The sequence below is a fragment of the Streptomyces sp. NBC_00691 genome, from assembly GCF_036226665.1.
In the GTDB taxonomy this organism is placed as follows: Bacteria; Actinomycetota; Actinomycetes; order Streptomycetales; family Streptomycetaceae; genus Streptomyces.
The window spans coordinates 1-55,708 of the sequence record NZ_CP109007.1; the positions used below are offsets into that span (position 1 = coordinate 1).

The following is a 55,708-nucleotide window of genomic DNA, read 5'->3' on the forward strand; positions in this document are numbered from 1 at the left end:
TACCCCATCGCTGCGCGATGGGACAGCGAACCCCCGCGCTGCGCGCGGGGGCTGCGCTCCCGCTCCGCGTGAGCGCTGCTGACCGCTGCGCGGTCAGCTCACCGCCCTGGCTGCGCCAGGGCGGTGACGCCCCGTTCGCTGCGCTTCCGGGGCTGCGGGGGTGCTCCGCACTCCCGCAGGGTCCCTCCGCTGCGCTCCGGTCCCCGGGCCGCGCCCGCTGCGCGGGACGGCCAACGGGCCTACGGCCCGGGCAGCGAGAGGGAGGGGGTGCTTCCCTCGGGGAAAAGTTTCCGTGTTTCCGGATCCGGGGCCCATGCCCTCCCCCGGGGAGCCGGTGCGCCTGCATCAGTTGATGCAGCATGTAGCTTTGGCGAAACGGGGCCACACCCCCGGCCCAAGGAGAGGGCGAGACGGCCCGGAGCCTTGGTTCTGGGCCGTCCTTTTCTCTGGATTTATCGGAGGAGCGAGAAAGCTTCCATGTATTCCACGTTCCCTTGGGCGGGGATAGGCTCGCCTGTCACCGGGTCAGTTTTGTAGGCGGTTTCGGCTTCTGTCTCTCCGAGGGGGACGGGAACACCGCTGTTGAAGCGCCATGCGTAGACCTTGTCGGTTTCGCCTTCCCGGATTGTCCGCAGGACCATTCCGGCTGAGTGGGCACCGGTCATGGCGGCGGCGAGAAGGTCGGTGAAGTCGATTGTGTCCTCAAAGCTGGCCCGGATGCGGTCGCCTTCGAATCGGTCGACTTCGAGGATACGGACGGTCGCTGTGCCGAAGAGGGCGGCGACGACGAGGACGGCGTGGTGTTCGCCCAGTCCGGCGCGTTCCAGGAGGCGTTCGACGGTGTCGGCGGCTCGGATGTGGTCGGAGGGGCTGGGCATGACGTGGTAGGCCACGGTGGGCTCTTTCTGACGGTGGGGTGTCTTGGTGCCGTGGTGGGTGCCACTCCCGCCACGGCGGGGGTGGGAGGCGGCGGGTGCCGCCTCCCGGGGGTGGTTCGGGTTTAGCTCTTGGTGCGCTGGAACGGGATCGGGTTGGTGATTTCGGTGAGGACTTCGACCAGTTCCAGGACCTTGTCCTTCGTCAGTCCGAGGGTTTCCCCTTCGGAATCGGTTCCGCCGGTGAAGAGGGCGTTTCCGAAGTAGAACTGATGGGGGTTTCCGTACCGCGCGTAGATGGCGGTGGCCGGGAGGTTCATCTCCGGCTTTTCGGCCATGAGGCCTTCGTCGTCGATCCAGAGCGAAAGGTCGGCGGTGATGTCGGCGACGTCGTAGCGGTCGCATTCGATGGTGGCGTACATGAGGTGCTGTCGGTCGGTGGGGGTGCTGGGCCAGTCGAGGACCTGGAACGCTCCTCCGGGGCGGACGAGCAGGGCGAAGGCGGGTTCCGTGTGCGTCTGGGACATGGGTCTCCCTCAAGTGGGGTCGGGTGTCTTGGTGTTGGGTCGGTGCCACCCCTCCCCAACAAGAAAACTGTATCAGTTTTTGACGCGCTTTTCGGGGAGTTCTGCCTTATCCGCGCAGGTCAACCCCTATGAGTGGATGCTGCCGAATCACTGGCGCCGCCGGAACTCGCGGGGTACGCGGGTCGGGGCGCGGTACCGGTCGCCGCTCCCGGCAGGAGCGCAGCGACGTCGGGGCCCGGGCTCCGCGCAGCGGGGTACGGCAAGGGAGGTGGAGCGCAGCGGCCTCCCGCAGCACGCGTCAGGCGCGCAGCGCCCGCAGGGGCCGCGCAGCGAGGGAGGGAGCGCAGCGGACTCCCGTGCCCCTGCCGCGTGGCAGGCGGCGGCCGGTGCCGCGCCCCGACCCGCCTACCCCGCGAGGAAGAGCTTGTAGGCGCGCCCAGGGCTGCGCTGTGTCCGGAGCCTTGCTGCGCCCCTGCTGCGCCCGGGCTGGCTACGTAGGTGAAAGCCGGAAACATATGTCGACGCATTCTGAGAACGTGCGAACGCCGGCCGCTCGATGGATGTACTCGAGAAGTAAGAGCACTACGGGTCTTCCGGCATCGCCGGAGTCGGAGCCCCTTCGCTCGGCCGCTCCGGCGGCCTGCACCCTGCCCAACCATCGGGCCATCGAAAACTCTCTTGCCGCGCTCCGGTCCCGCGCCCGCTGCCCGTGGAAGCGGCCCAGCCTTCTGCTGACCCCAGGAAGCGGGCAGGCTCGCCGCGGGTCCGGGATACGCAACGTGTAGGTTGACCTGCTAAAACTCAGAACCGAGGGGTGGGGTAGATGGTGCGACGGAAGAAGCCGGGCAGAAGCAGCGCTAGCTTCCTGGCGCGTGTCGGGGTCGTTGCCGCAGTGGCGGTGGGCACGGTGGCCTGCTCCGCCGGCACTCCGCCGGAGGAGACGCCCGCGTATCGGGACGGCCGGAAAATGGGCGTCGCGCTGTACGAGGAAGGCGGCTGGCCGGACGCTAGCCAATCCAAGGCAGAGGACCTGTGCCGCTTCCCCGCTCAGACCGAAGGTCTCGAAGGCGCGGAAGCGGACGACTACATCGCTGGTTGCGCGGCCGGTCTGCGTGCACACTGATCGGGCGCCATCGTAGGGCGGCCCGGGCACCCGCGAACGCTGCGCCGAGATGCCGCTGTAGGACACTTCGGGGTCCAGAGCAAGCACCCAGGCGTTTCCAAAACTCAGCGACATCGCTCTCCCTCGGGACCGTCCGTTCCCACCGCTGAGCAACAAACGTTCTCGAAACTCGTCTGCGAATCCACCGGGCAGACCCGTCGGGGGCGAGGCGGTCAGTTGGTCAGGGCGTTGAGCAGTGTTGTGGGGTCGGGGTGGGTGTGGCCGTCGAGAAGCGGGGTGGAGGCTGCGGGGTGCCGGCGGCTGTCCGCCGTGTGCCAGCCGGTCTCCTCGTCCCAGACCAGCGCGGCGGCGGGGGCGCCCGCGGCGAGGGGGACGGCGGCGCGCACGGTGTCGCCGTCGTAGTGGACGGCGGGCGCGGTGGCCGGGTCGGTGAGGCCGGCCGTGCGCAGGGCTTCGACGACTGCGGCGAGGTAGGGGGCGGCGGCTCGGCCGCGCAGGAGGGTGAGTGCCTGCCGGGTGGCGGTGCGTACCTGTCCGGCGGGGTAGCCGAGTTCAGCGGCGGCCTGTTCGGGGGTGAGGGCGCGGTGGGTGGTGAGGTGGTCCGCGATGCGTTCGGCGCGCAGGGTGGTCAGTGCGCGTTGGGCGGTGTCCCGGTGCACGCCGAGGGTGTCGGTGACGCGGGCCGCCGTGGTGGCGGGGTCGGCGTCGAGGAGCTGCGCGGTGAGGTCGAGGATCTGGTCGCGGGGGATCTGGTCTCCCGCGCGCTTGGGCCGTCCGCCGGCCGCGGGGCGGGATGCCTGGGTGCGGCGGAGGGCCAGGACGGCGCCGCGGGGCCAGTGCTCGACGCCGCCGACGACGGCCAGGTGCTCGGCGAGCCGGGCGCGGTAGCTGTTCCAGCTCTCGGTCCTGACCCCGGCCAGTGCGGCGCACTCGCGCCGGTCGAGGAGGTCTTCGTCGTGGTCGGTTCCGGGCAGGTCGGGAACCGGGTCGCCTGCAAGATGGGCGTCGACCTGGTCCCCGTCGAAGAGCAGGGTCTTGGCGCCGTCGGAGCTGATCGGGGCGGGAAACCCCTTGTCCTTGTAGGGCTTGAGCTCCTGATAGCGGCGCACGCTCAGTCCCCGCTGCGCGGCGAGATCGGTGAGGGTGCGGACCTTGTCGGCACGGCCGGCGCGAATCACAGAAACTCCCAGAAGAGCGGGGTGGAGAAAGCGCGGACGCGAGTCGCAGCCAGCACGTCACCCTGTCAGGAAAACTGTAGCGGTCTTCATGCCGCCCGACCGTGCTCCTGTAAGGTTCTGCACACACTCCGCGGTCCTCGGACAGCGGGTGTCTTGGAGGCCGGCGCCCGTGCCACCCGCCCCGGCGGACTGAGGGCGCCGGCCGCTTTCATGCTCGCGTACAAAGCCAGTCCCCGTACCACCCGCTTCGGCGGCAAGGGGGCCGGCCTTTTCTGCGCCCCGGCCCTGACGTGCCGTCACTGACGCCCGGTCACTGTCACGGAGCCGACATATCGCGCCCCGCCACTGTCACGGAGCCGAGACACCGCGCGCGGCCGTGCGGCGGGATCAGCGCCCGTACGTGCTGCGGCACATCTCCGCTGCGCCCATGGGTGCGTGAATCTTCTGCGCCTGACGGCACAGCTGCCGCATCTGCGGCGCCTGCCCGGTCGTCGGCTTCCGGCGGGGCGCCGTGGTCTTCTTCGGGCCCTTGGGGGGCTTGGCCGCCTTCCGGGGGGCCGTCCTGGTGGTGCTCCTCTTCGGGGTGCTCTTCGCCGGGCGCCTGGTCGTCGTCGGCGTAGTCCGGCGGGCGGGCCCGGCAGGGGCGGGCCGTGCGGCCGGGCGTCCCCCCGCAGCGGCGGGCGCGGGCGCGGGGGCGGTCTTCGCCGGGGGTGCGCCCGACGGGGCGGCGGACGGCCGGGGGTCGGTGGCGTCGAGAGCTTCGCGGGGCGTGGCCGGGGTCGGCTCGGCCGGTGTCGGAAGCGGGGCCGGCAGTCGGTCGGCGGCGGGCGCGAGGGCGGCGGGCCGGGGCGGCGGGGCGGGGGCCGGGGTGTGGGGGATGGCCACGCACCCGCTCACGAGGAGCGCGGCCAGGGCGGCGAGGAGGGTGTGGCGGGGATGCATGGGTCCACGCTCCCGCAGCGGGAGCACGGCCTGGTGGGGGCGCGGCGCGGATCCACCGTGACGAGTGACCGCGCGGCCGGCGCCCCGGAGCGGCGGGGCAGTGCAACGGCGGTGCGCCCGCTGGACGAGGGCGGATCTCACCCGGACGTGTGAGCCCCGAACGCCCCCGGAGACGGCGAGGCCCCCGCCGGAGCGGCGGGGGTCTGGCAGGCGGACGGCGGGCCGCGCGAGCAGGGCGGGTCAGGCGGGGGTGGGAGAGGTCAGGACGGGGTGGTCGATGTGGTGGTGCTCGATGTCGACGCCGTACGCGCCGCCCCATGCCTCCCAGACGAGGCAGCCGACTGTCTCGGCAGCCGCGACACTGCGGTGACGGCCGCCCTTGCATGCCACGGTGAGGCGGGCCAGACGGCCCGCGGGCATTTCGTCGGCCAGGGCCCGGAGCTGCACGGCGGTGCGGTTGATCAGAGTCAGAGCGCCGGGAGTCTTGAGGACGTGGGCGTAGACGTCGTCGTCCAGGCCGGTGCGGAAGCGCATCGTGGGGTCGTCGGCGGGGTTGCGCACGACGCGGCTGAGGTCGAGGTAGAGGCCGGTGTCGGCGAGGCTCAGGGCGCCGTCGTGGCGGATACCGATGGAGGAGACGACGGCGGCGACCAGGCCGCGCCCGGGAAGGTGTGTGGTCTGCATGTCCTCTACCCTCGTCCGGCTTCAAGTCCCTTGGAAGGAGTTGCCCGTCTTACCTTCTTCCTGGGCTCGGACCGGCATTCGTAGGATCGGCGGAGCCCAGGGGCTCTGGGTATGGCTCGTTGCCTGTTGCAGTCGGTATGGCTTAGGCAACTTGGCCGCCCGGAGCCCCGCGACGACTCGACCACCAATTGGGAATCGCGACTCGATCGCTCCGTAAGACAACGTCGGCGAGGTCGTCTGCGGGACCGGATGTGACGACGAACTGGCGGAGGGGAACGTGCCCGAAATCTGGGCCGGACTGGACATCGGCAAGAAGCACCACCACGCCGTGGTGATCGACGCCGACGGCAAGCGGCTGCTGTCCCGCCGCGTCATGAACGACGAGAACGAGCTGCTCCAGCTCATCGCCGATGTCCTGGAGATATCCGGTGACGTGCTGTGGGCCGTGGACATCAACACCGGCATCGCCGCCCTGGCCACCGGGCTCCTCCTGAACCACGGACAGCCCGTCGCCTACCTCACCGGCCGGACCATCCACCAGGCGTCCACCACCTACCGCGGCGAAGGCAAGACCGACGCCCGCGATGCCTTCATCATCGCCGACCAGGCCCGCATCCGCCGCGACGTCAGCATGCTCCGCCCCGGCGACGACATCGCCCTCGACCTGCGGCTCCTCACCGCCCGGCGCCTGGACGTCGTCCACGACCGCACCCGCCAGATCAACCCCCTGCGCGCCCAGCTCCTGGAGTTCTTCCCCGCGCTCGAACGGGCCCTGGACCTGACAAAGAAGGGCCCCGTCGTCCTGCTGACCGCCTACCAGACCCCGGCCGCGATCCGCCGCATGGGCATCCGACGGCTGGAGACCTGGCTGCGCTCCCGCAAGGTTCAAAGGGCCGGCGCGCTCGCGGCCGCAGCCGTAGAAGCCGCCCAGGCCCAGATGACCGCCCTGCGCGGGGAGGAGCTCGGGGCCGAGCTCGTCGGCCGCCTCGCCCGCTCGGTGGCTGCCCACAACGACGAGGCGGCCGAACTCGACGCCCGGATCGAAGCCCGCTTCCGCCAGCACCGGGACGCCGAGATCATCCTCAGCATGCCCGGCATGGGACCCACCACCGGCGCCGAGTTCATCGCCGCGACCGGCGGCGACCTCACCGCCTTCGCCAGCCCCGACCGCCTCGCCGGCTTCGCGGGCCTAGCCTCCGTCCCCTGGGCCTCCGGAAAAGTCAGCGGCAACCTGCGCCGGCCCCGCCGCTACCACCGCGGCCTCCAACGCGCCCTCTACCTCTCCACCCAGGTCAGCGTGTTCTTCTGCCCCGTCTCGAAGGCGTACTACGACCGGAAGAGGAAGGAGGGCAAGGGGCACAAGCAAGCCGTCATCGCCCTCGCCCGCCGACGCGTCAACGTCCTCTGGGCCATGATCCGTGACCAGACTCCCTTCCAAGCAGCCCCAGCCCTCGCCCGAGCCGCTTGACAGGAGACGGTGGGCAGTTGCCTGGCATAGCCGGGCATGTGCGTTCCGCCGGTCCGGCCGCTTGCCTGGAGACAGGCTCCCGGACCGGCGGAACCTGTCGTCACTTCACTACGACCTTGCCCTTCATCATCGCGACGTGTCCGGGGAAGGTGCAGAAGAAGGAGTAGTCCCCGCCGACCTCCAGCTTGGAGGGGTCGAACGTGACGGAGGTTTCTTTCTCCTCCGCTGCGATCATCGCGGTGTGGGCGATGATCGCCGGGTTGTCCTTCTTGAGGTAGTCGTTGTCGAGACCCTGGGACATGCCCTCCGTGACGATGTTCTGCATGTCGGCCGTCCTGCTGATGACGAGGTTGTGACCCATCACGTTCTTCGCCAGCTCACCGGAGAACGTGAGACGGATCGTGAACTCCTTACAGCTCCTGTCGATCGTGATCTCCTTGGTGTCGTAGCTCATCTGGTCAGTGGAGTCGACGGTCACCGAGCACTCAGCCATGGCTCTCCTTCAAGGTGTTGATCCGGGCGTTTTCAATGATCAACAGCCGAACGCCCGGGAGGACACGCGCCAGGTCCCTGCTGGCCCAAGAACCCTCCAGGACCTTTGACCGGCTTGACGTCGAGATTGGGAAGTTGCCTCCGAGAACGGGCAACGGGCAACGAGACGCACCGTTTCGGCGGGCGCGGTGGCGGTGGCAGCCGGAGGGGTGCCGGCGGAAGGTCTACGCGGGGGAGGCGTCCGCGGCCGCGCGGGCGGCGGCGGTCAGAAGTCGGGCGTGAGCTTCGTGTTCAGGGCCGTCGCCCACGCCGCCGGGTCGGGGCGGGGGTCGGGCCCCCGGAACACCGCCGCGTCGGCCGTCTCCAGCTCCAGGAGCTGCATGGCGCTCTTGTCCGGGTGGACGGTCGTCGCGTGGGCGCCGGCCTCCGCAAGGATCTCCGTCATCGGGTCACTCGCCAGGATCACCCGGCCTACTCCCGAGCACCCCTTGCACCGCATCCACGCCACATCTACGCCGGTCTCGCTGATCGTCTCCATGCCGTACGCAACGAGCCTCGCGGCGGTGAAGCACGGCTGGCGGCCACCTATTCACACCACGCTGCCGGACGCGGGCATGGCGGAGACGGTTGCGTTCAGGAGGCATCACCGCGGTGACGCCTCCTGGTGACGCTAACGGCACGGTCCGGTCAGACGAGCCGTGCAGATGGCGGCGCGTACGACGCCGAGGCCCTGGATCCGTGGGCCTTGGTGGTGGCCGACGTGCCAGGCGATGCGCCCGGCGCAGCGTAGGCGGCGGTCGAGGCTGTATGGGGGGCTGAGGGCGCGGCCGAGGGCGTCGAGTGCGTTGGTCTCGGCGGGGTCGAGGTGGGCGAGGGCGGGCCGCAGGTGGCGGCGCAGAGTCAGACCGGGGTTGGGGGTGGAGTCGTCGGCGGGGGTGTCGCCGGGCAGGGGCCACAGGGCGGCGAGGGCGCGGGCGACGGGCTGGAGTTCGTCGGGGCCGTGGGCGTGTGTGAGGCGCTGGTAGAGGTGGCGGGCGGCGATCTCCGCGCCGAGCATGACCGCGCCGACGGTCCAGTTGTGGGCTTCGGGGACGGGGCTGTGCCGGTCGGGGAGCTGGAGGCGCTGGCTGCAACCCGTGGCCCGGATGACGGCGAGGAGGTCGGGCTTGCTGATCTGGTTGTCCTCGTGGGGCGGGCTCCAGGTCAGGAGGGTGCCGATCATGCCCCGGTGGCGGGGGGTGAGGACTGCGGTGGGGCCCTGGGTGTCGGGGCCGAACAGGAGGCGGGCGTAGGAGAGGTCTTCGGCGTAGAACTCCCGGGCCGCTGTGCTGGCGGGTTGGGCGTCTGAGGGCCGGACGAGGGCGATCTTGTTGTGCATCAGGTCCCCGGGGTGAGGAGGGCTGGTGGCGGTGAGAGGTGCGTGGCCGTGCGTGAGGTGAGGACCGATTCGCGGACGGTGGGGAGGTCGCCGCTGCGGAGGTCCTGGGGGCGGCCGGCGGCACTGTTGCAGATCCGTGCCGTGCAGCGGAGCTGCATTTCCTGGTCCTCGCAGAACGCGCCGGCGAGGGCGCGCAGGGCCCGGATGTCGCCGGGGGTGAACAGGTGATTCATGGGGCCGCTGACCAGTCGCGCCAGGCTCATGCCGGGGTGGCCGGGGTGCCTGGGAGGCTCTTCGCCCGGTGGGGGCCACAGGATGCTGATGGCGGTGGCGAGCGGCTCCAGCCCGTAGGGGCCGTGTTGGCGGATGAGGCGCTGGTAGAGGTAGCGGGCGGCGATCTCGCCCCCGAGCATGACCACCCCGATCGGCATGATGGTGCTGCGGGGATCTTCCCGGTACGTGCGGCCCATCGCGCGGATCACGGCCAGGCGGCGGACGTCGTCGTCGCACCCGCCCGGGGTGTTGCTGATCAGGACGGTGCCGACGGCCGCCTGGTCCCGGTCGAACAGGGTCCGGCCGGGGCCCATGTCGGGGACCTGGAAGAGCAGGTTGATGAGGTAGTCGGTAGTCCGGGTCCGCTCGACGAGGTCGGTGGCCGCGGCGATGTCGTCCGGGGTGACCCGGGCGCCGTGTCCGGGGCCGAAGTTCACGCCGCCCCCTCGGTGAGGGAGGGCGGGACCTGGCCGGTGGTGCGCAGGTGGTGGATGGCGTCGGCGAGTTCACCGCAGGCCTGCCGGTGCGCGGCGTGGATCTCCTCGTCCCCGCCGGGAGCGTGGGTGGTGGTGGCCTGGCGGCGCATCTCCACCCACAGGGCCGCGAGGAAGGCGTCCGCGCCGTCGGTGACCGCGAGTGCGGTGGGCTGGCGCTCGTCCTCGGCCGTCTCCTCCGGCGTCGGCTCGCGGTTGATCATGGCCTCCACGTACTCCTCCGTGGACGCGAAGTCCTCCTCGTTGGGGAGGTCGGGCATCAGGGCTGTGGGGGCGGCGTTGGTGACGATGTACCGCGCGGTGTGCCACCACACGCGGTGGGCGGCCCTTGTGGTGCTGCTGGTGACGTCGGCGGCGAGGGCGCGGGCGCGGGCGTCGACGGCGCGGGCGAAGTCTTCGAGGACGGGGTCCCAGTTGTGGGCGATGGCGGACAGGGTGATGTTCCCGGCCGGGCGGATGCGGCGCAGGGTGTCGAGACCGACGCCGGTCGTCTCGGCGACGGTGACCGGGTCCACGCCGGCGGCGAGTGCGCCGAGGAGGAAGACGTCCCGCTGGTCGGTGATCTCCTGTTGGCGCAGTGTCCAGTTCTCCAGGGCGGTCACGGCGAACTCGGCGCTCTCGAACCGTAGGGCGGGCTGGGGCTGCTCGGCTGCGGACGGCGCCGGGCGGGCCGCACCGCCGTCCTTGTGCCGCTTCACGCGCTTGTGGAGGGCCTGCGCGGTCAGGCCGACTTCGCGGGCGGCGGCGGCGACGTTCCCGCCGTGCTGGGCGATCAGCTCGTTCAGGGCGCCGCTGGCCTCGTCCTCGAACGGGGCGGCGGCAGCTGCGGCGGCGGCCTCGGACGCGGCGCGGGCGAGCTGGAAACGGCGGGCTGGATCCGGGTCGGCCGCGAGACGGGCCGCGAGGCTCAGGGGGGTGTCGGTCACGTGATGCTCCATCTGTTCGTCGTTGGGGAAAGGGGCCCGGCCGCACGCGGCGGCCGGGCCCGCAGGCGGGGCCGGTCAGAGCCGGCCGGTCTCCTCGGAGTGGCCCGCGAACTCCCGCTCCTGGTCCTGCGCGATCTGGGTCAGCCGCCGGCGGTACTCCTCGATCTGCTGCGCGGTCGGCCGCTCCTCGGGCACCGCGTGCGACGCGGTGAACGTCGCCTCGCCGTCCTCGCCGACCCAGGTCACGGTGACGCGGAAGACGCCCACCACATCCGTCAGCGTGGGCTCGCCCACCGCCTCGCTGAGCAGGGCGTCGTGGTTGTCGCCCCGCTGGGCGGCGGCGAGGGTGCGGGCGATGACCGCGGCGGCCTTCGTCAGGTCGGTCACGTCGTCGCCGTCGACCTCGTGCGCGCCGACACGAAGGGTCTGGCCCAGATGGGTAGCGACCTCCTCGCGGTCCCACGCGCCCTCGATCTGCCGCTCAACCACCACGCGGTAGGCGGCGATCGGGACGCCGGGTACGTCGCTCTCGGTCCAGGCCGGGGCGTCGCCGCCGTACTCGACCATGCTGCGGACCTCGTCCTCGTAGGCGGCGTCCGCCTCCGCCCGGTCCGCGCTGTCGGTGACCTCGGTGCTCTCGGGCCCCTCGTAGACGACGGCCCACCGCTCCTCACCCTCCTGCGTGCAGTACTGCCGCAGCGTGATCCGAACGCCGTCCTGCCCGTAGTGATCGAGCGCGTAGGACGTGCGCATCGCAGTTCCGGCGCGGGCCAGAGCCGCGAGCGCCTCGCGCTCCTCCTCGTCGAGGTCGGGGGCGACGGATTCGTAGGTCGATACCAGGACTCGCATGGTCTACTCCCTGATGGATGCCGCGGCCTCGGTACGGCAGCGGCGCCAGCGTCCGGGCGGGACGGCCATCCCGCCCGGACACCCCCAAGTGAACCAGTGGTTCATGATCGACTCAACCGATGGTTCATTCTTTCGTGTCGCGAGTTTCGACGGATGCTCAGCGCGGGCGGCGCAGCGCGGCGCAGCGGATGCCGTCGGCGGGGTGCCACTCCATCACCGGCTCGACGGCGCGGCCGTGGTCGGCGCAGTACGGGGTGGGGGTGATGGCGCCGCAGGCATGCCGTACGCACTGGCACTGGGTGGCGGGGGTGTGGGGCAGGCCGTGGCGGATGACGCCGCCTGTGTGGCGGGGGGAGGCGGTGCCGCGGAGGCGGGCGGGCCAGGCGAGGGTGACGCGCAGGCCACCCGTCCCGGCGCGGAAGCGGTCAATCACGGCCAGGCCGTCGGGGACGGCGAGCGGGGTGGTGCCGGGGGCGGTGAGGCGCGCGAGGGCGGCCCCGGTGTCGGCGGTGGCGAGTTGGGCGAGGGTGTCGGCGTCGGTGTCGGTCATCCACCCGGACAGCCGGTCCTCGCCGGTCGGGTCGTCCGTCAGCTCTAGCAGTGGATCGTCCATGCGCAGGCGCTCGGCCGCCCCCGCGCCGAGGGACGGGCGGACAGTGAGGGTGGCGGCGGGAACGCTGGAGGGAACGGCGATCTTGTCGTGGGCGAGGAGCCAGGCGACGACGTCGCCCAGGGCGAACTCCGGGTGCGTCTCGCTGCCGCCGGCGGGGGCGGGGAAGTCGGGGTGCCGGCGGCGCCAGTTGACCACCGCCGCCCGGCCGACATGGGCGATCCGCGCGACCCCGGCCAGGAACACCCGGGCCTCGGTGTGCGGGTCGGGGGTGAGGGCGGCGAGCGGGGAGCGGCGGCCCGGGGCGAGGGTGCGCAAGGCGTGCCAGTCGACGGACAGGCGGGTGAGGGGCAGCAGGGCGACGTCCTCGCCGGAGAACAGCGGGACCGTGGTCCAGCCGCCGTGGCGCTTGTAGTCGATGTCGACCGTGGCGGTGGGGGTGATCCAGCCCAGGCGGACGACCTGATCGAAGTCGGTGCGGCGGACGCCGAGGCGGTGGGCGGCTTGGTCAGGGCCGAGGGGGACGTGGCGGTCCAGGAGGGCTGGCAGGTCACGGCGGCGGGCGAGGGCGGCGACCTGATCGGGATGGACATCGGGGAAGGCCGGCTCCCCGCCGAGGTAGGTCAGCAGGCCTGCGCGGACGAGGTAACCGACGGCGGAGGCGGTGACGCGCGGCCGGAACCGCCGCGGCTCCCCCAACGCCTCGGTGAGCCGGTCCGCCGCCCACGACGCACCCACCGGGCCGCGCAGGGCCGCGCGGACCGCTTCCGCGTCGGCGGCCTCCACGACCGCCCGGGACCACAGCCGTGGGCCCGCGTCGGCAGCCGGGACCAGCCCTGAGGCCGCGGCCCACCGCCAGGCTGCGACCGGCACCCGCAGCCGGCCTGCGGCCCCCGACTCGTCGTACGTCTCACGCATCACGTCTCTCCGATCTCGCAGCGGCGTGGCCCGCCACCGGGCCACGCCGGAAAGATGACGAAACATCCTGATTGTGTCAATAGGCGTGTTTTCAGGGCGAGTTGGGGGCGCGCCTCACAAGTCGCGTACGTGTACGCGAGGACAGAAAGCCACCCGCCCGGGTGAACCGGAGCGGTCCCGGAAACGACGAAACCCCCGCCGTAGGGGCGGGGGTCTGACAGGCGGACGGCGCGCAGCGCGAGCGGGTCACGGAGCGGCATCGGCGAACCGTCCGGCCTGCATGCAACCGGCCCCCCGCATGGTGGCGCAGGGGACCGGTAGGGGGCATCGGGAACGATTACCAGTCGGCTCCCTCGGCCAGTACGGAGAGTACCGAAGAGGCCACCTTGCGTGGTGGCTTGTGGGGGGGTACCGGGCGTGCGGTTGACGTAAGAGGGCAGGGATCGGCTGAATGGAATGGGAAATACCGGAGGCCGCGCAGTGCCCGGCGCCTGCCCAGCAGGGCGGGCGCTTCCGCCGGTCGCGTGGCCGCAAATGTGAAGCCGTCCCGGTCTCTCCGGCTCGGCCTTCTCCGCCCTTTGTGGCGGGTGGGCCGGTCTGGTGGAAAGGAGGAGTCCATGCCCGTGGAGCACTCATTCGAGGGCCGCGTCCTAATCCTGGGCCTTCCTGCCGATCTCGACGTCGCGGGCCGAGGGGCCGCCGTACAGCAGGCGCAGCGCCTGCTCCTGGCCCACCGGCCACTGGGGGTCCGGCTGCACCTGCCGGCAGGTCCGGCCAGTGATGCCGCGCTCAGTGTGCTCGCGCGGCTGCGCCGGCTGTGTGACGGGCTCTCCATCCCCCTGACCGTCACCGGCCCGCCCTGGCCTACGCCCATCTCCGCGCCGTCCGTGAGCCGGGGTGCATCCGCGTGAGGAACGACGACCGCGCCCGCGCGGACGCCGTCCTGCATGCGTCCGCCGGCGAAGGCCACATATACAGCGCCCCAGGCGGAGCCGACGTCTACCGGACGGCCACCAGGCCTGACGGCACCGCGCGCCTGGTGGCGTCCGGCGAGTTCGACATGGACAGCAGCCCCTGCCTGCAACACGCCCTCGCCGACGCCCGCGCGGACGGCGCCACCAGCATCGAGCTCGACGTGGCCGCCGTCGCCTTCGGCGACTCCACCTTCCTCCAGACCCTCGTCCGCGCCCACCACAAGCTGCGCCGCATCGTCCTCGTCGGCCCCGCACCCCACCACCTGCGGCAGCTCTTCGACCTCACCGGCACCACCGACCTCTTCCACTACGCCACCTGAACGCCTCCACCGGTTGCGCCCGCCCTCTTCCCACCGAGCCGGGCGGCCGCCCGGCTTCGGAGGCGTCAGCTCGCCCTCCGGTAGGCGGCGGCAGGCCCGGCGACCCGGTGTCCGTAGCGGGCGTTCAGCTTGTCGATCACCGGCTCCAGCCGCAGACGCGCCTCCCGCGCGTCATCGAGGGAGAGCTGGGTGCCGGGGCCTTCATCGGCCGAGCGAAGGTCTTCGGCAGCGAGGGTGAGACGGCGGATCCGGGCTCGTTGGAAGGCCATCGCGTCCAGGAGCCGGAGGGTTCCGGCGCGCAGGTCTTCGGTGTGAGCGGACGGCTGCGGGAGGCGTTTCGTCCGCTCGGTGGTGCCGCCGCCAGCGAGACGGACGGCCAGAGTGAGGCCACTGGCGATCTGCCCGCGGCCGCGGATCCGGCCCCCGAGCGTGACAGCCAGGTCCAAGAGCGCGGCACGGACCAGAACCGGGTCGTAGACATCCCGGTCGAACGCGAACGACTCCGCCGTGGACTCGGGCATCTTCCGCACCGCGACCGCGCGCGGGTCGATGCCGCGGGCCCGGGCGCGCAGGGTGCGTCCGGCCTTGCCGCCGAGGATGCGGCACACCACGGTCTCCTCCATGGCGGCCAGCGCGCCCACGGTGTGGAGGCCATACCGCTGGAGCTGGCCGGCCTGGGCGGGTCCGATGCCATGCAGCGCCTGGATCGGGAGGGGGGCGAGGAAGTGTTCGACCGCGCGGTGGTCGGGCAGGTGGAGCACCCCGGACCGGCCGGTGCGGGCGGAGGCGGTGGCGGCGGTCGCCCAGGTGTCGGCAACGCCGATGTGGGTGTCGACACCGGTCTGCACCAGTGCCTGCACCCGGAAGCGGGCCGCGAGTTCGCCGGCGTCCACACCGAACAACCGCAGCGATCCCCTGACCTGCGCGAGCGCGGCGAGCGGCGGAAGCGGCTGGACCTGCGGGGTGAAGCCCGTGAGGAGGTCCAGGACGTTGCGGTAGTCCTCGGGGGACGTGTCCGGGCGGCAGCGGACGTGCCAGATCACGCTCGTACCCGTCATGCCGCCCGCCCTTCCCTGCGCTGCGCGCGCACCAGCTCCCGCAGCTCCTGGCGCCCCGCCGCGGGGTGCGGGTGCGCCCAGTAGGGGTGGAAGTGCAGCTGTGCCGACAGGTGCAACAGGCGGCGCCGGAGCAGGGTCGTGCAGGTAGTGGCGGGGTGGGCAAGCTCCTCGTAGGTGGCGGTCCAGGATCGCTGGGCGGTGACGAGGTCGTCGGGGAACGGGTGGAACCTCATACACTGATTAGAGCACCTGTTCGATTTAAAGTGCCAGTCGTGCCGCACCGGTCGGGCAGAACGCGAGTTCTACTCTCAGCCGCCATCGGCACCTGTCCGCCCAACCCTCGAGGATGCGCACCATGACCACCCCCGCCCGGCCGGTGAACCTCCCGCCACAGATGTGCCCTCCCCCGCTCCTCGGCAAATGCGCACGCTGCCACGCCGACTGCCACCGGTACGGAGTGGGCGGAAATCCCTTGTGCCAGCGGCACCAGCGCGAGGCGGCCGAGCTACGGGCGAAGCCGCGCGCGGGGGCCTGATGTCCGAACTGCCACCCGACCTCCCGCGACTCCGGACCCTGGAGCACTGGCTCGTGCTGTCCCTGGACCGCGTACGGGAGCGAATAGCCGAGGTCGAGACCCGGGAGGCTGCCCTGCGTCCGGTGCGGGCGTTGCCGGAGGGTCCCGGCTGGGTGCTGTCCTTCCTGCGTGAGGGCGGGCGGCCGGTCGCAGACAGCATCCACATAGGTGACTGCCGCCTCGCCGCCCGGCATCGCAAGCCGCTCAGCCGTGAGGAGGCCCGCCGGGCGCTGACCGACGGCGGGATGCGGGCGTGCGAGATCTGCCGCCCGGACTCCGAACTCGGCATCCTCGACTGACCTGCCGGTGCCGCGCTCAGTCGGCGGGGAGCCGCCGGGCCAGGTCGGCGGCGAGCTGGCCGGCGGCCTGACCGCGGGGGGTGAGATCGAGCGATTCCAGCAGCCGCAGGTACCTGACCGCGTCCCGGGCCTCCGCCGCCGTCAGCAGGGGGAGACGCGGCTCGCCCGCGTCGGGGTAGTCACCGGTCACGGGCTGTTCGTCAGTGTCCACGAAGGGACCAACCCCGGGCGAGGCCTCCAGGACACGACCGGACGGTCAGGCGGTCTTCCGGCGGGTCGTCTTCTTCGCCGCGGTCTTCTTGGCCGGGGCCTTCTTCGCCGCCGCTGTCTTCTTCGCCGCGGTCTTCTTCTTCGGCTTCGGCATCTCGTGCACGGTGGCCGGCCCGCCGCTCTCGCCGCGACCTTCCTTCGCCTTCGCCACCGACGCCTCCAGCGCGGCCATGAGGTCGACCACCGGAGCCGTCGCCGTCTCCTCGCCCTCGGGCGCGGCAGGCTCGCGGTGCTCGGCCTTCGCGCTGATCACCTCGGTGAGGGCCTCGGTGTAGTGGTCGGTGACGTCCAGGTCATCGAGCGAGGCCACGGTCATCGTCTCCATCAGCGTGAGCGCGCCCTCGATCTCCTTCTCGCTGACGTCGGTCTCCGGCGGTGCGAGTTCGGCCGGGGAGCGGATCTCGTCGTCCCAGTGCAACCCCTGGATACTCAGGGCCTCGCCGACCGGGCGCAGCAGTCCGAGGCGTTCGCGGCCGCGCAGGGCGTACTTCACCACCGCGACCTTGTCGGTACGGCTGAGGGCCTGGCGCAGGAGGGTGTAGGGCTTCGAGGCCACCTCGCCCTTCGGGCGGGCGTAGTAGTCCCCGGCGCCGAAGGCGACGGGGTCGACGCTGTCGGCGTCGATGAACGCGACGACCTCGACGGCGCGGGCGGTGGGCAGCGGCATCCCGGACAGATCGTCCTCGGTGATCGGGATCAGCTGGTCCTTGGAGACCTCGTACGCCTTGCCGATGTCGTCCTCGGTGAGGACCTGGCCGTCGATCTCGCACCGCTTCTGATAGCGCACCCGCCCGCCGTCCTCCACGTGGACCTGCCGGAAGTGCACATCATGCGACTCCGTCGCCGGCTCCAGAGTGATCGGCACGGTCACCAGACAGAAGCTGATGGCGCCGTTCCACATGGCTCGCGGCATCGAGTCGCACTCCTCGAAGGACGGCCCCCCTGGGCTCCGACCTCAGGCTAAGCAGACCCGACCCGTGATCGCATGCCCCGGTGAGCAGAACGGAGCCAAGCTGGCTTGGTACGCGAGAACGGGAGTCGTTCGTCGGCGGCTTCGGGAGTCACCGCGCGGACCCGTCGCTTGATCAATGTCGATGAGTTCGGGAGTCACTCACGGCCGGGTGGGCGGTTTGGGGGCCACCCCTCGGTGAAGGCCCTGAGTTGCCGCCGTTGGCGGGCCGATGTCGTAGACCAGGCCCTCGATCTCGGCGTCGTGCCGCTGGCGCAGTTCACGTCAGGGGAGCGGATAGATTGGTGGCACTTTGTCCGCATGCACGCACTGAGATCAACTAACTGTGACCGACGCGACCCCTGAGATCACTGACCCCGAGATCATGCTGCTCGCTGAGAAGGTCTTCGACCTGGCGCGACATGGAGATACCGACGCACTCGCCGCGTATGTCGACGCTGGAGTTCCGGTCAACCACACCAACGATCAAGGGGCTTCGCTGCTTATGCTGGCCGCTTATCACGGTCATGACGCTGCCGTGATCGCGCTCGTGGAGCGCGGTGCCGACCTAAATCGCACCGACGCCAAGGGGCAGACCCCTCTGTCTGGGGCCGTCTTCAAGAGCGAGGACGAGGTCGTGCGGACCCTGCTGGCGCATGGGGCGGACCCCTCTGCCGGGACTCCGTCCGCCATCGAGGTGGCTAACATGTTCAGCCGACAGGACCTGCTGGAGCTGTTCACAGGCAAGTAGCGAACTCCCTGCTCTGGGGCGCAGTCACTGCTTCGCTCCGGCCCGGTGGCCGGCGAACGGCCGGCCGGGCCGGGGCACCGTTCAGCTGGGAGAACGGCCGGGGTCGCGGTCGGTACGTCGGCGCAGTGTGCGGGACCCTCGCGGTTGCCGCCACGATTTCCTCGACCACCGCGGATGCCACGCCGGTGCACGCACAGATCGGGCGGACCGCCACTCTCGCTCCGGGTGCTGTGGCCGGAGCGAGGATTCCCGTGCCGCCGGTCGGCGCCAGCAGCCCGATCAGCATGTACGCGGCCAATGTGCCGCTGAGGCTCAATGTTTTCGCTACGCTCACCCTCGACTTCAAGGGCGGCATCAACCTGAAGACGAGGGCCGCCACGGAGGACGGGGCCCTGTTCGAGGTGGAGGGCTTCCGGGTGGAGGCGGACACCAGCCCGAGCACCCCCGACAGCGGAACCCTTATCGCCATGACGCTGTCGGACAGCAAGCTCACGCCACTGAGCGTGCTGCGGCCCTCCAGCAGCAGCGGCTCGGAGATGCTCATCTACATGAACCTCACCGTGGAGGTCACCGACAAGGCCACCGGTGAAACCATCCAGACGCTGCACATGGACCCGACGAAGTACGCCACGCTGCGGGCGACCGACGTCAAGTCCTTCCCCCTCAACAACCAGCTCTTCTCGCTCCAGGAGCCGGTCTCGTTCTTCGAGAAGGGCAACTCCGAGAGCCGCGGCACGCTGGAGGCCTTCGACGCCATCTTCAACCAGAGCGCCTAGCTGTATTGATCACGAGCGTTGTTGACACCGGTCGGGTCTTGAACATGACGAAGACCTCCGGTGTGGTGGGAGCTGTCTAGGAACTCACCGCACGGAGGTCTTCGTGTCCCACCGTAATGCCCGGCTGACCGTCGGTAGGCGCTTGCTGGTCGAACGTGTCTGCTCAGGCCGTCCGGTCGCCCATGTGGCGGCCGAGATGGGCATCTCCCGGGCCACGGCTCACAAGTGGATGCGCCGGTGGCGGGCCGAGGGCGACACCGGTCTGTATGACCGGTCCAGCCGACCTCGCTCGACCCCGCACCGCACACCTGCCGCCGTCGAGGAACAGGTCTGCGGCCTGCGGCGGAGCCGCAAGCTCGGGCCCGCCCGGATCGGCCCGATCCTGGGCCTGCCGGCATCCACCGTCCATCGGATCCTCACCCGCCACCGACTCAATCGGCTGGCCTGGCTCGACCGCCCGACCGGCACCCCGATCCGCCGCTACGAACGCGAACATCCCGGCGAGCTGATCCACGTGGACGTGAAGAAACTCGGCCGGATCCCCGACGGCGGCGGCCACCGCGTGCTGGGCCGCGACGCGGGCCGACCCGTCCGCGGCATGGGCTTCGACTACGTCCACTCCGCGGTCGACGACCACTCCCGCCTCGCCTACAGCGAGATCCACCCCGACGAGAAAGTCGCGACCTGCGCGGCCTTCCTGACCCGCGCGGCCACCTTCTTCCACGAGCACGGCATCACCCGCATCGAGCGGGTCCTGACCGACAACGCCTGGGCCTACCGCAAGGGCCTGGCCTGGAAGGCCGCTCTGGCCGACCTCGGCGCGACCGGCAAACTCACCCGCGCCTACCGGCCCCAGACCAACGGCAAGGTCGAACGCTTCAATCGCACCCTCCTCGACGAGTGGGCCTACCTGCGGCCCTACACCTCAAACAACGAGCGGACCGCAGCCCTGGCAGACTTCCTCCACACCTACAACCACCACCGCTGCCACACCGCACTCGACGGACACCCGCCCATAAGCCGTGTCAACAACCCTGCGGGTCAATACACCTAGCCGGTGGACTGACGCGGGAAGCGACCGGCTCGAACGTCGATTGAGGGGCCCCTGCGACCAGGTGGCGGTCACAGGGGCCCTTGGGGTGCCAGGGGTCAGCCCAGGCGGAATTGCTGGTGGTCGCCGTCGCCGCCGGGCCACTGGACCAGGGCGGTGCCGTTGTCGGTGTCCTCACCGTGGACGGACAGGAACAGGCCGCTGTTGAGGTTCTGCAGGGCGAAGTACTCGTTGTCCTTCTGCACCAGGCGCCACTGCTGGTGTTCCTTGCCGGCGGTGTAGCCCCACTGCACGATCGCGGCACCGTTGTCATGGCTCTCGGCGTTCACCGACATCGCCTTGTTGCTGTGCACAGCACGGACGACGTAGTAGCCGCCGCTGGTGGCCTCCAGGTTCCACTTCTGGTGATCGCCATCGGCGAAGGGCCACTGCACGACCTCGGTGCCGTTGTCCTTCTTCTCGCCACGGACGGACACGGCCTTGTCACTGTGACGGGCGATCAGTGCGGCGGTGAAGACAGCAGCCATGGGGGTCCTCATTCCAGGAGTGGGAAGACCAAGCCGGGGGTGTGCCGACCTGGCCGTGATGCCGGGCCCACCCTGCCAGCCACATCCACCCCGAAACGCCCTGATCGGGGCGAAACCGCCCTCGCTGGCGAAGTGGAGGCACTCCGGGACCAGGTTTGCGCGGGCGCACAACCGGCCCTCTCCTATGGCCCCCGCTCGCCCGTCCATCCAGAGGACCACCCCAATTGCTTCCGACCGGCCGGACAAGCCATCTACGAGGTCAACGGTCTGACCAGTGGCCACTCCAAGAACCTTCGACACACGGCCTAGGAGCCTTCGCGTTAGTGTGCCCTGCGCGTCGCGCAGCTCAGCCAGGGTGGTGCCGGTGCTCTCCTCGTAGGTGTCGGCGCTGTACCTGTGATAGCCGGCGAACATGGACTGGCTCCAGCGACGTCGGCCGCGGAATCGGTTGGCACCCACAGCCACGGCCCAGTTGCCGTGGTAGCCGAGCGTCCACCTTCGGCGGGCTGCAGAAGAACGTTCTCGACCGCAGGAAGTGGGCTACCCGCGAGAACCTGCGGTTCGCCATCGTGACCTGGATCGAGCGGACCTACCACCGCCGTCGCCGGCAAGGCGCACTCGGCTGACTGCCCCCCGTCGAATCCGGGACTGTCATGACCACACCGGCCTTCCAGGCCGCGTGACTGAGCCTGTCACCCGAACCTGCGTCAGACCCGCTCGGCTTCCGCCTCGGATGCCGTGTTGCTCTATGGGGTGCCATAACGGATGTGACGCCCCCCACCGGAGGTAGTCAGCGTATGAGTTCAAAGCGCAGCAAGAATCCAGCCCTGCCCGTACTTGACGACGCGTTCCGGCTCGAGTCGGTCAAGGACGCCGAAGAGTCCACCCGTGACTTGGCCGCGCGGCTGGCCACCACCGAGCTGCGCCGTGTTTCCCACCCGGGCCGGGTCACCTGGGAGCCCACCGATCAGGCCGAGCCCGTTCCGGTCCCGCCGACCGTGGTCGACGGTGACGGGGACCTGTGGCTGCGGGACCAGGGCACTGGCACCTGGACCATGCCCGAGTTCAACCCGAAGGAGTTCCCGGACCGCTGTGGCGAGGTCTTGACGTGGAACCAGCTTGCCTGCGAGTTCGGCCCGCTTACCGCACTGGCCGACGACCGCCGCATCGGCGGCGGCCGGCGCCGCTGACCGCGCAGCCTTCGCCCGGATCGCAGTGTCGAAATCATGTCTCGATCCTGCACTCCCTTGGGATCAGGCAGACTCAGGAACGCCGGATACAGGCCAGCCCGGGTATCGCCCTGAGCACCCCGCTGACTGCCTTCCGTAGCCTCTGGTCCTGATGTGCTTCCCTGTCCAAGCGACCGAGCAGTCAGGCAGGCTAAGCGTCTCTGCATGGCGGCGGCACCCGGCCTGCTGCTCCATGGGGCGACCGAGCGGGAGACAGCGGTGCACCACAACAGACGAGAGCCGCGCGCAGTCGCGCAGCCCTCGTCCGGTGCGTGTCCATTGCCTCTGGAACGCCGCCTGGCTTGAGTCGTTCGGGTCGCCCGCTACCGGACTGTCGGGAAGCGGAGCCGATCTCGGTACCCGCAGGCGGAGGCGGTGAGGGTTACGCCGGGGTGATGTTCTCCGCCTGCGGGCCCTTCTGGCCCTGGGTGACGTCGAACGTCACCATCTGGCCCTCCTGCAGCTCACGGAAGCCCGAGGAGTTGATCGCCGAGTAATGGGCGAAGACGTCCGGGCCGCCGCCGTCCTGGGCGATGAAGCCGAAGCCCTTCTCGGCGTTGAACCACTTCACAGTTCCCGTAGCCATGTCTCATGCCTTCCAGTCGATGAACGCCCCCCACAACATGCGGAAAGGCGGAGGTGATCGCCCTGGTTCCTGCGGCACAGCACAGCAAAAAGCCCACGCCTGAGGCGTGGGCAAAGGGAACTTCCGAACCACGACAGCTGACCCAGACGCTACACGCCCGCACACGCTGTCACCATAGGAAACGGGTACACGTCGTCCTTGGCGGGTGCGGGCAGGCCGGCGAGGTGCGACAGTCGCGCCCCTCGTTCAAGCCGCGGCCGTTGAATCTGCCGTTTCGGCGGCACGGCGGTGTTCGGCATTGATGCGCTGGGCCTCTTCGAGCTGGTCCTCGAGGATGACGATCCGGCAGGCGGCCTCGATGGGGGCGCCCTGGTCAACGAGTTCCCGGGCGCGGGCGGCGATGCGGAGCTGGTAGCGGGAGTAGCGGCGGTGGCCACCCGGGGAGCGCAGCGGGGTGATCAGGCGGTGTTCGCCAAGCGCGCGGAGGAAGCCGGGGGTGGTGCCGAGCATCTCGGCGGCCCGGCCCATCGTGTAGGCGGGGTAGTCGTCGTCGTCGAGACGGCCGTACGAGTCGTCTGCTGTCATTTCACCTCTCTGTGGAACGCGTGGAGGGGCCCGGGTGCCGTACTGGCACCCGGGCCCCGAAGGAACTGCTACACCATCTGCCGGCCCTGATGCTGCACCGGCCTTCTGTGTCCGCAGACCCGACCTGAATGCTGTCGGGGGTGCGGGGATCGCGGTTGCTTGACCGGAGACCACCTCACTATCGATGTCCTGCGGTACCCGGGCTCAAGGCATCTGCCCGGGCGATCCTGATGGTGCTCGGCTCCTCCGTTCTTCCCTCCGGGTCAATCACTTACCAAACGGGAACTGCGTACTGCTGGTGTTGCGTACTGCTGGCGGCCTGCCACAGCGCCACTTCGGCAGCCAGCCCCGTCGCCCGTCCTACGTCTGCTCTGGCTTAGAACCCCACTGCCGAACCTCCCGGTGCGCGCGCCCACAGCCGACGCCTTCACCGAGGTACTGCTCACTGACTTCACCGCTGGGTACTGCGGTACTTCTCACGGCGGCCCCTGATCACTGCGGGCCACCCGGTCCGGTCACCAGTCCCGTCGCCGTCCTGCAACCGCTCTGGCTTCGAAACTCCATCACCGCACCGTCCTGCGAACTGCAATTGCGGATACTGCCGCCCGGCAGTTCATCTCTGCCGGGCCCTGCGGTCCTTCTTGGTTACGAGAGAAACCATAACCACACCATCGCCGAATGTCTACTGTGGCCAACATAGATTTCCGCGCGTCCGGCGATGAGGTAATCGACCTCGAACAGCGACACTGAGGGGCGCAGGGGCGGCCCCCGCCGGGTTGACCGCCATCGGCCGGGGCACAAGTACGGACAGACAGAACCGGGTATTGGCGATCGAGAGACCAAGGTGAACCTGATGGACGCGATGAGCGTCGATGTCGCAGCCGCCCGCTCCACCGCCTCCATCGCCGACGCCCGCGAGCGCACCCGGACCTTCCTCGACGGCCTCGTACGCCCGATCGGAGGTGGCGCTGCCGACACGGTGGTCCTGGTCGTCTCGGAACTCGTCACCAACGCCCTGCGCCATGCCGGCGGCACCTGCACCCTGGACCTGACCGCCCACCCGGACAGCATCGAGGTGGCCGTCCACGACCCCAGCCGGCAGGCGCCGCGCATGCGCACCCCCGACCTGAACGGCGGCACCGGAGGCTTCGGCTGGCCCATGGTCAACCGCCTCGCCCGCACCACCCACGTCACCGCCACCCCCAGCGGCGGCAAAACCGTACGCGCCTACCTGCCCCGCTAGGCGGTGTCTTCAAATGATCACCGTTGGTGGATCATGGTGTCGTGATACGTCGTCATGAACTGTCCGATGCCGAGTGGGACTTCGTCCGGCCGTTGCTGCCCGAGTCGCTGCGGGGGCGGAAGCGGCTGGACGACCGCAGGGTCCTGAACGGGATCGTGTGGAAGTTCCGGACCGGGACGGCCTGGCGAGATGTACCCGAGCGCTATGGTCCGTGGGCCACGCTGCACACGCGTTTTCGCAGGTGGGCGGCGGACGGCACGTTCGACCGCATGCTGCGGGCCGCGCAGGCGAAGGCTGACGCGGCGGGCGACGTCGACTGGCTGGTGTCGGTCGATTCCACGGTCGTCCGAGCTCACCAGCATGCGGCCGGGGCTCGAAAAGGGGGCTCCGCGACCCCGCCCTCGGCCGGTCCAGAGGCGGTCTGACCAGCAAGATCCACCTGGCTTGTGACGGCCGTGGCCGTCCGCTCGGCTTCGTCCTCACGGGCGGCAACACCAACGACTGCACCCGGTTTACCACCGTGATGGAGACGATCCGGGTGCCCCGGATCGGACCCGGCCGTCCCCGTGTCCGGCCCGATCACGTCCTGGGCGACAAGGGCTACAGCTCGAAAGCGATCCGCACCTGGCTTCGCCGCCGCGGCATCGCCCATACGATCCCCGAGCGGGCCGACCAGGCCCGCAACCGGGCCCGGCGAGGCAGCCGAGGTGGCCGCCCGCCGGCCTTCGACCGCGGGGCATGCAAGCACCGCAACGCCGTGGAACGCTGCTTCAACCGTCTCAAGCAGTGGCGCGGGATCGCCACCCGCTACGACAAGACCGCCGAATCCTATGAGGCAGCCGTCACCCTCGCATCACTCCTGATGTGGGCGTGACATTTGACGACAGGCCCTAGGCGCGTGCCGCCCCCGACACCATGAGAGTGGGTCCGGGGTCCGCACCGCCCAGGCCGTTCTGCAGCCCCGCCCAGGAAGGGCCGCCGGCCTGGCCAGGGGGCTCCCCGGCAGGAACCGGGCAGGGCCCGGTCACCGATGAAGCTCTCTGTTCACTCCTTCGGGTGCGGACCCGCACGTACCAGGCAAGGACGGCGGCTGCGGGGTGCGGCCAGGTGGAAGGGTGCAGTAACCGGCTGGAACGCAGCCGGACCCGTATCCGCCTTGGCAGTCAACGCGGCGGGGCCGTCCCCGCAGAGGAGCTTTCATGGGAAAGGTCACCTTGTTCAGCGAGCCCAACTACGGGGGCAAGAGCTGGGAAATCCCCGTCGATGGCGAGACGTACACCCGGGCGGCGACGGGCCTGGACAAGATCGCCTCGATCAAGATCGACCAGTCGCAGGGTCGGACTCGCACGTACTGCGTCGCTCTGTACGGCAAGCTCCCGAAGTCCCCTGCCGACTTCGAGGACTCCCAGTGCGAGAAGTTCGAAGAGGATACCCCCGACACCGGTGAGGCGGCGGGCAACGGATGGATCCGGGCGAGCGTGCGGACCGAGGAGTTCAACAAGCAGGCCGACTACTTCGCCGGGGAGTAGCCGAGGGAGATCCACGACAACCTCCCGTCGCAGCGGGCCGCGAAGCGCCCCGGTAGAGGACCCCTTGTACGGGGGTGCCCGCGCCCACCACCCCCCGAGCGGGTGTGGTGGCCCGCGGTGCATCAGAGCCCTGCGCCGCCGACTTAGTTCATGCGGTGACGGGCAGGGCGAGCAGGCCCGCCAACCGGGGGGAGGTGCGGCGAGGCAGCAGGTGGTGAGGGACGGCGAGGGCGCAGTGAGGCAGGTGGCGTTGTAGAGCGGTGAGGGCGGCTTTGAGTTCGAGACGGGCCAGAGTGGCGCCGGGGCAGTGGTGTGGGCCATGGCCGAAGGCGAGATGCCGGGCAGGTCTCGAACGCGTGGGGCCGGGGGTGGTGAGGGCGAACAGGACGGTGTCGCCGGCGGGAATGGGCTGTGCGGCGATGGTGAGGTCGCGGCGGGCGAATCGCCGGGCCGTGGTCAAGACGGGGCCCTGCCGCGCAAGGAAGTCCTCGATCAGATGGCGGTCCACGGGCCGTTGCCGGCGGGGATCGGCGGCGGGATGGATGAGGTCGAGGGCGCTGCGGGCGATGAGGTGGACGGTGTTCTCGATGCCCGCCCACCACATGCCGAAGGCGAGGATGACGATGTCATCGCGGTCGAGGCCGGACCGTGGTGCGGTGGCGCCCCAGTAGGAGACGAGGTCGGCGCCCGGGCGGCGGGAGTGTGTGGTCACGAGCCGGTTCACGAGGTCGTGGACCCCTTCGATCGCCGCCATCAGATCCTGGGGCCGGGGTGGGGCGAGCATGGCGCCCGTCCAGGTCGTGAGGGCGTGCCGCTCGTGGAGCGGCACGCCGAGAAGGTCGGCCACAACAGACAGCGCCAGAGGTAGCGCGAAGTCGGCCACCAGATCACCACCCCCTTGCCGCGCCATAGAGGCCGCGAGCCGGTCGGCGAGCCGGCCGATCGGCTCCTCCCAGACATGGATACGCCGTGGGCTCAGGACTCGGGCGGTTGGTGTTCGCAGCCGTGAGTGCTCGGCGCCGTCACGGTTGAGGAGTTCGGCGGCCAACCGGCCCGGCAACCGGAACCCGCCATAACCCGATCCGGCATGGCTGTCGTCGGCGGTGAGCAGGTGGTCTGCCAGTCGGCGCCGGACCTCGTCAGGGCCGGTGACAAGCCATGCCCGGGTTCCGTCCGGCATCCGGCACACGCGAGACGGCCCCCGCTGCGGGGGGCCAGGTCCGCGACCCGGAAGTGGACAGCGAAGCTTGATGGTCGATGCTCACCCACCAGTGCTGTCCCCACGTGCCGGAGGCCACGCGTGCCGGAGATGACGTTGACCGAAAGGTCGCTGCGAACGCCCGATCGCAGGGCACCCTCAGCGGATGCCCGGGAGCTGGCTACCGCCAGCGCGGGATTCTCACCTGCGCCGACCCAGAGCGTAACGAGGCGGGGCCGCTCCGCCGCCAACACCTGCCGGCCGTCCCCTGATGCGTCCAAGCAGTGCGATGCCACCCTGGCATGCAAGGAGGTAACCATGGCCCGACAAAAGAAGCTCGCCATGGCGGCGGCCGAACGAAACCGCCAGGACAGCTACCACGCTCCCCTGCCTTCACGACCGGCACGACCCGTCTCACCAAGCCAGGAAGAAGCCACCCCGCAACACGCCGAAATCACCGGACAGCACCAGAGGTGACCCGCAGCGGCCAGCGGATCACGCGCGCCTGAACCGCCTCACCCATGAGTTCGCCGCCACCCCTGGGCGGCGAGCGGCGCGGCCAGCCCGTCCGCGAACCGACGGATGCGCGCCTCCCATCGTGCGGCGTGCCGCGGGGCCAGCGGCCGTGCGAAGACGCGGATGGCCGCGGCCGTCGCGGTTTTGCAGATCCGCCGCCATCCCGCCGGGCAGCCGAAACCCCCGCCAGCCGGCCCCCCGGCGTGGGTGTCGTCGAGCGCTCGCAGCGCACTGCGCAGCCAACGGCGTCAATCCTCGTACCGCGTGATCAGCCAGGCCTGAGAACGATCCGGCATCCGCAGCGGGCGGACCGGCCCGTGCGGGCAGGTGAACCGGCGGGCGCAGCGAGGTCAAGGACACCATCGTGAAGGGGCATGTCACCTCCTCGGGGCCGCACTGACAACCGACGGACACATCCACGGTGCGGACGCAGTCGCGGAGTCGAGCTGCCGCGCAGGGCCGGGCCCGCGCAGCAACTCGATAGGGCGGTGCGCTACGGCTGGGGTGGGTCAGCTGCTGTAGCCGTCGTGGAGGTTGAACTTGCCGGGGGTGGCGCCCTTGACGAAGCGCAGGCGGTCGCCCTCGACGACCAGCGGCTTGCCGTTGTCGCGGTCCTTCTGCCAGATCTCGTAGTAGTTGCCCATGTCGTAGAAGGCGACCGGGTCACTCTTGGAGGAGACGGTGGTCAGCCAGCCGTCCTTGGAGTCGATCCACTTGCCTTCGGCGGCGGCGCAGGTGACCTGCAGGTAGCCGCCCCAGTGGCCATCCTTGGCCCACGCCCCGTCGGCGACCTTCACCCACAGCGCCGGGCCCTGGGTGGTCTCGCTCCAGGTCATCTTGACCTGCTCACCCTTGGACTCGTCCCACTTGACGGTGCGCCCGATCTCGTTGATGCCGAGCTTGGCGGTACTGCCGTCCTTGAACCGAACGACGGACTCCGGCGTGCGGTGCGGCACGTAGCGGGTGGAGGGGAGGTCGGCCTTGGAGGTGTCGATCTCGAAGGCGGCCCAGGCGAACTCACGCAGATGCTGGTTGTTGGCGTCCATCAGCTCGCGATCACTCGTGATGTAGGCCGTGAGCTCTTCCTCTTGCCGCCGACCCCCAGGACCCTCTGAAGGATCCGCCGCAGCCGCTCACCCTCCGGACCGGCCGCCTTCTTCTTGCCCTCGTCCGCCGCCCGCGCCGCCACCTCCGACCGATCAAGGCGTTCACCCCTCCCCCAGGCCTCAGACCTGATTTCGGCCTCGGCGAAGGAGGTCAGCGTGTCCACGATCAAATCTTCGATACGCCCCTTCTTGCCGTTCTGGTGCGCCTCCTCGATCTCCGCGACCTTCTTCGGATCCAGCTCCTTCACCTTCGTGGGCGCGCCCTCGTCTGAGAAAATCAAAAAGTCCCTCTTGCGCAGGTATCCCATGAGTAAATCACTCCTTTTCGCTTTGAGTAACCGTTAGCTACTCTGCGCAACCAACGCTAACGATCAAGAAGCGGTCGAAAAGCACCCCCGCCGATCGTTCGCCTGATCGAGTGATCGAAGCCCAGGCCGGCGATGCACAGGCGACGCAGCCGGACATAGGGACCGCGGCCGTCCCGTGCCAGAGCTCTGGAAACAAGCAGTGTCCGCCCCCCGACACCTGCGGCCAGTCGGCTGCGGCCGCCGGCCCCACCCCGAACCCGGCCAGGTCCTGCGGCGCCATATCCGTGCGCAGCCACTGGAATCTGAGGGGGTGACGGAAGATGCCGCCGTGATCGACGGCCCGGTCGGCGCTCACCTCGGCGACCAGCTCACCGGGCGAGCGGGACGCCGTGGCGGACCACCCCGCCCGGGGTCCCTTCCACGGCCGCAGCCCGCAGGCCGGCCGGCCACGCCAGCGTCACCCGCAGGCCACCCGGCCCCGAACGGAACCGCTCGACTACCCGCACCCGGCCCAGCACCGCCAACGGCACAGTGCCCGGCGCAGTCAGCCGGTCCACCGACGCCCCGAGCTCCCCCGCTGTCAGGGCGGCCAGGGCTCCGGCGTCCGTACCGGTGGACCAGCCGGACAACTCGTCCTGGCGTTATCGGTCAGGGTCAGGTTCGGGTCATCGAATCGGCACCGTTTGCGTCCTGCCCCCGCCGGCGGGCTCCGCTGCTCAGAGGGCTGCCGTGGGAACCCACCCGTTCAGATGGCGCCGATCACTGAGGCATGACGTTCTCCGCCTGAGGGCCCTTGGGCCCCTGAGTGATGTCGAAGGTGACCTCCTGGTCCTCCTCCAGAGAACGGAATCCTGCGGCATTGATGGCGGACTTGTGGACGAAGACGTCCGGGCCGCCGCCGTCTTGGGCGATTTCTCCATACCCCTTTTCAACGTCGAACCACTTCACCGTGCCAGTCGCCATGGCTGTTCTCCTTGCTGGGGTCGAGCACTGGACTCCCCGCTCACGCTGACCTCGCCCATGGCCGGTACTTCTTCCCGCCGGGGCCCGCTGCTCCGGCCCTCACCCTTCGACGCTACGGAAAGGCACTGACAACCAGAGCACGGCGGAGGTACCGCACCCTTCGCCGCTGGTCGCGCGGGGTGGTGACCAGTTGTGCGCGATCCCGGCCTGCGCATGGGTACTTGAGGGGGAATCATCATCCGACAGCATCCGCGTGTCTATGATCTTCGTGGACGTTTCCTGCGGGCCCGCGGTAAAGCGCGATGACCGGCCCGGCTGCCGGAACATCAACACCTCGAGACCGACCGAACGGACGGCGCATGCCCTTACTCTCCTGCATTCTGGCGACCAAGGACCGGCCGCACTTCCTCGCCCAGGCGATCCGGTACTACCAGCAGCAGACACTGACCGACACCGAGCTGATCATCATCGACGACGGCGTCGACTCCTGTGAGGCGCTGGTGCCGAGCTCGCCGCAGATCAAGTACCTGCGGCTTCCGCGGGCGACGTCGCTGGGGACGAAGCTGAACCTGGGCATCGAGGCCAGCTCGGGTCACGTCATCCAGAAGCTGGACGATGACGACTACTACCACCCCAGATTTCTGGAGGTGATGACCTCCGGACTGCTGGGCGCACGGCGTTCGGAGGTGATCTGCGGGGTGGAGCGGCTGCTGGTGCTGATCTCGGCGACCGGCGCTCTCGTCGACGCGGGCAGCGGATGGTTCGCCGGCGGCACGTACTGCTTCTACAAGGACGTCTGGAAACAGGCCCCGTTCAGGGACGTGCCGCGCCGGGTCGACGTGTTCTTCCTTGAAGACCACCCCGACCTCGTCAAGCTGCCGGTGTCCGTTCCCGAGCTGTATGTCCTAGTGCGTCACGACAAGCACACCTGGACCCGGATGGCACCAGAGACCGTCCAGCCCTTCACTGGGGTGCCCGTCGAGGACGTCACCGAGTACTTCATGTCCTGCCCGCCCTACGGCAAGAGCCTGCGGGACCTGATCCCGGCCGAGCACGCCGCGTTCTACCAGAGCCTGCAGCGGTGAGGACGAGCCGGTGAACGAGGCCTTCGCATGCCCGGTCTGCGCGGACGACGACTGGGAGACACACGGCCGCCGGCACTACCGTGGCGGTGAACGCACCCACACCCAAGGCCGCGTCCTGAGCGACTACGAGCTGCTGCGACGCCGCGTCCTGTTCGAGGTCTGGTGCCCGGGACGAAACGAGGTGACCCTGACGGAGCGCATGTGCCGCCAGTGCGGCTTCATGGCCTACGCCCCTCGGCCCACCAGCGCGGACGTCGCGGCGAAGTACCGGTTTCTTCAGCACTGGGAAGACGACATCGGCGGATCGGCGCCCTCAGCCCGCGGAATGGAGTTGGACCGCCGGCGGGCCGATCGTGCCCACCGGGCGATCGTGTCGGATCTCGGGCGTGAACCGCGCCGGGTCCTCGACTTCGGCGGCGGAAACGGCAAGCTCTTGGCCCCGTTCCTGAAGCAGGGCGCCGACTGCGCGCTCGTGGACTACAACGTGCGCCCGCTGCCAGGCGTGCGCAAGCTCGCCGACACCCTGCACGACCTGCCCGACATCGAGCCTTTCGACGCCATCGTCTGCAGCCACGTACTGGAACACCTCGCCGACCCGCTCACCACCCTGCAGTCGCTGTACCCCCTGCTGGCGGCGGACGGCGTCCTCTACAGCGAGGTACCGGTCGAGATCTGGATAGGCCTCCCCATCGGGGCCGACCCTGTGACCCACATCAACTTCTTCACACCCCACTCACTCACCCGCCTCCACACCCGGGCGGGCCTGCGCGCCATCACGGTCCGACAGTTCGCAGGCAACTACGCCGCCTACCGCATGCAGGTCGCCACGGTCACCGCCCGGCGCGACGACACCAGGACAGCCGACGATCGCAGTGCTGGTGATGCGGGCGAAGCGCACCGCCTCCTGCGCCCCTCGGTCCTCGACCGGCTCGCCCACGCCTTCCGTCAGCGGCGGCTGGCCGGCGGCTGACCGCACAACCCCCGCGCAAGGGAGGCCGGGTCAGCCCGGTGCTGTGTCCGGCAGGCGCAGTGCGGCCGTTCCTTTCCGGTGTGCGAGGCGCTCGAGGGTCCAGGTGGGGTGCTGCTCGGCCCAGCGGGCGACGATGGCCTTCTCCTCGTCGCGGTCGTAGTCGTCCAGGACCACGACCGCGTTCGGGGTGAGCGCGCCGGCGAGCAGCGGTACGGCTGGGTACCGGGCGAGTGGGGTGGTGAGTCCGGGTGGGCCGTCTACGAGCAGCAGGCCGCAGCCGTTCAGGTCCTTCCAGGCCGATTGCGCGTACCAGGGCCGGCTCTCGCCGTGGAGGGTGTGCTGCTCCAGCGGAGCAAGCCGCACCTGCGCGATGTCGCCGAGCCCCAGCCGTTCGACCTCCCCGGCGCTGCGTTCGTGGTAACCGGCATCGTGCTCCAGGCTCACCACACGGCCCGGGATGCCGAAGGCCCGCATGGCCGTCGCAAGCCACAGTGTGGAGGTCCCGCTGCCCGCTTCGATGACCAGTGACGGGCGCCGGAACCGGGTCTGTTCCACCAGGTACAGCAGTAGATCCGGGGCTGCGGCCCAGCCGTCACCCGGTGGGATGGGCACGGGCGGCTGGAGTATCTGTTCGAGCCGTACCAGGAATTGCTCGTCTTCGGTCTGCATCCTGTTCCCCTCGCCCCGAGCTGGCCGATTCCCCGAACGCATCGCGGCAGGCTCGAGACTACGGATGAGAACCCGGCCTTCCACCGTCCTGCGTACCTGCCACTTCTACCCTGATGGGCCGGCCTTTGTGCTGGCTGTCAGGGCCCGCTGGGCGGACTGCGTCACGGTCGTGCCTCGCGCGGATTGGGGGCGGGAGCCGCGGAAGGGGTCACCGGCGGGCTGGGGCCCCTGGATGGTCAGGGCGGGGGCGTGGTCGCGGGGGTGACTGCCTGGGGGAAGGTGAAGAGCTGGTCGGGGTCGTAGGTGGCTTTGATGCGCTGCATCCTCGGGTAGTTGGCGCCGTGGTAGGCCGCCGGCCAGTCGGTGAGTTCGGGGTCCATGCCGTTGGTGTAGCCGCCGGTGCCGAGGTGGGGCTGCATGGTGGTGTGGACATCACGTAGCCAGGTGAGGCGGCGTTCGACGTGGGCAGGGTCGGTGTGCTGGTGCCAGTAGGAGTGGTACTGGACGACGCCGACGGCGCTGCGGTGGGGGAAGGCGGTGGCGTGTGCGGGGCGGTCGTCGACCGCGCCGCCGAGCGCGTCGATGAGCAGTCCGCCGGCGCCGGTGATGCCGGAGAAGTGGTGCAACTGGTCCAGGGCTGCCGCCATGTCGGTCGCGGATGCCAGGCTGAGGGGGTGGCGCACGATGTGTGACTTGGCGGCGAAGGCGACGCGTGGTCCCCAGGTGCCGCCGCCCCAGCGGTCAGCTTCGGAGGCGGCGCGCGGATAATCGCACGGGATGGTCACGCGGTCGGTTTCGGGCCGGCCCACCGCTGCGATCAGCCGGTCGAGGACCGGATGGAGGTCGTCGGGGGCGCCGATGAAGGTTCCGGTCACGGAGGGCACGCCCGGCATGCCGAAATCGCTGAGCTGCTCGAAGGCACAGGTCACCGTGCGGGGTGTGCTCGGGTCGGCGTTCCATGCCGTCCAGCCCTGGATCACTGTTGCGGCCGCGGTAGCGGGCCAGGTGACCATGAACCGGGTGAAACCCAGGTCGCGAATGTCTTCGGTGGTGAACTCCAGGGAGGTGACCACGCCGAAGTTGCCTCCACCGCCACCGCACAACGCCCAGAACAGATCGGCGTCGGGGGAGGCCGCATCGGGGTGGACGCGGCGGATACGGCCGTCGGCGGTGACGATCTCGATGGCGCTCAGGTGATCGCAGGCCAGCCCCCACGCCCGGGTGAAGGCGCTCAGGCCGCCGCCGAGGGTGACTCCGGCCAAGCCGATGGTGGGGCACCGGCCCAGCGGCAGGCCGGCTCCGGCCGTGGCCAGCGCCAAGTGGGCTTGCAGGCCCTTGACGCCGGAGCCGAACAGCGCCCGGCCTCCCCCGACGGCGCACGTGTTGAGTGAGCCGACGTCGAGTACGAGGCCTGTACCGGTGGAGTATCCGGCGTAGCTGTGTCCTCCGGAGCGCAGCGCCAGCGGGATGCGGCTGGCGCGGGCGAAGTTGACGCATTCCACGACGTCGCCTGTGTCGGCGGGGTAGGCGATGGCCTGGGGGCGGATGGTGTCGAAGCGTTGGTTGACCAGGAGGCGGGCTTGCTCGTAGGCGGCCTGTTCTGGTCGCAGCAGCACGCCGCGGATGCTCGACTCCAGCGCCGACCAACTCGTGGGATTCGCGGCCGTCCTACGAGGTGTGCGGCGGGCCGCGGGTACGGGGAGTCGGCTGTGCCGGAGCGCAGCCAGGGCATGGAGGTCGGCAAGGACGGGGAAGTCGAACGGCAGCGGCCGGGGGCCGACCTGGTCGGGCGGTGCGGGGAAGCAGCCCGCCTCGTCCTGGCGGGTGAGCAGGTAGGCGGTGGCGGCAGCGGCGGCGTGGGGTGGTCCGTAACGGGCGATCACGTTGAGGGCCTGGGCGGTGGAGAGGGCGTCGCTGTCGTGGTCCGGGGTGCGCCCCCAACCGCCGTCCGGCTGCTGGGTGGCGGTCAGCCGGGCCACGGCGCGGGCGATGGCCGCGGTGATCCGCCCGTGGTCGATGCCGGGCAGGGGGCGTGCGGCGTTCAGGGCGTCGACGGCGCGCAGGATGACGCTCGACTCGCTGAGGGTCCAGCTGGGCGTCCAGCTGCCGTCGGGATGCTGAGCGTCGAGGACGAAGCCGGTGGCCGCGGCGACGAGCGGAGCGTGCTGCACGCCGTGGGGGGCGAGGGCGATGACGGCGCCCGCGGTCATGTCAAGGTCGGGATCGTCCCCCTCCAGCCAGGTGGGGAATCCGCCGTCAGGGCTGGCCGTGGCGGCCAGGTAGGCGGCGCCGCGCTGGAGGTGGGGGCGGTAGCGGTGGGCGTCGAGGGCGTGGAGGAACTCCATGCAGCGGGCGGCGGTGTCGACGTCGGTCTGGCGGACTCCGCCGGCGAAGGGCCAGCCGCCGTCACCGGCCTGCCGTGCGGCCACGAACTCGCCCATCCTGGCCGTGTAGGGCCGCAGCGCGGGCCGGTCGAGGAAGGCGAGACCGGCCACGGCGGACAGCCACACGTCCTGGCTGTCGAGGAAGGGCACCGCGCCGCGGGCGTCGAGGGTGTGGAGCAGGCCGGTGACAGCCTGCTCGATCAACGGGTGGCCGGCCCGGGAGGTCTGCAGGGCGTGCAGGCCCAGGAGATGGGTGGTGGCGCTGGCCTCCCACAGCAGACGTCCGGCCGCGTCGTCCAGGAGGTCGGCGAGATGGAAGCGTTCACCGGTGGAGACGGTGTGCGGCTTTCCAGTGGCCTCGGAATGCAGGATCCGGACGGCCAGGACGTGGACCGAGGTGTAGGTGGACTGCGCGCCGGTGGGCGCGGCGGCTGGGGAGTCCTGCTTGCTGAGCCGCAGGCCGCCCAGCACGTGCAGCACCGCGTGCAGCATGCTCCGCTTGAGACGGCCCCTGCCCCCCACTCCGGCATCCGAGCCGACCGTCAACGGGCGGGCCGCATCGGCGGCGTCCGCCGGCAGCGTGTGCGGGCGCAGGCAGGCGTCGATGAGCAGCGCATCGAGCGGATCTGCATGCGCGCGCTGCCGGTCGAGGTAGACGGTCAGCTCCTGCTGCACGTCGGGGTGGGAGCGGCGGGCCCGAAGCAGGGAGAGGAACAACGCGCTCTCCAGCACGCGGCCCGCGCACCGGTCCGCCACGGTCCCGCCGGGGGCGACGGCCAGGGCCAGGCGCCGCTCGAGACGGACGGTGGCCGAGGCGACCGGATCCACCACCCCGGCCGGCATCGGCTGGCGTGGAAGGGCGGCGGCGCGGTAGCGGCCGCTCTCGTACTGCCAGGCGACCGCACCGTAGAGGAACGTACGGACCCGCTCGATCCCCCGGGCGGGTATCGGCCGCGTCGGCATGGCCAGCGGCCGGCTGCGCGACGGCCGTTTCGAAGTCCTCCAGCTTCGACTCGATCATCTCCCGGACCATCACCGCGGCCTCCCCGCGGCTCACGTCCCGCGTGCGGGCCAGCACGTCGACCAGCGTGATCTCGCCGGGGCGGGGAGAGCCGGCGTCCATCAAGTCGTTCGTCCAGGCCACCACATCGGCGCACGCCTCGTGCAAGGCCTCCACCGGCGGCCACTCATTCACCAGTCGTTCCGCCACCAGCAGCAGCGGCACCACGGTGATCGTGCGCCGGCGCAGGCGCAGGTATTCCTCCAGCGACGGTTCGTAGCCCGTCTCCCGCCACCGCGCCTCCTGCACGGTCGCCTCCGCGAACGAGGCGTAACACGCCGCGAACCGCGCCCGCCACCCGAGCGGCGTGCCCACGCACGTCCGCTCCCACAACTCCCTCAACGCCGCCACCACCGGTGTACCGCCCGCCGGGCTCTCACCGGTCCCGGTGACCACCGCAACCAGAGGGTCGAGCGTTTTGCGGACCTCGGCCGCCGAGACGCGCTCCGGGTCCCGGTCGAAGCCGTCATCCACCAGAGTGATGAACGCCCCCCAGCACGCGAGCAGTCCCAGCTCGGCGGGCGACGCCGACGGCACCGTGAAACCAGCCATGCGTCCATGCCCCATACGGGCCATCCGCCGCTCCTGGGCCGGATCATCCGCCAGCCGCCACCGCTTCACCCACTCACGCGCGCCCCGCTCCCCCGCCTGCCACCCGGCACTGCACACGCCGGGCCCCACCGGGCCCTCGGATGCACCCGTCCAAGGCAGGACCGGCATGTCTTCAGCAGGCAGAACAGAGTTCATGCCCTGCCCAACCGCCACCACCACCGGCAAGTCATTGTGATCCTCATCGCACACCGAGCCGCCCAAAGCCATCGGGTGCCGACAGTGACAACTATCGAGCCTCGACACGCACTGCGGGGCGGCGTTCGCGGTGGCGGAGTGTGTGGCAGCACGCCTTCAGCGGCGAGGCGGTACACGAGCTGCCTCAAGGTCACCTGGAGCGGCGCGTACCCGTCCACGATTTCCCGAGCGCGATCCACGACGAGGGGCCACCGAATTTGTTCACGAGCCATACCGGTACCTTCCGAGTTCGCGGTGGCGGGCGGGCCCGTCGGGGGTAATCCGAGGGGCAATGAGGGCGTCCTCTTACCACCCCACGTCAGCTGGCGTCGGGGATGCCTCCAGCTGGCCTCAGGCTTTTCAGCCTTCGCAGCAAGATCCGGACATTTGATGGCGTGCTACGCCGCGTCACCCAACAGCCCGTAGTGCGGGTGGTTGGCTGGGACAGAACTCGCCTGGTCCGGCGGGCCCGAGCGGCATGCCGGCGGACGGGTGGTGCCCGGGCGCGGTAGGTGCGTGAGGGCTGTGACGGGTCTACGCGAGGAGGGCTTGTGGCCGACGAAGCCAAGAAGGAAGAGGACGACCAGAACCTGCGGCGGGCGATGTACACCACCGCCGGGGGCTGGAGTACCGGGGTGGCGTTCGCCGACCACCTCAGCGCCGCCGCGCCGGCGCTGGCCGCGGGCAACGGCACTGTGTGCTGTGTGCACCGTGGCGCACGCCAGTACGACGGCAGGGTTCTGCCGATCCGGTGGACGTCCTTCACACCCTCCGCGGTCCAGCCGTTCGTCGCGGCGCTGGAGGCCGCCCGCGGGGAGTTGGCCGAGCCGGACAAGGCGTCGGACGCGGAGCTGACACGGTGGTCGGCGAAGGTGAACCGGGCGGTTGAGGCGCTGGAGGCGGCGCGCAAGTGGACACCGGATACCGAGTTCACCTTCCCGCTCCAACCAGGGGAACGAGAAAAGGAAAGCCCCCCGTGGGAGAAGGCGTACGCCGACCGGCCTCTGATCAGCGAGGAGACTCCGGCACTGGCGTACTACGGCGGCTACTGGCACATGGTGGTGTCCCGGTCGCAGTGGAGCCGCGATGGCAGTTACTGGACCCGCTGGGTGGGCTTGTACTACTTGGTGGGTGAGGCCAAGGACGGCACGATCGCCTGGCAGGAGATCGACTGGCTGACCCGCTCCTCCCATCGGGAGAACCGGATGTTCCTGGCCCCGGCGCTCGCCGCCCTCGACGGCAAGCTCCACCTGCTCTACCTCGACACCGGCACGGACGTGGATCCCGCTCGGCTGGTCCACGAGGTCGTCACCGATATCCACCACGGCTGGAAGGCCGCCGTGGCGAACGGTAAGGCCCTCACCACCCCTCCGATCGACGAGTCCCGCATCACCGACATGGAGGACGAGGAGGAGGCCGGGGCCGAAGCGAACCTCTCGCTCGCGGCCCACGACGGCAAGCTCCACCTCGTCCACCGCCTGACCGGTACCAAGGATGCCCTCGCCCACGCCGTCTTCGACGGGACAACCTGGAGCGACAAGGGCACCCTGCCCGCCACCCACCGCTCTTCCCGTACCGCAGCGCTGGCCTCCTACGACGGCAAGCTCCACGCCGTGTACCCCGCCGCAGGCAGCAGCAAGCTGCGACACGCCATCTACACGGAGGCCCGCGGCTGGGACAAGGGCACCGACCTGGACGGCCACGACTCCGACAACACCCCGGCCCTGGTCGTCCTGCGCGAAGGCCCCGACAAAGCGCCGCGCGAAGGACTCCTGCTGGTACACCGCGGCATCGACCGCTGGGAGCCCTCCGACCCGCCCGCACCGCCCAAGCCCCCACAGGTCGTCAGCCGCGGCACGACGGTGTACAGCCCCCTCACTACCGACTACGGCACAGCCGGCTGGTGCCGGGTACGCCACCGGGTGTCCATGACCCCCGCCGTCCTCGACAACGGCCGCAAAGCCCTCATCCTGCGCTGGGACGCCAACGCCGAATACTTCTGGGGCGTTTCCTGGTACGACGAGCGCCCGGTGTTCAACAGCCCTTCCCGCGCGTTCGTTACCGGCTACACGTGGCTCAACGGCCCCGACGGCCAGATCCTGGACACCCCCGGATTCTCGGGCAGCTTCAACGACTCAGGCCGGTACTTCGCCGAACACGTCATCCACGACCCGGCGCCCGGCACCTACACCTTCGCTCTGTCGGGCAAGACCGAGAAGACCAGGGGTTACTGGACCGACCCCTACGACGGGCACAACGACAGCACGTTCTACGCCCGGGTGACGTGCAGCGCGACCAGGGCCAAGCTCACCGTCTGACCGAGCGCACCACACGGCACCACCGCTGCCCACCATGTGCCCTGCCCGACCACACCAGGCAGGGCACACAGAGCCGGAGGGTGGCAAGGATCTTGGCCAGACACCCTCTACTAGCCGACCGTGATCGTTCACGCCAAGCGGCTGTACCGGTGCCCCCTGAGGCTTCTCGTCACCAACACCCGTACGCGGATTCGCTGCATCCTGCCGCTGGTGGCCCCCTCAAGGCTGCTCCTGATCCCGCTGTGAAGGTCACGCATGATCATGTGGTCATGAACCGCAAGGCATCTTTTTCGCGCCCCGATCGAAGGAAAAACTTCCGATGACTCTGCTGCTCGCTGACGACCTCGACGTCATCGCTCCCGGACTGGACGGCCTGGACCTCACCATGCTCCTCGGCATGCCATCGGCGATGACCGCCAGCGTCTCCGGAGACGAGAATCCCCACGTCCCAGAAGTACACGCCGTAGGCGAGGAAGACGAGGAGGAAGAGGTTCTCGGAGACGGGGAGGACGAAGGGGACGACGGCGAGCCGGGCGAGGGTGAAGAGGACGATGACGACGCCTGACCGGGTGTGGGCGGCCTCTGCGGCGTCTCCTTTGCGAATCTGCGTGCTGTCCAACCGGTTCACACCGGGATCCTCCCTGGCCCCCAGTACCCCGGAGATCGACGACCTCAGGCGCGCGGCGCGAGAACGCGGCATCGTTTTCGTGCCGGCGGCTCCTGCGGACATCATGATCGCCGCACCCGCCGGAGCCGTTCCTACGGTCCTGGTCAAGGGAGAGATCCTCGGCGAGAGAGACGGATGCATCGTCCGGGGAGTGGCGGGAGCCGGACGCCCGCTCGTCGGGGCAGCGCTCTCCGCCCTGGAGGCCGCGGGGAACTTCTGTCTGGACCCGGCGAGCCGATTCCGCGGCCCGCCCTCGAAACTGCCGACGCACACGAAGCCGTCGCTCACCCGAGTCGGCATCGCCTCGGCCGTCGTGGCCAGCGGAAACCGCCCCCTCGGTGCGGCCGAACTGGACCTGGTGCTCAGCCGTGCGAACGTCCGGTTCCCGGTCATGGTCAAACCCGCCCGGGGAAGCAAAGGCGACGGGGTTCACCGCTGCGACACGATGGCTGAGCTTCTGGCTTCGGTGTCCACGGTCCGGCACAACGACATGATCATCCAGAACTTCGTCCAGATCGGCGCCGAGTACCGCGCGGTGACCCTGAACGGGAGGCTGCTGGGCGTCGCGGAGAAGCTGGCCGACCCGGACACGATCGTCAGGAACGCCGCCACGGGGGCGCTGTTCGAAGCGGCGTCCGCGCGGGACGTCCAGAAGATCCGTCAGTACCTCGCAGGCATCCCCGGGCGCCGAGGCCTCGTCGGCTGGGACATCGCGCTGACCGGAAGAGAACCGACCGGAGAAGACCGGTATCTGGTAATCGAGCGGAACTCGACGCCGCAGTGGCACGCCTTCCAGGCCGCCACCGGCATCGACGTCGCGGCGCAGGTCATGGACGAGTTCGTGGCACACGTCAAGCGTTCCTGAGCTTGCCCTACTTTTCAAGCGGGTCCGATCTGGTCCTACGAATGAGATCCGACCCGCTTGAAAGGGCGTTTTATTCCGACGACGGTGTTTGGTAAGCCGATCGGTCAGCGGATCCGGGGCAGGGCCTTGTCCGGGTGGGCGGCGTGTACGTACTTCACGGCGATGCTGGGGTGGATGCCGAAGAGGCGGACCAGGCGGACCGGATCGGCGGTCTCGCGGGCTTCGTCCAGGACACGATCGGCCCACACCTGCCGTGGTAGCAGGCCGACCTGATCGAACGCGGCTCGCGTCCCGCCGTAGCTGATCGGTGGAGAGCCGGGGTGTCGATAGGTCTGAGAGGTGATGAGCAGGTGCGGGTTGGTCGCCTGGGGCCAGCGGCGGCGGCGCTCACGCAGCCAGTCGGCCACCAAATCGGCGCTCAGCTCGTCGAGGTAGACGCGGTGTACGCCCTTGCCGCGGCGCACGGCCAGGACCCGGCGTACGAGGTCAGCGTCGGCCAGGTCGAGGCGGGCGACCTCCGCGGCACGCACGGCATGGATGGCGACCAAGCCGACGATGAGGCGCGCGGCGGGACCATCAAGCCGTTCCAGGGCTCCGGCCAGCCGATCGGTGGGCAGCGGCCGCGGCAGGTGCACTCCAGCGGGCAGCTGTAGCCCGGCCGTGGGGTCCATGAAGATCGTCCTCTCCTGCTTCAAGGCTCGGAAGATGCCGCGCAGCACGCTGAGCAGCCCGCGGGCGATGCTGCCGGCATGCCGGGCGAGTTCGCTGGTGATGTGCTCGGCGGTGACCTGTCGCAGTTCGAGTCCGGACGACGTCCACGAAGTCAGGGCTGGCCACGCGATGCGCAGGTCGTGACGGATGCGCCGGAAGGAAACCGGAGCGTGTCGGAAGCGTCCGCGGCCGCGCCGCACCCGCACCCGCACCCAGGCACTTAGCTGGCCGGCCACCGGATCAGGAAGCTGAGCGATCCGCGTGTTCAGGGCTTTCTCGTCGTGCCGGTCGCGCCGTTCCTGGCTCAGGTTCGGTACGGGCGGGCGTGTTCGGTGCTGGATCTCGGTGAGCAGCTGGGCCAGCGTCTCGGAGAGTTCGTCCGCCTCCAGCAGGGCGTGCGTCTGGAGAAAGGAGATGACGCGGCGTGTGGCCGCGGTTCCGGCCGCGACGGTACTGGCCAGGAACCGGACGTCTCGCTCGGGGATAGGCGAGTGCGGCCCCAGCTGGGTCAGCAACGTGTGCAGCACCACGGCTGCGCCGCTGGGCACGTTCCGCTTGTCGGCGAGCTGCGCCCGAGGGTAGGCGGCGGTAAAGATGTCCAGCAGCTCCTGCGCCCGCGCCGGCAGCGGGGGAGCGCGAGGACGGGCCCGAAGTACTCTCGCCGCCAGGTGCGCGCCATCGGGAACAGTGACAGTTGCTCCGCGGTGTTCCCCGACGCCGTCGGCTCCTCCCGGAAGGGCTCGGTGTGGGGCCGGGCGCGTGCACGTGAGGTCGGACCGGACCGGTTGTGGACGACGAAGCCCAGCTCCCCGGCCCGCCGCTTCAGCTGATGCGCGAGCACTCCGGCGAAGGCGAGTTGCGTGAAGGCCGCCGGTGCCGACCCGGTGCCGCCGTCACGTATGTAGGCCAGGCATGAGCGACACATCCCCTGCTCCGCGTGCAGGGGCAGATCGTCCCGGCGGCACCTGTGGCACCGGCCCACCCCGTAGCGTGCACGGTCGTGTCGCCAGCGGCAGCTCTACGGCCGCGCCGGGTTCGACCTACTCCGCAAGATGATCCTTCTCCAGTAACACTTCGCGATGTTCCCCAAGAGCTGCGCGAGAACCGGGTGGCAGGAACCCCTGCTGCGGCTGGCGTATAGCCAGTGCATGCAGGTGCCCAGCCGGGACAGAATGGCCTCATGTTGATCCGAAAGGGCGATGCCGCGTAGGCGTCCCAAAGCCGTCCGCGCAGAGCGGTGGCGGCCACGATGGCAGTATCCGGTCCTGAGGGTCCCCGGTGTCTCCGCACGGACTCGTGCAGCGATCCGCCGGGTCGAAGACCAGGAGATGTGGCCCAACGCGGTCGCCAAGGCACTCTCGTGTTTCGAGTGGGCTTTTAAGGAGCCCGGATGCTACCTGGACGGCTCCGCGTTTGATTCGCCCGGGGTGGGAGATGCCCGTGATGACCTGGAGTGGGCGATGCTGTGCCTTCCGCCCGGAGCCAAACGGGACTTGGGCCGATTGATCACGCGTATCGATGAGGAATTCGAGCGCCGCACCTTGCCGGAGCCCAACTACAACGAGTGGGCGACGACGCGCTGGTGGTGGACCAGAATGCGTGATCGGTGACGGTCCCCCAGGTCGCCGCCCCTCCTTGCAATCGAACGAAGCTTTCACCCTCCGCGATCGCTCCCCAAGATTTGGGCCAGAACCCCAAACTCGTAAACAAGTGCTGTCGGTCTCGTGAACAAAGCCAGTCGGGCGACTCCAGCAGTTGCATGTAGCCGACCGCGTCCCGGGCCTCCGCCGCGGTCAGCAGGGGCAGGCGGGTCTCGTCCGCGTCCGGGTAGGCGCCGGTCACCGGCTCATCAGTCGCCACAGCGAGATCAACCCATGGCGGCGTCCGCAGGACACGACCCCGGGCGGTCTTCCGCCGTGGATGACCGGCCTGGCGCCGTGTCCTGAGCTGCAACGGCTCGCAGGACAGCGCTGACCACCCCATATATGCCTCTGGCTTGGTCTATGCACGGATCTGGCGCACCCGCAGCACCCGCAGCACCCGCAGCACCCGGTGGCAGTGTGGGCCGTGCGGAACATCCCTGGATGCGACACCGCACGGCCCCGTCCTGCGTCGCCCGCGAGGGCGGGGCCACGCCAGCCTCCCGGCTCCCCACGGGAGGCCACACGCGCGTCTTCCGCCGTCACCGGCGTTCCGCTCGTTGAACTCCCGCTCTACGCAGGCCCGCCACGGGTAGAATGCAAGTTCTGTGCGGAAATCCCCGTGCGGGAGCCCCGGGATTCCGGATCATGTCCCGATGGACATCTCTCTCCTCACCACAGGCATCACGGTCACCGGCACCGTGGCGGTCCTGTATCTCGGTTCCCTGGAGACGGCGCGGCGCACTCGTCACGCCGAAGCCCGGAAGGACTCCGTCGCAGAGCGCGCGGCGCTCGAAGCCCAGGCTGATGAGCTGGTGGCCGCCGTACTGGCGTTGCAGATAGCCGGGGACACTCACGATCACGTCTGGGGAGGGTGGGCAGCGCGCGGCCGGGTCGCCCTCCGCGCTCTCACACACGGGGCCGTGGCCTACGGGCAGTCGGGCCGTACGGGTCGGCCGGCGGCTTTCGCAGCGGCCGGTGAGGCAGCCCGGACCATCTACGGCTGGGACCACGAGAGCGGGCTCTCTGCGGCTGCGCTCGCCGCGCCCCTCGCGCGGCTGGGGACAGCGGTTGCACCGCTGCTCCGCAACGAAGCTCTCAGCCCTGCCGCCACCGACCTGTACGAGGCCGTCGTCCAGCACTCCGGAGACCACGATCGAACGGGGGCGGCGATGCGCGCGTTTCATGCCGCTCTGCGCTCTGCCCTGGAGCCTCCCGCGCCCACGCCCCGCAGACGGCACTTCCTGCACCGCCGTCCGGCCCCGGAGGCACTTCCCGGAGGCTGACCGGGGTAGCGGCTGCTTGCGGTAGCCACGGCCGGAAGGGTTGAGGCGGCCCGACGGTACTGCCCCCCGGGGGTGTACCCCTGGGCGCCGGGCCTCACCCGCGTAGGCCATATCGGCACGGGCTGCGGCCGACCCTACAAGATCGGCGCGGCGCCGGGATCTGCCGGACCGCCGCCGAGAATCCGCCGGGCGGGCCGGGGCTCCAGCGGTGCGGCGGCGGCCTGTCGAGTCAGCGAACGGACGGCCCGGGAGGCAGCGCGGTCGGCCCCGGCCAGAGCTGGAACCCGAAGGCCGCTTCGAGGCGGGCGAGCGTCCCGAGGTCGGGCATGACCTTGCCGTTGAGCACCCGGCTGACCGTGGAGTGGGTCACCCCTGTCGACTCCGCGAGAGTCCGCAGGGTATGCCCGGTGGATGCCATGGCCCGCTCCAGGTTGCGCGCGAAGGCCTGCCAGTAGTGGGCACTGACCGGCGCGTCCGGCGCGAGAGCGGCATGAGGCCACGAGCCGTCGACCATGTAGTGGCACGGCACCTGGTCGTTGCTGCTCCTGGGCATGCCGAGATCATCCCACGCACCCATGGGCCCATACCCTTCCGCGCCCCGACCTTCCGGACGTCACTTCGACGCTGTTGCAAGTATGGAACAAGCATAGGGGTTGGGGAGTCATAGGGGACTGCTTTTGCGGCTCCGGCGTCATAGGGTCGAAGCCGACGCCGGCTGCCGTTGCGGGCCGCAGCCACCGATCATCGGACACCGGAATGGCAGCCGCCCCTGAGCGGCAGGCACGCAAAGCACGTGCCCCTGACGACAGGCCTCTCACCAGACGGCTCAGGCGGCGCCGAGCAAGGCACGGGGAGGGCCGTGGTCATGCCCGTCGTCGAAGCCACGACCGCGCGCCGTCGGGTCTCGCTACGGTCCATTTTACGTGATCAGGTCATCGGCCGGCGCGCTGGTGAGAGCGGGGCTCCGCACAGACCTCGCAGCTGAGCCTCTTCGCATGCACGGCCGTGCCGGTCATGGCGCGCCGGAGGGGAGAAGCCATGGGTCCTGTGACGGGGGCGGGCTCCAACTGGGTGACGGGGACGGCGCGAACGGGCCCGCGTGGTTCTCCATGAGGAGGATCATTACGATGGCGAGGACGCTGCTGGCGATGATCAGGGCGCGACCGATCGGATTGTTGGCGTTGTAGACGTACCGATTAGTGCCCCACTTGCTCTTCTTGAAGACGGGCTCGTCGTCGTTCATCGCATCGGACTCCTTGACGTGAGGGGGCGTGCGTGCCTGCCGTGCACACGGCCGAACTGCCGGCGGAGGTACCAGCGGACGAACGGGACCATGGCACACCAGGCGACGATCGCGGCGACGGGCCCCCGCCCGGACAGGTCGCCGAGGACCAAGGCCGGCAGTGCGCACAGGGCGGAACCGAAAGCCCACTTCGCGCGGACCACGAGAACGGCGGGGGCGCCGTCCCAGGCCCAGATGCGGGCACGGACGAGCGCGGAACCTCCGGTATGGAGGAGGAAGGCTCCGGCCGGGATAGGGCGAGGGCGCCGGCGGTGACGAACACCGCCTCGCCTTCCGGCGTATCCGCTGTGTTCTGGACGGTTCCTCCCCGTGCCACGGAGACCGCGTAGTCGCGCCACAGGGTGACGGTGACCTCTTCACCTGGAGTGAGGTGGTCGAGGAGCGGGCCCGCACTGCCCGTATCGATCTCATCAGGTAGTCCGGGGGCCTTCAGCAGACGAAGGGTGAACTCCTCGTACTTCGGTTCGTCCCGGATGACGATGCAGGCCACGCGCGCCGGGCGAGCGTGGAGACAGTCATCCGTCGGCTCCGGGCTGCTGCCGCTCGGGCAGGGCGCGGCCTGGAGATAGAGGCGCTCGTCGGCTGCCGTCTCCGGTACGACCGCCAGGCCGGACGCCGCGACCAGAAGGACGGCGAGGCCCAGGAGCGCGGCGAGCGCTCCCCGGACCCTGTGCCGGATCGTCCGTCGCCGCAGGGTCATGACGTGGTGGACCGGCGCTCGGCGAACCAGGCGCAGGAGAAGCTGATCGCGGCACTCCAGAAGAACGGGGCGCCGAACTCTTTGCTCTCGGCGACGGTGAAGGCGGTGCCGATCGTGGCCTGGACAAGTCCGACGAGAGCGAGGGTGGTGGCGGCTCGGCGCTTGGTGTTCACGGCTGTCCCCAGGGGTTGGTCGGTGCGGCCGGCGGGCCGGTCAGAGGTAGTGCTGGAGCAGGGTGGCCGCGTCGACGGTGCCGAGGAGTTCGGGCCGCTCGTCGCGGTAGTCGACGACCACGACGAGATGGCTGCCGGTCCGTTCCATGAGCGAGGCCATGTGGAGGGGTGAGGCAGCGGGGCTCACGACGGCCGGAGCGGGCAGGTGCTTGGGCAGTACGTCGGTGAGCCGGAGATGCGCCGCACGGGCCCGCACGGCGTCGTCGAGAGATGCCTTCGCCGATGCGGCGAGGAGCGGGTCCTCCCGTACGGGGTCGGGCAGGGTAGCGGTCAGGACGTCAGCCGCGGGAACGACCGCCAGCGGATGACCGTCCTCGCTCACGACGACGAGAGCCGGGGACCGTTCACGGACCAGCAGTTCCGCGGCCTCCCTCAAGGTGACGTGCGGGTGCACGGGGGTGGAGGGCCAGGCAAGTTCACGTGCGTGCATGAGGAAGGGCCTCGGTGGTCGTCGGCTCGGTGCAGGGACGGGGCTGGGGCGTGGTGCCGGCCTCGACGAGGTCGTCGACGTGGAAGAGGCGGGCAATGGGGACGTCGGTGCTGCTGTGAGCGATGATCGAGAAGGCGATGCAGACCGCGATCACGGTGTACGCCTCCTGCCCCTGTGGGATGCCGGCCTGGAGAACCAGCAGGCCGTAGACGACCGAGGCGAACCCCTTCGGCCGGAACCATGCCGCCACCAGCTTCTCCCGGCGGTCGATCCGGGTGCCCCACAGCGAGAGCAACAGCGAGCCCGGCCGGATCAGCACGATCGCGAGGACCACGGCCGCGTATCCGCCCAGGGACAGGTCGCCGAAGAGCTGCGGCGTGAGGAGCGCTCCGAACACGAGCAGGGCGGCGAACTTGGCGAGTTCGGCCAGCGACTCCCCCAGCGGCTCAAAGGCGTTCTTCGACTCCGGGGATACGGCAGCGAGGACGGCACCCGCGGAGAAGGCCGCGAGGTAGGGGTTGGCGTGGGTCAGGTGGCAGGCGGCGTAGAGGATGATGCCGGTGGCCAGGGGAAGGAGTGGCTGGAGCTTGGGCTCGGCGCCGAGCAGCCGGAAGCGTACGAGCCCGTTGACGATCAGGGGCAGCAGCACGCCGAAGGCGAGGCCGAGGCCGAGCTCCAGGGCAATGCTTCCGTACGACGCCTCGGCGCCGGCCGCGGTCGGACCGGCGGCGGCGATGAGGATCAGGACGACGGGCAGTGCGAGGCCGTCGTTGATGCCGCTCTCGACGTTGAGGAGCTCACGGAGGCGGGCGGGGACCTCCTTGCGGCCCACGATCGCGGAGGCGAACACCGGGTCCGTCGGTGCCAGGACCGCGCCGACGAGGAACGAGGTCGTCCAGTCCAGGCCGACGAGGTAGTGGGTGATCAGCGCCATGCCGACGCAGGCGAGCGGCATACCCAGGCCCAATGCCCTTGCCGGATTACGCCAGTTGGCGCGCAGCTTGGCGAAGGACACGTGCATACCGTCGGTGAACAGGACGGCGAACAGGGCGAGGTCGGCGGTGACCGCCACGATCTCGCTCTCGGGCGAGATGTGGATCAGCCCGAGGAAGCCGTCACTGACCAGTGCCCCGCCCACGAGGAAGAGCAGCGAGGTGGACAGGACGGTACGGGCGGCGAGCCCGGACAGCAGGACCGCGACGAGCAGCGCGGCTCCGAAGACGGCGACGAGCACCATGGCGGATATCCCCCGATCGGCAGACAAGACATGTGTCCCTTGTTCGCCGACCAGGCTTCCCGGCACTCCGCCACGGACCTTACGCCTTCCATACGCGGCATTGACAGGTTCTTGACGCGCAGCCAACCCTTCTATTGGTTGCCGGGCCCGGCAACCAAGGCGGCGCCGATGGCCTTGGTTGACGGACAGGCGGGCGCTCCGGCGCGTATCGTCCGCAGTAGGTGCGCCGGGAAGTCTGGTCGGCAACTGCCGACGCCTGCCCTGGAGCTCCCTCATGCCGCCGATGTCACCGACCGGGCGTCTCCGCCGTGGCTCGCGCGCTGTGCTGCGCCGGTTCCGTCCCCGCCGGGAACTCCTTGTGCTCCGCCTCAAGGGCGACCTCGCCTCCGACACGGTGCAGGGCACCGGCCGTGTCCTGCGCGCGGCTCTGCGCGAAGAGCCGAAGGTGCTTGAAGTGGACGTGTCCCGCGTGACGCATCTCAGTCCTGACGGCGCCCTCACTCTGTTCCTCGCCGCCCGGGGAGCCCGCGGCCAGGGAACCGGGTTCAGGGTCACCCACGCCTCAGGGTAGGTGCGGACGATGATGCGCCAGACGGGTCTGGAGCGCTACCTGTCGGGCGAGGAACCCGTCGGGTAGTCGAAGAACCCCTGGGGCCGCACGTACGACACCGGACGGGGCTGACCGTGATCAGCCGCTCGGCACCGTGCGAGCCACCCTCCATGCGTCCCACGCGGTGTAAGCGCCTGTCGCTGATCCCGTTGGCATGATCCCGATGGATCGGGGCAGGTGAGGCCTTATGCCGTCTGCGTCCTCCCTTCTCCTTACGCAGATTCGGCACGCCTTGGTCCAGGCGGGATTCCACCTGGACGGTGACGATGCGGAGGACGGCTGGTCAGGGCTTGCCGTGACGGAGGCGCCGACTGGGGTGGTGGTGAAATGGACGACCTCGGACGAGTTCTCTGCGCTGGTGAGGGAACAGCCCACGGCCCCAGGCAGCATGCCGGCGATCGTCCAGGCTGCGGTGACGGGCTTGCTGGTCCAGATGGGACACACGGTCACGGAACCGCCCGATGGCGCCGGCCTGCTCGTCCTGGCCGATCGGTAAGCGCCTTCTCCTGGCCCCCGGCACGCGTGAGCTCGGTAACCTGATAGCCGGCAGGCCCAGGAAGAAGGTGGCGGCCACCACCTTCAGATCGATCAAGCTGCCGGGCTTCGCAGCCCCTGGATGGCACTCATGATGAGCAGTGCCATGGCGCGTACGCTGCATCTGCTGCTTCCGTCACGTGAGCCCCACCCGTTTCCGTTCGGGGAACGGTCACGGTGACCGTTCCCCGAACGCTTACCCAGAAGTCTCATTCCGGACGAGCGGCCGTTGATGTGCAGCTCAGGGTTCAGGAACAGTCTCACTAAGTGTCAGGGAGCCCTGGGTGCGCATCGCGCCGCAGATCGACTCCAGATTCCGGCCGGTCAGACGCGGGCGAGGGCGGCAGCTCCGAAGGAGACGTCGAACCGGTCGCACCAGATGCTGACGCTGGGGTACGTCGACCAGTCGACGTCCGCGGGCAGGGGATAGTTCTGGTCGCCTTTGTTTCCCTTGAGCTTGGCGAGGCTGACGTACCGGCCGTCGTCGAATACTCCCCACCCGGCCTTGCCCTCCTTGACCGGCGCGTCGCTCAACCAGACGCGCAGGTCGGGGCCGTTGCTCGTGTCGAGTCCTTCCAGCCGCAGCGTGTGGGTGCCGTCGGCGAGACGGACCACCTTCACCGTGCCGGTGGTCGCGTGCTCATGGCTGATGAACGTGCCCTGCGCGACCGTGACCGGTCCGGCGGGCGGCGCGGTCACCGAAGCGGAAGGGCCCGGGTCCGTCGTCGGTGTGCCGGTGGGTGGTGTCGTGGACGGCGCGACCGCAGAGGGCAGCGCCTCATGGACCGTCTCGTCCACCCACAGGGCCCACGGCTTGAACCACGCCAGCCCTGCCGCCACGGCCACTCCCACGGCGGCCACCAGGCCCACCCACGGCTTCCTGCTCCGGCCCCGTTCCAATGGCACTCTCCCGTTTCTGCTCGCCGTCATCATCTGACCGTCATCAAACGCTGCATGGCGCCTACGCGAAAGAACCCGGCGGGTGACGAAAGTCTTACGTCCCCTCCTTGTGGCAGATGCGGGCCACGAGGAGAGCCGCAAGACCTGCCCAGGGCAAGTGCGCCGGGCCGGAGAGATGCCAGCACAGGGAGCCCAGCGCCGCGGCCGTGAAGAGGAGCACGAAGAGTGCTCGCCCGCTCCGGAGGAACGCCCACTCCTGCCGGGCACTTCCCGGCTGCTTCATCTCGTGCACGGCGGTGTGGATGACCAGAAAGGGCGAGCACGATGCCCGCACCGAACAGCGCCGACGCCACACCCCGGCCGTTCACCCGGCGCTGCCGGGTCGCGCGCCGGTCTGGTAGATGTCGGGGATGCCGTCGGCGTCGTCGTCGCGCTCTTCGTCTTCCCACAACTGCTTGTAGATGCGGTTGCGCCGGCGCAGCAGTACGGCGGCGAGGGCGGCGGCGGTGAGGGAGCCCACGAGGACTGCGGCCTTGACGTGTTCGGCTTCGGGGCCTGCCGGGAAGGCGAGTTCGCCGATGAGGAGGGCGACGGTGAAGCCGATCCCGGCCAGGGTGGCGAGGCCGAAGACGTCGGCCCAGGCGAGGTCGGGGTTTAGCTGGGCGCGGGTGAACCGTGCGGCGAGGTAGGTGCCGAGGAAGATGCCGAGGACCTTGCCGACGACGAGACCGATGACCACGCCGAGGGGTTCGGGGTCGGTGAAGACGTGGACGAGGGCGCCGCCCGAGACACCGACCCCTGCGGCGAACAGCGCGAAGAGGGGGACCGCGACGCCCGCGGAGAAGGGGTGCACGAGGTGGGAGACCCTGGCTGCCGGGGACGCCGTCTCCCCCTTGTCGCGGGTGGTGCGCAGGATGAGGCCCATGGCGACGCCGGCGACGGTGGCGTGGACGCCGGAGTTGTACATCAGCGCCCAGACCGCGATGCCCAGGGGCACGTACCACCACCAGCCGCGCACCCGGAGGCGCTGGAGCACGTAGAAGACGACGAGTCCGACGACGGCTGCGCCCAGGGCCCAGAAGTCGAGGTCGGAGGTGAAGAAGACCGCGATGATCAGGATGGCGCCGAGGTCGTCGACGACGGCCAGGGTGAGCAGGAACGCACGCAGCGCGGAAGGCAGGTGGGTGCTGAGGACGGCGAGGACCGCCAGCGCGAAGGCGATGTCCGTGGCCATCGGCACGGCCCAGCCCTCAAGGCTCCCGCCGCCGACGGTGACGGTGAGCACGTAGAGGGCGGCGGGGACGGCCATGCCGCACACCGCCGCGACGACGGGCAGGGCGGCGGTGGCGGGGGTGCGCAGTTCGCCGACGACGAATTCGCGCTTCAGCTCGATGCCGGCGACCAGGAAGAAGACCGCGAGCAGGCCGTCGGCCGTCCAGTGAGCGACGGAGAGGTCCAGGCCGAGGGCGGGGATGCCGAAGTGGAAGTCGCGCACGGACTCGTACGCGGCACTCCACGGGCTGTTCGCCCAGATCAGGGCGACGACGGCGGCGGCGAGCAGGACGAGTCCGCCAACGGTCTCGGTGCGCAGGGCCTCGGCGACGGCCTGTCGTTCCGGCCAGGGCAGCAGGCCGAGGATCACCTTGCGCGGGCGTGACTGCGTCATGAAGGGAAGGTCTCCGGGGTGGCTTGACGGCGGGCACAGGGCCCCTCGACGCCGACCAGACTTCCCGGCACACCAGCGCGTCACATTGACGCGTTCTTCACACCCTATCGAGTGCTCGTGGGGTTCGCCAGGGCGTCTCTCAGCTGCCGAGACGGGGTGAAGGGCCCCGCTTCTCACCAAGGCGCGAGGTGAGAGGCAGGGCCTTCGGGAGCCGGGCCGCCGGGGCGGTCAGACGGTGGTCTTCACCGGCTCCTGGTCGGTTTCCCCGTCGGAGTTCGTGTCGAGGCCGGCGTCGCGCTTCTTCACGTAGGCGAGGAAGGAGTTCAGCTCGCGCTTGACGACGGGGGCGAGGAGGTAGAGGCCGATGATGTTGATGACCGCGAGCATGAAGAGCACCGCGTCGGCCATGTCGATCAGCGTCTGCAGGGTGAGCAGGGAGCCCGCGACCGCGAAGACGGTGTAGAGGACCTTGAAGGTCAGCTCGCTGGCCCTGCTGCGGCCGAAGAGGTGGGTCCAGGCCTTCATGCAGTAGTAGCCCCAGGTCAGGACCGTGGAGATCGCGAACAGCATCACCGCGACGGTGAGGATGTACGGGAACCAGGGCATGACCGTGCCGAAGGCGTCGGAGGTGATGGTGACGCCGCCGATGGACTCGCCGCCGTTACGGAGCTCGACATAGCTGGCGGGGTTGGCGATGACGATGGTCAGGGCGGTCATGGTGCAGATGACGACCGTGTCGATGAACGGCTCCAGGAGGGCGACCAGGCCCTCGCTCGCGGGGTGCTTGGTCTTCACCGCGGAGTGGGCGATCGGGGCGGAGCCGAGGCCGGCCTCGTTGGAGAACGCGGCCCGCTTGAAGCCGATGATCAGCGCACCCAGGACACCGCCGGCGACGCCTTCGGGGTTGAAGGCGCCCTCGATGATCGTGGAGACCGCGGAAGGCACGGCGGAGGCGTTGACGGCGATGACGACGAGGCAGGCGGCGATGTAGATGCCGGCCATCGCGGGCACGAGCTTGCTGGTCACGGAGGCGATGGAACGGATGCCGACGAGGAGCACGATGCCGACGAGGGCGGCGATCAGGATGCCGAAGAACAGGGCGCCGGCGGAGGAGCCCAGGGCACCGTCCTCGCCGCCGGTGACGGAGACGAGCTGCGCGTAGGACTGGTTGACCTGGAACAGGTTGCCACCGAAGAGGCCGAAGAACAGGATCATGAAGGAGGCGAGGACCGCGAGGACCTTGCCGAGGGTCTTGCCGTTCTTGCCGAAACGCTCGGCCAGGCCCTTGGGCAGGTAGTGCATGGGGCCGCCGGAGACGGTGCCGTCGGCGTGCACCTCGCGGTACTTCACACCGAGGGTGACCTCGACGAACTTGGTGCCCATGCCGAGCAGGCCACACAGGATCATCCAGAACGTGGCACCCGGCCCGCCGATGGAGACGGCGACGGCCACACCGGCGATGTTGCCGAGTCCGACCGTGCCGGAGACGGCGGCGGTCAGCGCCTGGAAGTGGTTGACCTCGCCGGCCGACCCCTTCTCGTCGTACTTGCCGCGCACCACATCGATCGCGAGGCGGAACTTGCGCAACTGCACGAAGCCGAACCAGCCGGTGAAGACGAGACCGGCGACGACGAGCCAGGCCACGATCAGGGGCAGCTCCGTGCCCGCGACGGGCACGGAGTAGAAGACGATCTCGCCGAGCCGACTGGCTATCGGCTCGAAGAAGCCGCTGACCGCCTTGTCGACGGACTGGGTGAGGGAATCGAGAGACACGGTGGGGACCTCGGAAGCGCAGGACCGGCGCGCGGGAGGCAGCGCCAGTGGGGGTGCGGTCTGTGAGCGAACGCCGTTGTCCGGTCGGCGACCCGGGTGATCGGCCTCCGTGGACTCGGAGCGTGATCACCTCGGTCGTGCTGCCGGTACGTGCCCGGCATCCCGCAGGACAGGCGAGGGGTGGTGCCACCTGCGGATTTGCGCATTCCTACCACGACAACCCACCCCCATCATGTGTCGCATGTCACCTTACTCACGGTGATCTACGAAAAGTGCAGGAGTCGTGACGCGACCGTTATCCGGACAGGTCTACCCGTTCACCGTGCACTTATTTTCCCTGGTCAGGAGCGCCTGACTGAACGCTCCTGTAGCCAGGAGAGAGGTGTCGGGCGACGGGGGGCTCGGCCGGCCGTCCTCTAGCTGCCCTCTGGCCCCTGCTGCTCCTGATGGCCGGCGGTGAAGGGATATGTGTCGGCGTCGACTTCGGCCGCGTCGGCGAGTGCCTCGGCAGCGGCCTCCGCCGCCTGCGCCGCGTCGTCGGCCGCCTGGGTGGCGGCCCTGTCCTCCGCGGACGTCTCCCGGACGGCCGGAGACGGGGGCAGCACCTCGTTGAAGGCGCGGGACACCCCTTGGAGCGCGGACGTGACCTCGCTGGGAATCACCCAGAAGGTGCTGCCCGCGCCCTGGGCGAGCTGGGGCAGCATCTGCATGTACTGGTAGGCGAGGAGCTTGGGGTCGGGGTCGTTGCGGTGGACGGCCTGGAACACCTCGTCGACGGCCCGGGACTGCCCCTCGGCCTTGAGGATTTCGGCGGTGCGGTTGCCCTCCGCCCGGAGCACGGCTGCCTGCTTGTCTCCCTCGGCGGTCAGGATCTGCGACTGGCGCTGCCCCTCCGCTCCCAGGATCGCCGCCCGCTTGTCGCGCTCGGCGCGCATCTGCTTCTCCATGGCGTCCTTGATGGACTGCGGAGGGTCGATGGCCTTGATCTCCACGCGGTTGACCCTCAGCCCCCACTTGCCGGTCGCCTCGTCGAGCACGCCGCGGAGCTGGTTGTTGATGGTGTCACGGGAGGTCAGGGTCTTCTCCAGGTCCATCGAACCCACGACGTTGCGCAGGGTGGTGACGGTGAGCTGTTCGACGCCCTGCAGGAAGTCGGCGATCTCGTAGGCGGCCGCCCGCGGGTCAGTGACCTGGAAGTACAGCACGGTGTCGATCTCGACGACCAGGTTGTCCTCGGTGATGACCGGCTGCGGCCGGAACGAGACCACCTGTTCCCTCAGGTCGATCACCGGATAGACGCGGTCGACGTAGGGGATGACGAGGTTGAGGCCCGGCCTCAAGGTGCGCCGGTAGCGGCCGAGGCGTTCGACGTTGCGGGCCCGTGCCTGCGGCACTATGCGTACCGCCCGCACCACGGTGAAGACCGCGAGCGCCGCGAGGATCAGACCGGCTATGAGCAGTCCCGGCACGTCCATGACTCACTCCCGGGGGTAGACGACGGCGGTGGCGCCATCGATTTCCATGACGTCGACGGTCGCCCCCGGAGGTATCACCAGCGTCTCGTCGTAGGCGCGGGCCGTCCACTCCTCGCCACCGATGCGGACCCTGCCGCCCAGGCCCGTCACCTCCGACACGACACGGGCGGGGCGGCCCACCAGCGCGTCCGTGCCGAAGCGCTCGGTCTGCGGCCTGAGCAGATGGCGCGCTGCGACGGGGCGCACGAACAACAGGCTGGTGGCGGCCAGAGCGGTGAAGACCACGAGCTGCAAGGGCGGCGAGAGCCCGAATGCGGCGGCTCCCGCCGTGACGGCCGCCGCGACGCCGAGGATCCCGAGCGCGGCGGTGAGGGTGAAGATCTCCGCCACCGCCAATACCCCTGCGGCGATCAACCAGACCAGCCATGGGTCCATGGCGCTCTCCCGGCAGGTGCGACTCCGCGGAGGACGGAAAAAGCGCACCCTTTGGGGCTTTTACCCCGTTTTGCGGAGAGGCACGCTCGGTCAGGCTCGTCGCCCTGCTCCAAGCGCGCTCGGGCAGGCCGACAAGCCTCAGTGCTCCCGCTTCTGTCGGTACGTCCTGAGGTCGCGGTTGACGAAGAGGTGGACGTAGCCACACGACCAGCAGATCAATCCGGTGGCCGACTCGTTCGCCCACGCCATGTTGAAGAATTCCATTCCCGTGCTGTTCAGCTTCACCTCCCGCTCGCGGAACGTGTCGTTGCCGCATATCAGGCAGAGGATCGGGCGCTCCCCGATCGCCGCGTGCAGGGGCCTGGCCATGTGGCTTCTCCTCTTCCTGCGTCAGTTCTGGCGGTGTTCGGGAGCGGATGCGT

The 55,708-nt window shown here is 69.8% G+C and carries 56 protein-coding genes and 3 pseudogenes (1 of these 59 cut by a window edge); 19 read left to right on the plus strand and 40 right to left on the minus strand.

Annotated features, from left to right (window positions below; translation table 11 throughout):
- Nucleotides 1–452: 452 nt before the first annotated feature.
- Both OG392_RS00005 and OG392_RS00010 read right to left on the minus strand, forming a co-directional pair.
- Nucleotides 453–893, minus strand: coding sequence for a hypothetical protein (locus OG392_RS00005; RefSeq protein WP_329274008.1), 441 nt, complete (start codon nt 891–893; stop codon nt 453–455).
- Nucleotides 894–1,000: 107 nt separating this feature from the next.
- On the minus strand, nt 1,001–1,402 hold the full coding sequence (locus OG392_RS00010; protein WP_329274011.1) for a DUF3846 domain-containing protein: 402 nt from the start codon (nt 1,400–1,402) through the stop codon (nt 1,001–1,003).
- Between the two features lie 823 nt (nt 1,403–2,225).
- Between OG392_RS00010 and OG392_RS00015 the strand changes: the two genes are divergently transcribed.
- Nucleotides 2,226–2,525, plus strand: a complete 300-nt coding sequence (locus OG392_RS00015; protein ID WP_329274013.1) for a hypothetical protein — start codon at nt 2,226–2,228, stop codon at nt 2,523–2,525.
- A 212-nt stretch (nt 2,526–2,737) separates the two neighbouring features.
- On the opposite strand, the gene OG392_RS00020 is transcribed toward OG392_RS00015, so the two are convergent.
- From OG392_RS00020 to OG392_RS00030, 3 genes are all read right to left on the minus strand, one after another.
- Complete coding sequence (locus OG392_RS00020; protein WP_329274015.1) at nt 2,738–3,703, minus strand: hypothetical protein; 966 nt, start codon at nt 3,701–3,703, stop codon at nt 2,738–2,740.
- Nucleotides 3,704–4,090: 387 nt separating this feature from the next.
- Complete coding sequence (locus tag OG392_RS00025; RefSeq protein WP_329274017.1) at nt 4,091–4,645, minus strand: hypothetical protein; 555 nt, start codon at nt 4,643–4,645, stop codon at nt 4,091–4,093.
- A gap of 240 nt (nt 4,646–4,885) precedes the next feature.
- Entirely contained in the window at nt 4,886–5,329 is a 444-nt protein-coding gene (locus tag OG392_RS00030) for a RapZ C-terminal domain-containing protein (RefSeq protein WP_329274020.1), read from the minus strand.
- A gap of 277 nt (nt 5,330–5,606) precedes the next feature.
- On the opposite strand from OG392_RS00030, the gene OG392_RS00035 reads away from it, so the two are divergent.
- Complete coding sequence (locus OG392_RS00035; RefSeq protein WP_329274022.1) at nt 5,607–6,797, plus strand: IS110 family transposase; 1,191 nt, start codon at nt 5,607–5,609, stop codon at nt 6,795–6,797.
- Nucleotides 6,798–6,897: 100 nt separating this feature from the next.
- Here the strand turns inward: OG392_RS00035 and azu are convergent, their stop codons facing one another.
- The 7 genes from azu to OG392_RS00070 form a co-directional block, all read right to left on the minus strand.
- Nucleotides 6,898–7,290 carry an azurin gene (gene azu / locus OG392_RS00040; RefSeq protein WP_329274024.1) on the minus strand — a complete coding sequence of 131 codons (393 nt, stop codon included), beginning with the start codon at nt 7,288–7,290 and terminating at the stop codon, nt 6,898–6,900.
- A gap of 264 nt (nt 7,291–7,554) precedes the next feature.
- Nucleotides 7,555–7,734: a hypothetical protein gene (locus OG392_RS00045; RefSeq protein ID WP_329274027.1), complete on the minus strand. Its 180-nt coding sequence runs from the start codon at nt 7,732–7,734 to the stop codon at nt 7,555–7,557.
- Nucleotides 7,735–7,959: 225 nt separating this feature from the next.
- The gene (locus OG392_RS00050) at nt 7,960–8,667 is read right to left on the minus strand and encodes a hypothetical protein (RefSeq protein ID WP_329274029.1); all 708 of its coding nucleotides are present in this window, start codon (nt 8,665–8,667) and stop codon (nt 7,960–7,962) included.
- Nucleotides 8,667–9,377: a hypothetical protein gene (locus tag OG392_RS00055; RefSeq protein WP_329274031.1), complete on the minus strand. Its 711-nt coding sequence runs from the start codon at nt 9,375–9,377 to the stop codon at nt 8,667–8,669. Before OG392_RS00055 ends, OG392_RS00050 begins: the two co-directional genes overlap by 1 nt.
- On the minus strand, nt 9,374–10,360 hold the full coding sequence (locus tag OG392_RS00060) for a helix-turn-helix domain-containing protein (protein WP_329274032.1): 987 nt from the start codon (nt 10,358–10,360) through the stop codon (nt 9,374–9,376). The genes OG392_RS00055 and OG392_RS00060 overlap by 4 nt, the downstream gene beginning before the upstream one ends.
- 75 nt (nt 10,361–10,435) lie before the next feature.
- Nucleotides 10,436–11,209, minus strand: a complete 774-nt coding sequence (locus tag OG392_RS00065; RefSeq protein ID WP_329274034.1) for a hypothetical protein — start codon at nt 11,207–11,209, stop codon at nt 10,436–10,438.
- A gap of 157 nt (nt 11,210–11,366) precedes the next feature.
- Nucleotides 11,367–12,737 (minus strand): hypothetical protein, encoded by a 1,371-nt coding sequence (locus tag OG392_RS00070; protein ID WP_329274036.1) that lies wholly within the window; start codon nt 12,735–12,737, stop codon nt 11,367–11,369.
- Nucleotides 12,738–13,644: 907 nt separating this feature from the next.
- Here OG392_RS00070 and OG392_RS00075 point away from each other — a divergent pair.
- On the plus strand, nt 13,645–14,031 hold the full coding sequence (locus OG392_RS00075) for an STAS domain-containing protein (protein WP_329274038.1): 387 nt from the start codon (nt 13,645–13,647) through the stop codon (nt 14,029–14,031).
- Between the two features lie 65 nt (nt 14,032–14,096).
- Here OG392_RS00075 and OG392_RS00080 read toward each other — a convergent pair whose 3' ends face one another.
- Together OG392_RS00080 and OG392_RS00085 are read right to left on the minus strand one after the other, a co-directional pair.
- On the minus strand, nt 14,097–15,089 hold the full coding sequence (locus OG392_RS00080) for a DNA polymerase Y family protein (protein ID WP_329274039.1): 993 nt from the start codon (nt 15,087–15,089) through the stop codon (nt 14,097–14,099).
- Nucleotides 15,086–15,322, minus strand: a complete 237-nt coding sequence (locus OG392_RS00085) for a hypothetical protein (protein ID WP_329274042.1) — start codon at nt 15,320–15,322, stop codon at nt 15,086–15,088. The genes OG392_RS00080 and OG392_RS00085 overlap by 4 nt, the downstream gene beginning before the upstream one ends.
- A gap of 301 nt (nt 15,323–15,623) precedes the next feature.
- On the opposite strand from OG392_RS00085, the gene OG392_RS00090 reads away from it, so the two are divergent.
- Complete coding sequence (locus tag OG392_RS00090; RefSeq protein WP_329274045.1) at nt 15,624–15,962, plus strand: DUF6233 domain-containing protein; 339 nt, start codon at nt 15,624–15,626, stop codon at nt 15,960–15,962.
- Between the two features lie 16 nt (nt 15,963–15,978).
- Here the strand turns inward: OG392_RS00090 and OG392_RS00095 are convergent, their stop codons facing one another.
- A complete protein-coding gene (locus OG392_RS00095; RefSeq protein WP_329274047.1) occupies nt 15,979–16,173 on the minus strand; it encodes a hypothetical protein in 195 nt (64 codons plus the stop codon).
- Between the two features lie 45 nt (nt 16,174–16,218).
- Nucleotides 16,219–17,145, minus strand: coding sequence for a non-homologous end joining protein Ku (gene ku, locus OG392_RS00100; protein ID WP_329274050.1), 927 nt, complete (start codon nt 17,143–17,145; stop codon nt 16,219–16,221).
- A 421-nt stretch (nt 17,146–17,566) separates the two neighbouring features.
- On the opposite strand from ku, the gene OG392_RS00105 reads away from it, so the two are divergent.
- The 3 genes from OG392_RS00105 (at nt 17,567) to OG392_RS00115 (ending at nt 19,762) form a co-directional block, all read left to right on the plus strand.
- The gene (locus tag OG392_RS00105; RefSeq protein ID WP_329286980.1) at nt 17,567–17,932 is read left to right on the plus strand and encodes an ankyrin repeat domain-containing protein; all 366 of its coding nucleotides are present in this window, start codon (nt 17,567–17,569) and stop codon (nt 17,930–17,932) included.
- A gap of 185 nt (nt 17,933–18,117) precedes the next feature.
- Nucleotides 18,118–18,708 (plus strand): hypothetical protein, encoded by a 591-nt coding sequence (locus OG392_RS00110; RefSeq protein ID WP_329274053.1) that lies wholly within the window; start codon nt 18,118–18,120, stop codon nt 18,706–18,708.
- Nucleotides 18,709–18,811: 103 nt separating this feature from the next.
- Entirely contained in the window at nt 18,812–19,762 is a 951-nt protein-coding gene (locus OG392_RS00115) for an IS481 family transposase (RefSeq protein ID WP_329274056.1), read from the plus strand.
- 95 nt (nt 19,763–19,857) lie between these two features.
- On the opposite strand, the gene OG392_RS00120 is transcribed toward OG392_RS00115, so the two are convergent.
- Nucleotides 19,858–20,286, minus strand: coding sequence for an RICIN domain-containing protein (locus OG392_RS00120; RefSeq protein ID WP_329274059.1), 429 nt, complete (start codon nt 20,284–20,286; stop codon nt 19,858–19,860).
- 491 nt (nt 20,287–20,777) lie between these two features.
- Between OG392_RS00120 and OG392_RS00125 the strand changes: the two are divergent.
- A pseudogene (locus OG392_RS00125) lies at nt 20,778–20,912 on the plus strand (IS3 family transposase); the annotation flags it as partial.
- Nucleotides 20,913–21,083: 171 nt separating this feature from the next.
- Entirely contained in the window at nt 21,084–21,476 is a 393-nt protein-coding gene (locus tag OG392_RS00130; protein WP_329274062.1) for a hypothetical protein, read from the plus strand.
- Nucleotides 21,477–21,897: 421 nt separating this feature from the next.
- Here the strand turns inward: OG392_RS00130 and OG392_RS00135 are convergent, their stop codons facing one another.
- Both OG392_RS00135 and OG392_RS00140 read right to left on the minus strand, forming a co-directional pair.
- Nucleotides 21,898–22,101, minus strand: a complete 204-nt coding sequence (locus OG392_RS00135) for a cold-shock protein (RefSeq protein WP_043231285.1) — start codon at nt 22,099–22,101, stop codon at nt 21,898–21,900.
- A gap of 246 nt (nt 22,102–22,347) precedes the next feature.
- A complete protein-coding gene (locus OG392_RS00140) occupies nt 22,348–22,686 on the minus strand; it encodes a helix-turn-helix domain-containing protein (RefSeq protein WP_329274069.1) in 339 nt (112 codons plus the stop codon).
- An 853-nt stretch (nt 22,687–23,539) separates the two neighbouring features.
- On the opposite strand from OG392_RS00140, the gene OG392_RS00145 reads away from it, so the two are divergent.
- From OG392_RS00145 to OG392_RS00155, 3 genes and pseudogenes are all read left to right on the plus strand, one after another.
- A complete protein-coding gene (locus tag OG392_RS00145; protein ID WP_329274072.1) occupies nt 23,540–23,929 on the plus strand; it encodes an ATP-binding protein in 390 nt (129 codons plus the stop codon).
- A gap of 41 nt (nt 23,930–23,970) precedes the next feature.
- Nucleotides 23,971–24,803: pseudogene (locus OG392_RS00150) on the plus strand (IS5 family transposase).
- Between the two features lie 325 nt (nt 24,804–25,128).
- Nucleotides 25,129–25,458 (plus strand): hypothetical protein, encoded by a 330-nt coding sequence (locus OG392_RS00155; RefSeq protein ID WP_329274074.1) that lies wholly within the window; start codon nt 25,129–25,131, stop codon nt 25,456–25,458.
- Nucleotides 25,459–25,606: 148 nt separating this feature from the next.
- On the opposite strand, the gene OG392_RS00160 is transcribed toward OG392_RS00155, so the two are convergent.
- From OG392_RS00160 to OG392_RS00175, 4 genes are all read right to left on the minus strand, one after another.
- Nucleotides 25,607–26,638: a cytochrome P450 gene (locus OG392_RS00160; RefSeq protein WP_329274077.1), complete on the minus strand. Its 1,032-nt coding sequence runs from the start codon at nt 26,636–26,638 to the stop codon at nt 25,607–25,609.
- Nucleotides 26,639–27,681: 1,043 nt separating this feature from the next.
- Nucleotides 27,682–28,218 carry a hypothetical protein gene (locus OG392_RS00165; protein WP_329274080.1) on the minus strand — a complete coding sequence of 179 codons (537 nt, stop codon included), beginning with the start codon at nt 28,216–28,218 and terminating at the stop codon, nt 27,682–27,684.
- Nucleotides 28,218–28,586 carry a hypothetical protein gene (locus OG392_RS00170; protein ID WP_329274082.1) on the minus strand — a complete coding sequence of 123 codons (369 nt, stop codon included), beginning with the start codon at nt 28,584–28,586 and terminating at the stop codon, nt 28,218–28,220. The genes OG392_RS00165 and OG392_RS00170 overlap by 1 nt, the downstream gene beginning before the upstream one ends.
- 759 nt (nt 28,587–29,345) lie before the next feature.
- The gene (locus OG392_RS00175; protein WP_329274084.1) at nt 29,346–29,549 is read right to left on the minus strand and encodes a cold-shock protein; all 204 of its coding nucleotides are present in this window, start codon (nt 29,547–29,549) and stop codon (nt 29,346–29,348) included.
- A gap of 359 nt (nt 29,550–29,908) precedes the next feature.
- Between OG392_RS00175 and OG392_RS00180 the strand changes: the two genes are divergently transcribed.
- Both OG392_RS00180 and OG392_RS00185 read left to right on the plus strand, forming a co-directional pair.
- Complete coding sequence (locus OG392_RS00180; RefSeq protein ID WP_329274087.1) at nt 29,909–30,634, plus strand: glycosyltransferase family 2 protein; 726 nt, start codon at nt 29,909–29,911, stop codon at nt 30,632–30,634.
- 10 nt (nt 30,635–30,644) lie between these two features.
- Complete coding sequence (locus tag OG392_RS00185) at nt 30,645–31,604, plus strand: class I SAM-dependent methyltransferase (RefSeq protein ID WP_329274089.1); 960 nt, start codon at nt 30,645–30,647, stop codon at nt 31,602–31,604.
- Between the two features lie 30 nt (nt 31,605–31,634).
- On the opposite strand, the gene OG392_RS00190 is transcribed toward OG392_RS00185, so the two are convergent.
- From OG392_RS00190 to OG392_RS37440, 3 genes and pseudogenes are all read right to left on the minus strand, one after another.
- Nucleotides 31,635–32,273 (minus strand): class I SAM-dependent methyltransferase, encoded by a 639-nt coding sequence (locus tag OG392_RS00190; protein WP_329274090.1) that lies wholly within the window; start codon nt 32,271–32,273, stop codon nt 31,635–31,637.
- Nucleotides 32,274–32,509: 236 nt separating this feature from the next.
- Nucleotides 32,510–35,620, minus strand: a complete 3,111-nt coding sequence (locus OG392_RS00195; RefSeq protein WP_329274093.1) for an FAD-binding protein — start codon at nt 35,618–35,620, stop codon at nt 32,510–32,512.
- A gap of 49 nt (nt 35,621–35,669) precedes the next feature.
- Nucleotides 35,670–36,536, minus strand: a pseudogene (locus OG392_RS37440) (terpene synthase family protein); the annotation flags it as partial.
- Between the two features lie 518 nt (nt 36,537–37,054).
- Here OG392_RS37440 and OG392_RS00200 point away from each other — a divergent pair.
- The 4 genes from OG392_RS00200 to OG392_RS00215 all read left to right on the plus strand — a co-directional run bounded on the left by OG392_RS00200 (nt 37,055) and on the right by OG392_RS00215 (nt 40,353).
- Nucleotides 37,055–38,821, plus strand: a complete 1,767-nt coding sequence (locus OG392_RS00200; RefSeq protein ID WP_329274096.1) for a hypothetical protein — start codon at nt 37,055–37,057, stop codon at nt 38,819–38,821.
- 120 nt (nt 38,822–38,941) lie between these two features.
- Complete coding sequence (locus OG392_RS00205) at nt 38,942–39,067, plus strand: hypothetical protein (RefSeq protein ID WP_329274098.1); 126 nt, start codon at nt 38,942–38,944, stop codon at nt 39,065–39,067.
- A gap of 73 nt (nt 39,068–39,140) precedes the next feature.
- The gene (locus OG392_RS00210; protein WP_329274101.1) at nt 39,141–39,386 is read left to right on the plus strand and encodes a hypothetical protein; all 246 of its coding nucleotides are present in this window, start codon (nt 39,141–39,143) and stop codon (nt 39,384–39,386) included.
- 166 nt (nt 39,387–39,552) lie between these two features.
- A complete protein-coding gene (locus OG392_RS00215) occupies nt 39,553–40,353 on the plus strand; it encodes an ATP-grasp domain-containing protein (protein ID WP_329274103.1) in 801 nt (266 codons plus the stop codon).
- A gap of 104 nt (nt 40,354–40,457) precedes the next feature.
- Here OG392_RS00215 and OG392_RS00220 read toward each other — a convergent pair whose 3' ends face one another.
- The gene (locus OG392_RS00220; protein ID WP_329274106.1) at nt 40,458–41,594 is read right to left on the minus strand and encodes a hypothetical protein; all 1,137 of its coding nucleotides are present in this window, start codon (nt 41,592–41,594) and stop codon (nt 40,458–40,460) included.
- Between the two features lie 1,766 nt (nt 41,595–43,360).
- On the opposite strand from OG392_RS00220, the gene OG392_RS00225 reads away from it, so the two are divergent.
- Entirely contained in the window at nt 43,361–43,990 is a 630-nt protein-coding gene (locus OG392_RS00225) for a hypothetical protein (RefSeq protein WP_329274109.1), read from the plus strand.
- 229 nt (nt 43,991–44,219) lie between these two features.
- Here the strand turns inward: OG392_RS00225 and OG392_RS00230 are convergent, their stop codons facing one another.
- The 13 genes from OG392_RS00230 to OG392_RS00290 all read right to left on the minus strand — a co-directional run.
- Entirely contained in the window at nt 44,220–44,543 is a 324-nt protein-coding gene (locus tag OG392_RS00230; protein WP_329274113.1) for a helix-turn-helix domain-containing protein, read from the minus strand.
- 459 nt (nt 44,544–45,002) lie between these two features.
- Nucleotides 45,003–45,233 carry a hypothetical protein gene (locus OG392_RS00235; RefSeq protein WP_329274116.1) on the minus strand — a complete coding sequence of 77 codons (231 nt, stop codon included), beginning with the start codon at nt 45,231–45,233 and terminating at the stop codon, nt 45,003–45,005.
- Between the two features lie 756 nt (nt 45,234–45,989).
- On the minus strand, nt 45,990–46,166 hold the full coding sequence (locus OG392_RS00240) for a hypothetical protein (RefSeq protein ID WP_329274118.1): 177 nt from the start codon (nt 46,164–46,166) through the stop codon (nt 45,990–45,992).
- Nucleotides 46,167–46,206: 40 nt separating this feature from the next.
- A complete protein-coding gene (locus OG392_RS00245; RefSeq protein ID WP_329274121.1) occupies nt 46,207–46,656 on the minus strand; it encodes a CBS domain-containing protein in 450 nt (149 codons plus the stop codon).
- Nucleotides 46,643–47,893, minus strand: a complete 1,251-nt coding sequence (locus OG392_RS00250; protein WP_329274124.1) for a cation:proton antiporter — start codon at nt 47,891–47,893, stop codon at nt 46,643–46,645. Before OG392_RS00250 ends, OG392_RS00245 begins: the two co-directional genes overlap by 14 nt.
- A gap of 286 nt (nt 47,894–48,179) precedes the next feature.
- Entirely contained in the window at nt 48,180–48,452 is a 273-nt protein-coding gene (locus OG392_RS00255; RefSeq protein WP_329274127.1) for a hypothetical protein, read from the minus strand.
- 909 nt (nt 48,453–49,361) lie between these two features.
- A complete protein-coding gene (locus tag OG392_RS00260) occupies nt 49,362–49,937 on the minus strand; it encodes a DM13 domain-containing protein (RefSeq protein WP_329286982.1) in 576 nt (191 codons plus the stop codon).
- Between the two features lie 364 nt (nt 49,938–50,301).
- Nucleotides 50,302–51,603 (minus strand): Na+/H+ antiporter NhaA, encoded by a 1,302-nt coding sequence (gene nhaA, locus OG392_RS00265; RefSeq protein ID WP_329274129.1) that lies wholly within the window; start codon nt 51,601–51,603, stop codon nt 50,302–50,304.
- 228 nt (nt 51,604–51,831) lie between these two features.
- A complete protein-coding gene (locus OG392_RS00270; protein WP_329274131.1) occupies nt 51,832–53,376 on the minus strand; it encodes an alanine/glycine:cation symporter family protein in 1,545 nt (514 codons plus the stop codon).
- 416 nt (nt 53,377–53,792) lie between these two features.
- Nucleotides 53,793–54,851, minus strand: a complete 1,059-nt coding sequence (locus OG392_RS00275; protein ID WP_329274133.1) for an SPFH domain-containing protein — start codon at nt 54,849–54,851, stop codon at nt 53,793–53,795.
- Between the two features lie 3 nt (nt 54,852–54,854).
- Nucleotides 54,855–55,286 carry an NfeD family protein gene (locus OG392_RS00280; RefSeq protein WP_329274135.1) on the minus strand — a complete coding sequence of 144 codons (432 nt, stop codon included), beginning with the start codon at nt 55,284–55,286 and terminating at the stop codon, nt 54,855–54,857.
- A gap of 138 nt (nt 55,287–55,424) precedes the next feature.
- Complete coding sequence (locus tag OG392_RS00285) at nt 55,425–55,655, minus strand: hypothetical protein (protein ID WP_329274138.1); 231 nt, start codon at nt 55,653–55,655, stop codon at nt 55,425–55,427.
- Between the two features lie 21 nt (nt 55,656–55,676).
- A protein-coding gene (locus OG392_RS00290) for a DNA repair ATPase (RefSeq protein WP_329274140.1) crosses the window boundary here: on the minus strand, nt 55,677–55,708 show its 3' end. 4,825 nt of this gene lie beyond the right edge of the window; the window shows 32 of its 4,857 coding nt (coding positions 4,826–4,857); its start codon lies off the right edge, out of view; its stop codon occupies nt 55,677–55,679.

Coding starts and splice junctions, on each gene's coding strand:
- nhaA (WP_329274129.1), bottom strand. CDS start 51,603: ATGACGCAGTCACGCCCGCGCAAGGTGATCCTCGGCCTGCTGCCCTGG.
- OG392_RS00010 (WP_329274011.1), bottom strand. CDS start 1,402: ATGTCCCAGACGCACACGGAACCCGCCTTCGCCCTGCTCGTCCGCCCC.
- OG392_RS00105 (WP_329286980.1), top strand. CDS start 17,567: ATGCTGCTCGCTGAGAAGGTCTTCGACCTGGCGCGACATGGAGATACC.
- OG392_RS00250 (WP_329274124.1), bottom strand. CDS start 47,893: ATGGTGCTCGTCGCCGTCTTCGGAGCCGCGCTGCTCGTCGCGGTCCTG.
- OG392_RS00285 (WP_329274138.1), bottom strand. CDS start 55,655: ATGGCCAGGCCCCTGCACGCGGCGATCGGGGAGCGCCCGATCCTCTGC.
- OG392_RS00160 (WP_329274077.1), bottom strand. CDS start 26,638: ATGCCGGACGGAACCCGGGCATGGCTTGTCACCGGCCCTGACGAGGTC.
- OG392_RS00245 (WP_329274121.1), bottom strand. CDS start 46,656: ATGCACGCACGTGAACTTGCCTGGCCCTCCACCCCCGTGCACCCGCAC.
- OG392_RS00165 (WP_329274080.1), bottom strand. CDS start 28,218: ATGGACGCCAACAACCAGCATCTGCGTGAGTTCGCCTGGGCCGCCTTC.
- OG392_RS00065 (WP_329274034.1), bottom strand. CDS start 11,209: ATGCGAGTCCTGGTATCGACCTACGAATCCGTCGCCCCCGACCTCGAC.
- OG392_RS00175 (WP_329274084.1), bottom strand. CDS start 29,549: ATGGCGACTGGCACGGTGAAGTGGTTCGACGTTGAAAAGGGGTATGGA.
- OG392_RS00070 (WP_329274036.1), bottom strand. CDS start 12,737: ATGCGTGAGACGTACGACGAGTCGGGGGCCGCAGGCCGGCTGCGGGTG.
- ku (WP_329274050.1), bottom strand. CDS start 17,145: ATGCCGCGAGCCATGTGGAACGGCGCCATCAGCTTCTGTCTGGTGACC.
- OG392_RS00195 (WP_329274093.1), bottom strand. CDS start 35,620: ATGCCGACGCGGCCGATACCCGCCCGGGGGATCGAGCGGGTCCGTACG.
- OG392_RS00180 (WP_329274087.1), top strand. CDS start 29,909: ATGCCCTTACTCTCCTGCATTCTGGCGACCAAGGACCGGCCGCACTTC.
- OG392_RS00120 (WP_329274059.1), bottom strand. CDS start 20,286: ATGGCTGCTGTCTTCACCGCCGCACTGATCGCCCGTCACAGTGACAAG.
- OG392_RS00045 (WP_329274027.1), bottom strand. CDS start 7,734: ATGACGGAGATCCTTGCGGAGGCCGGCGCCCACGCGACGACCGTCCAC.
- OG392_RS00145 (WP_329274072.1), top strand. CDS start 23,540: ATGGACGCGATGAGCGTCGATGTCGCAGCCGCCCGCTCCACCGCCTCC.
- OG392_RS00235 (WP_329274116.1), bottom strand. CDS start 45,233: ATGAACGACGACGAGCCCGTCTTCAAGAAGAGCAAGTGGGGCACTAAT.
- OG392_RS00190 (WP_329274090.1), bottom strand. CDS start 32,273: ATGCAGACCGAAGACGAGCAATTCCTGGTACGGCTCGAACAGATACTC.
- OG392_RS00050 (WP_329274029.1), bottom strand. CDS start 8,667: ATGCACAACAAGATCGCCCTCGTCCGGCCCTCAGACGCCCAACCCGCC.
- OG392_RS00135 (WP_043231285.1), bottom strand. CDS start 22,101: ATGGCTACGGGAACTGTGAAGTGGTTCAACGCCGAGAAGGGCTTCGGC.
- azu (WP_329274024.1), bottom strand. CDS start 7,290: ATGGCTGAGTGCTCGGTGACCGTCGACTCCACTGACCAGATGAGCTAC.
- OG392_RS00170 (WP_329274082.1), bottom strand. CDS start 28,586: ATGGGATACCTGCGCAAGAGGGACTTTTTGATTTTCTCAGACGAGGGC.
- OG392_RS00080 (WP_329274039.1), bottom strand. CDS start 15,089: ATGACGGGTACGAGCGTGATCTGGCACGTCCGCTGCCGCCCGGACACG.
- OG392_RS00030 (WP_329274020.1), bottom strand. CDS start 5,329: ATGCAGACCACACACCTTCCCGGGCGCGGCCTGGTCGCCGCCGTCGTC.
- OG392_RS00015 (WP_329274013.1), top strand. CDS start 2,226: ATGGTGCGACGGAAGAAGCCGGGCAGAAGCAGCGCTAGCTTCCTGGCG.
- OG392_RS00275 (WP_329274133.1), bottom strand. CDS start 54,851: ATGGACGTGCCGGGACTGCTCATAGCCGGTCTGATCCTCGCGGCGCTC.
- OG392_RS00280 (WP_329274135.1), bottom strand. CDS start 55,286: ATGGACCCATGGCTGGTCTGGTTGATCGCCGCAGGGGTATTGGCGGTG.
- OG392_RS00085 (WP_329274042.1), bottom strand. CDS start 15,322: ATGAGGTTCCACCCGTTCCCCGACGACCTCGTCACCGCCCAGCGATCC.
- OG392_RS00130 (WP_329274062.1), top strand. CDS start 21,084: ATGAGTTCAAAGCGCAGCAAGAATCCAGCCCTGCCCGTACTTGACGAC.
- OG392_RS00155 (WP_329274074.1), top strand. CDS start 25,129: ATGGGAAAGGTCACCTTGTTCAGCGAGCCCAACTACGGGGGCAAGAGC.
- OG392_RS00225 (WP_329274109.1), top strand. CDS start 43,361: ATGGACATCTCTCTCCTCACCACAGGCATCACGGTCACCGGCACCGTG.
- OG392_RS00215 (WP_329274103.1), top strand. CDS start 39,553: ATGATCGCCGCACCCGCCGGAGCCGTTCCTACGGTCCTGGTCAAGGGA.
- OG392_RS00210 (WP_329274101.1), top strand. CDS start 39,141: ATGACTCTGCTGCTCGCTGACGACCTCGACGTCATCGCTCCCGGACTG.
- OG392_RS00230 (WP_329274113.1), bottom strand. CDS start 44,543: ATGCCCAGGAGCAGCAACGACCAGGTGCCGTGCCACTACATGGTCGAC.
- OG392_RS00025 (WP_329274017.1), bottom strand. CDS start 4,645: ATGCATCCCCGCCACACCCTCCTCGCCGCCCTGGCCGCGCTCCTCGTG.
- OG392_RS00090 (WP_329274045.1), top strand. CDS start 15,624: ATGTCCGAACTGCCACCCGACCTCCCGCGACTCCGGACCCTGGAGCAC.
- OG392_RS00140 (WP_329274069.1), bottom strand. CDS start 22,686: ATGACAGCAGACGACTCGTACGGCCGTCTCGACGACGACGACTACCCC.